Annotated in this window: 58 protein-coding genes (2 of these 58 cut by a window edge); all 58 read left to right on the top strand. The window is 51.4% G+C overall.

Features of this window, described 5'->3' with window-relative positions; translation table 11 throughout:
- Window positions 1-21, top strand: the final stretch of a protein-coding gene (gene fliF / locus EVJ21_RS02390; RefSeq protein ID WP_131465287.1) for a flagellar basal-body MS-ring/collar protein FliF. The gene continues 1,548 nt to the left of window position 1, outside the view; 21 of the gene's 1,569 nt are visible here — the last part of the coding sequence; its start codon lies beyond the left edge, outside the window; it ends in the stop codon at window positions 19-21.
- Window positions 22-26: 5 nt separating this feature from the next.
- The gene (gene fliG, locus EVJ21_RS02385) at window positions 27-1,034 is read left to right on the top strand and encodes a flagellar motor switch protein FliG (protein ID WP_083273965.1); all 1,008 of its coding nucleotides are present in this window, start codon (window positions 27-29) and stop codon (window positions 1,032-1,034) included.
- A complete protein-coding gene (locus EVJ21_RS02380) occupies window positions 1,018-1,743 on the top strand; it encodes a FliH/SctL family protein (protein ID WP_236636548.1) in 726 nt (241 codons plus the stop codon). The genes fliG and EVJ21_RS02380 overlap by 17 nt, the downstream gene beginning before the upstream one ends.
- Window positions 1,730-3,049 (top strand): flagellar protein export ATPase FliI, encoded by a 1,320-nt coding sequence (gene fliI / locus EVJ21_RS02375; protein WP_070327495.1) that lies wholly within the window; start codon window positions 1,730-1,732, stop codon window positions 3,047-3,049. The genes EVJ21_RS02380 and fliI overlap by 14 nt, the downstream gene beginning before the upstream one ends.
- The gene (locus tag EVJ21_RS02370) at window positions 3,046-3,480 is read left to right on the top strand and encodes a flagellar FliJ family protein (RefSeq protein WP_016508248.1); all 435 of its coding nucleotides are present in this window, start codon (window positions 3,046-3,048) and stop codon (window positions 3,478-3,480) included. The genes fliI and EVJ21_RS02370 overlap by 4 nt, the downstream gene beginning before the upstream one ends.
- 4 nt (window positions 3,481-3,484) lie before the next feature.
- Window positions 3,485-4,051: a MotE family protein gene (locus tag EVJ21_RS02365; protein ID WP_131489840.1), complete on the top strand. Its 567-nt coding sequence runs from the start codon at window positions 3,485-3,487 to the stop codon at window positions 4,049-4,051.
- 22 nt (window positions 4,052-4,073) lie between these two features.
- Window positions 4,074-5,156 carry a flagellar hook-length control protein FliK gene (locus tag EVJ21_RS02360; protein WP_236633393.1) on the top strand — a complete coding sequence of 361 codons (1,083 nt, stop codon included), beginning with the start codon at window positions 4,074-4,076 and terminating at the stop codon, window positions 5,154-5,156.
- A complete protein-coding gene (locus EVJ21_RS02355) occupies window positions 5,128-5,562 on the top strand; it encodes a flagellar hook capping FlgD N-terminal domain-containing protein (protein ID WP_071399604.1) in 435 nt (144 codons plus the stop codon). Before EVJ21_RS02360 ends, EVJ21_RS02355 begins: the two co-directional genes overlap by 29 nt.
- A gap of 12 nt (window positions 5,563-5,574) precedes the next feature.
- The gene (gene flgG / locus EVJ21_RS02350) at window positions 5,575-6,369 is read left to right on the top strand and encodes a flagellar basal body rod protein FlgG (RefSeq protein ID WP_131465281.1); all 795 of its coding nucleotides are present in this window, start codon (window positions 5,575-5,577) and stop codon (window positions 6,367-6,369) included.
- Window positions 6,369-6,587, top strand: a complete 219-nt coding sequence (locus EVJ21_RS02345; RefSeq protein ID WP_016508262.1) for a flagellar FlbD family protein — start codon at window positions 6,369-6,371, stop codon at window positions 6,585-6,587. Before flgG ends, EVJ21_RS02345 begins: the two co-directional genes overlap by 1 nt.
- Window positions 6,580-7,029: a flagellar basal body-associated FliL family protein gene (locus EVJ21_RS02340; RefSeq protein ID WP_131440263.1), complete on the top strand. Its 450-nt coding sequence runs from the start codon at window positions 6,580-6,582 to the stop codon at window positions 7,027-7,029. The genes EVJ21_RS02345 and EVJ21_RS02340 overlap by 8 nt, the downstream gene beginning before the upstream one ends.
- A 9-nt stretch (window positions 7,030-7,038) precedes the next feature.
- On the top strand, window positions 7,039-8,028 hold the full coding sequence (fliM, locus tag EVJ21_RS02335; protein ID WP_070327489.1) for a flagellar motor switch protein FliM: 990 nt from the start codon (window positions 7,039-7,041) through the stop codon (window positions 8,026-8,028).
- Window positions 8,025-9,134, top strand: a complete 1,110-nt coding sequence (fliY, locus tag EVJ21_RS02330; protein WP_131489839.1) for a flagellar motor switch phosphatase FliY — start codon at window positions 8,025-8,027, stop codon at window positions 9,132-9,134. Before fliM ends, fliY begins: the two co-directional genes overlap by 4 nt.
- A 12-nt stretch (window positions 9,135-9,146) precedes the next feature.
- A complete protein-coding gene (locus tag EVJ21_RS02325; protein WP_035385909.1) occupies window positions 9,147-9,512 on the top strand; it encodes a response regulator in 366 nt (121 codons plus the stop codon).
- A complete protein-coding gene (locus tag EVJ21_RS02320; protein WP_070327487.1) occupies window positions 9,509-10,003 on the top strand; it encodes a flagellar biosynthetic protein FliO in 495 nt (164 codons plus the stop codon). Before EVJ21_RS02325 ends, EVJ21_RS02320 begins: the two co-directional genes overlap by 4 nt.
- Window positions 10,000-10,665 carry a flagellar type III secretion system pore protein FliP gene (gene fliP, locus EVJ21_RS02315; protein ID WP_016508219.1) on the top strand — a complete coding sequence of 222 codons (666 nt, stop codon included), beginning with the start codon at window positions 10,000-10,002 and terminating at the stop codon, window positions 10,663-10,665. Before EVJ21_RS02320 ends, fliP begins: the two co-directional genes overlap by 4 nt.
- A gap of 11 nt (window positions 10,666-10,676) precedes the next feature.
- Window positions 10,677-10,949: a flagellar biosynthesis protein FliQ gene (gene fliQ, locus EVJ21_RS02310; protein WP_070327486.1), complete on the top strand. Its 273-nt coding sequence runs from the start codon at window positions 10,677-10,679 to the stop codon at window positions 10,947-10,949.
- Window positions 10,946-11,716: a flagellar biosynthetic protein FliR gene (fliR, locus tag EVJ21_RS02305; RefSeq protein ID WP_070327485.1), complete on the top strand. Its 771-nt coding sequence runs from the start codon at window positions 10,946-10,948 to the stop codon at window positions 11,714-11,716. The genes fliQ and fliR overlap by 4 nt, the downstream gene beginning before the upstream one ends.
- The gene (flhB, locus tag EVJ21_RS02300; protein WP_131465277.1) at window positions 11,713-12,804 is read left to right on the top strand and encodes a flagellar biosynthesis protein FlhB; all 1,092 of its coding nucleotides are present in this window, start codon (window positions 11,713-11,715) and stop codon (window positions 12,802-12,804) included. Before fliR ends, flhB begins: the two co-directional genes overlap by 4 nt.
- 13 nt (window positions 12,805-12,817) lie before the next feature.
- Complete coding sequence (gene flhA, locus EVJ21_RS02295; protein ID WP_255569991.1) at window positions 12,818-14,836, top strand: flagellar biosynthesis protein FlhA; 2,019 nt, start codon at window positions 12,818-12,820, stop codon at window positions 14,834-14,836.
- 1 nt (window position 14,837) lies between these two features.
- A complete protein-coding gene (locus EVJ21_RS02290) occupies window positions 14,838-15,908 on the top strand; it encodes a flagellar biosynthesis protein FlhF (RefSeq protein WP_131489838.1) in 1,071 nt (356 codons plus the stop codon).
- Window positions 15,887-16,726 (top strand): MinD/ParA family protein, encoded by an 840-nt coding sequence (locus EVJ21_RS02285; protein WP_070327481.1) that lies wholly within the window; start codon window positions 15,887-15,889, stop codon window positions 16,724-16,726. Before EVJ21_RS02290 ends, EVJ21_RS02285 begins: the two co-directional genes overlap by 22 nt.
- Before the next feature lie 19 nt (window positions 16,727-16,745).
- Window positions 16,746-18,722 carry a chemotaxis protein CheA gene (locus tag EVJ21_RS02280; RefSeq protein ID WP_131465273.1) on the top strand — a complete coding sequence of 659 codons (1,977 nt, stop codon included), beginning with the start codon at window positions 16,746-16,748 and terminating at the stop codon, window positions 18,720-18,722.
- 12 nt (window positions 18,723-18,734) lie between these two features.
- Window positions 18,735-19,166 (top strand): chemotaxis protein CheW, encoded by a 432-nt coding sequence (locus tag EVJ21_RS02275; protein WP_016508282.1) that lies wholly within the window; start codon window positions 18,735-18,737, stop codon window positions 19,164-19,166.
- A complete protein-coding gene (locus EVJ21_RS02270; RefSeq protein WP_070327478.1) occupies window positions 19,156-19,755 on the top strand; it encodes a chemotaxis protein CheC in 600 nt (199 codons plus the stop codon). Before EVJ21_RS02275 ends, EVJ21_RS02270 begins: the two co-directional genes overlap by 11 nt.
- Window positions 19,748-20,233, top strand: a complete 486-nt coding sequence (locus tag EVJ21_RS02265; protein WP_131440252.1) for a chemotaxis protein CheD — start codon at window positions 19,748-19,750, stop codon at window positions 20,231-20,233. The genes EVJ21_RS02270 and EVJ21_RS02265 overlap by 8 nt, the downstream gene beginning before the upstream one ends.
- A 12-nt stretch (window positions 20,234-20,245) precedes the next feature.
- Window positions 20,246-21,016 carry a FliA/WhiG family RNA polymerase sigma factor gene (locus tag EVJ21_RS02260; RefSeq protein ID WP_035385905.1) on the top strand — a complete coding sequence of 257 codons (771 nt, stop codon included), beginning with the start codon at window positions 20,246-20,248 and terminating at the stop codon, window positions 21,014-21,016.
- Between the two features lie 12 nt (window positions 21,017-21,028).
- On the top strand, window positions 21,029-21,388 hold the full coding sequence (locus EVJ21_RS02255; RefSeq protein ID WP_131489837.1) for a hypothetical protein: 360 nt from the start codon (window positions 21,029-21,031) through the stop codon (window positions 21,386-21,388).
- A 152-nt stretch (window positions 21,389-21,540) separates the two neighbouring features.
- The gene (gene rpsB, locus EVJ21_RS02250) at window positions 21,541-22,281 is read left to right on the top strand and encodes a 30S ribosomal protein S2 (protein ID WP_021067146.1); all 741 of its coding nucleotides are present in this window, start codon (window positions 21,541-21,543) and stop codon (window positions 22,279-22,281) included.
- 120 nt (window positions 22,282-22,401) lie between these two features.
- Window positions 22,402-23,283 carry a translation elongation factor Ts gene (gene tsf, locus EVJ21_RS02245; protein WP_070327475.1) on the top strand — a complete coding sequence of 294 codons (882 nt, stop codon included), beginning with the start codon at window positions 22,402-22,404 and terminating at the stop codon, window positions 23,281-23,283.
- A gap of 109 nt (window positions 23,284-23,392) precedes the next feature.
- Window positions 23,393-24,118, top strand: a complete 726-nt coding sequence (pyrH, locus tag EVJ21_RS02240) for a UMP kinase (RefSeq protein WP_071399619.1) — start codon at window positions 23,393-23,395, stop codon at window positions 24,116-24,118.
- Window positions 24,115-24,675 carry a ribosome recycling factor gene (gene frr / locus EVJ21_RS02235; RefSeq protein WP_035385902.1) on the top strand — a complete coding sequence of 187 codons (561 nt, stop codon included), beginning with the start codon at window positions 24,115-24,117 and terminating at the stop codon, window positions 24,673-24,675. Before pyrH ends, frr begins: the two co-directional genes overlap by 4 nt.
- Window positions 24,676-24,758: 83 nt before the next feature.
- Window positions 24,759-25,496: an undecaprenyl pyrophosphate synthase gene (locus EVJ21_RS02230; protein WP_131489836.1), complete on the top strand. Its 738-nt coding sequence runs from the start codon at window positions 24,759-24,761 to the stop codon at window positions 25,494-25,496.
- A gap of 1 nt (window position 25,497) precedes the next feature.
- Entirely contained in the window at window positions 25,498-26,295 is a 798-nt protein-coding gene (locus EVJ21_RS02225; RefSeq protein ID WP_070327472.1) for a phosphatidate cytidylyltransferase, read from the top strand.
- 13 nt (window positions 26,296-26,308) lie between these two features.
- Window positions 26,309-27,454 (top strand): 1-deoxy-D-xylulose-5-phosphate reductoisomerase, encoded by a 1,146-nt coding sequence (locus tag EVJ21_RS02220; RefSeq protein WP_131440242.1) that lies wholly within the window; start codon window positions 26,309-26,311, stop codon window positions 27,452-27,454.
- 16 nt (window positions 27,455-27,470) lie between these two features.
- The gene (gene rseP / locus EVJ21_RS02215; RefSeq protein WP_131440240.1) at window positions 27,471-28,721 is read left to right on the top strand and encodes an RIP metalloprotease RseP; all 1,251 of its coding nucleotides are present in this window, start codon (window positions 27,471-27,473) and stop codon (window positions 28,719-28,721) included.
- A 31-nt stretch (window positions 28,722-28,752) separates the two neighbouring features.
- The gene (locus tag EVJ21_RS02210; protein ID WP_131489835.1) at window positions 28,753-30,453 is read left to right on the top strand and encodes a proline--tRNA ligase; all 1,701 of its coding nucleotides are present in this window, start codon (window positions 28,753-28,755) and stop codon (window positions 30,451-30,453) included.
- A 76-nt stretch (window positions 30,454-30,529) separates the two neighbouring features.
- Window positions 30,530-34,822, top strand: a complete 4,293-nt coding sequence (locus EVJ21_RS02205; RefSeq protein WP_131465267.1) for a PolC-type DNA polymerase III — start codon at window positions 30,530-30,532, stop codon at window positions 34,820-34,822.
- Window positions 34,823-34,941: 119 nt separating this feature from the next.
- Window positions 34,942-35,412, top strand: a complete 471-nt coding sequence (gene rimP, locus EVJ21_RS02200; protein ID WP_070327467.1) for a ribosome maturation factor RimP — start codon at window positions 34,942-34,944, stop codon at window positions 35,410-35,412.
- 12 nt (window positions 35,413-35,424) lie between these two features.
- Window positions 35,425-36,591, top strand: a complete 1,167-nt coding sequence (nusA, locus tag EVJ21_RS02195) for a transcription termination factor NusA (RefSeq protein ID WP_070327466.1) — start codon at window positions 35,425-35,427, stop codon at window positions 36,589-36,591.
- Entirely contained in the window at window positions 36,588-36,866 is a 279-nt protein-coding gene (gene rnpM, locus EVJ21_RS02190; protein WP_233589595.1) for an RNase P modulator RnpM, read from the top strand. Before nusA ends, rnpM begins: the two co-directional genes overlap by 4 nt.
- A complete protein-coding gene (locus EVJ21_RS02185; RefSeq protein WP_070327464.1) occupies window positions 36,863-37,159 on the top strand; it encodes a YlxQ family RNA-binding protein in 297 nt (98 codons plus the stop codon). The genes rnpM and EVJ21_RS02185 overlap by 4 nt, the downstream gene beginning before the upstream one ends.
- A gap of 21 nt (window positions 37,160-37,180) precedes the next feature.
- On the top strand, window positions 37,181-39,400 hold the full coding sequence (gene infB / locus EVJ21_RS02180; RefSeq protein WP_070327463.1) for a translation initiation factor IF-2: 2,220 nt from the start codon (window positions 37,181-37,183) through the stop codon (window positions 39,398-39,400).
- A gap of 18 nt (window positions 39,401-39,418) precedes the next feature.
- Window positions 39,419-39,763 (top strand): 30S ribosome-binding factor RbfA, encoded by a 345-nt coding sequence (gene rbfA, locus EVJ21_RS02175; RefSeq protein WP_016508272.1) that lies wholly within the window; start codon window positions 39,419-39,421, stop codon window positions 39,761-39,763.
- A gap of 46 nt (window positions 39,764-39,809) precedes the next feature.
- A complete protein-coding gene (gene truB, locus EVJ21_RS02170) occupies window positions 39,810-40,724 on the top strand; it encodes a tRNA pseudouridine(55) synthase TruB (protein WP_370259110.1) in 915 nt (304 codons plus the stop codon).
- A 15-nt stretch (window positions 40,725-40,739) separates the two neighbouring features.
- Window positions 40,740-41,666, top strand: coding sequence for a bifunctional riboflavin kinase/FAD synthetase (locus EVJ21_RS02165; RefSeq protein ID WP_131489833.1), 927 nt, complete (start codon window positions 40,740-40,742; stop codon window positions 41,664-41,666).
- A gap of 124 nt (window positions 41,667-41,790) precedes the next feature.
- Entirely contained in the window at window positions 41,791-42,060 is a 270-nt protein-coding gene (rpsO, locus tag EVJ21_RS02160; protein ID WP_015881433.1) for a 30S ribosomal protein S15, read from the top strand.
- 132 nt (window positions 42,061-42,192) lie between these two features.
- Window positions 42,193-44,409 (top strand): polyribonucleotide nucleotidyltransferase, encoded by a 2,217-nt coding sequence (gene pnp, locus EVJ21_RS02155; protein ID WP_131489832.1) that lies wholly within the window; start codon window positions 42,193-42,195, stop codon window positions 44,407-44,409.
- A 50-nt stretch (window positions 44,410-44,459) separates the two neighbouring features.
- Entirely contained in the window at window positions 44,460-45,677 is a 1,218-nt protein-coding gene (locus EVJ21_RS02150) for a M16 family metallopeptidase (RefSeq protein ID WP_131489831.1), read from the top strand.
- 66 nt (window positions 45,678-45,743) lie between these two features.
- The gene (locus EVJ21_RS02145) at window positions 45,744-47,222 is read left to right on the top strand and encodes a UDP-N-acetylmuramoyl-L-alanyl-D-glutamate--2,6-diaminopimelate ligase (protein WP_131440226.1); all 1,479 of its coding nucleotides are present in this window, start codon (window positions 45,744-45,746) and stop codon (window positions 47,220-47,222) included.
- A 3-nt stretch (window positions 47,223-47,225) separates the two neighbouring features.
- Window positions 47,226-48,479 carry a lipid II:glycine glycyltransferase FemX gene (locus EVJ21_RS02140; protein ID WP_131489830.1) on the top strand — a complete coding sequence of 418 codons (1,254 nt, stop codon included), beginning with the start codon at window positions 47,226-47,228 and terminating at the stop codon, window positions 48,477-48,479.
- Entirely contained in the window at window positions 48,476-49,129 is a 654-nt protein-coding gene (locus tag EVJ21_RS02135) for a M15 family metallopeptidase (protein ID WP_070327457.1), read from the top strand. The genes EVJ21_RS02140 and EVJ21_RS02135 overlap by 4 nt, the downstream gene beginning before the upstream one ends.
- 96 nt (window positions 49,130-49,225) lie before the next feature.
- On the top strand, window positions 49,226-50,893 hold the full coding sequence (locus EVJ21_RS02130) for a ribonuclease J (protein WP_131440220.1): 1,668 nt from the start codon (window positions 49,226-49,228) through the stop codon (window positions 50,891-50,893).
- A 61-nt stretch (window positions 50,894-50,954) separates the two neighbouring features.
- Window positions 50,955-53,144, top strand: coding sequence for an FtsK/SpoIIIE family DNA translocase (locus EVJ21_RS02125; protein ID WP_131489829.1), 2,190 nt, complete (start codon window positions 50,955-50,957; stop codon window positions 53,142-53,144).
- Window positions 53,145-53,548: 404 nt separating this feature from the next.
- On the top strand, window positions 53,549-54,268 hold the full coding sequence (locus tag EVJ21_RS02120; protein WP_016510124.1) for a GntR family transcriptional regulator: 720 nt from the start codon (window positions 53,549-53,551) through the stop codon (window positions 54,266-54,268).
- A gap of 131 nt (window positions 54,269-54,399) precedes the next feature.
- A complete protein-coding gene (locus EVJ21_RS02115) occupies window positions 54,400-55,485 on the top strand; it encodes a BMP family lipoprotein (RefSeq protein WP_131489986.1) in 1,086 nt (361 codons plus the stop codon).
- A 61-nt stretch (window positions 55,486-55,546) separates the two neighbouring features.
- Window positions 55,547-57,073 carry an ABC transporter ATP-binding protein gene (locus tag EVJ21_RS02110; RefSeq protein WP_131489828.1) on the top strand — a complete coding sequence of 509 codons (1,527 nt, stop codon included), beginning with the start codon at window positions 55,547-55,549 and terminating at the stop codon, window positions 57,071-57,073.
- Window positions 57,070-57,671, top strand: partial view of an ABC transporter permease gene (locus EVJ21_RS02105; RefSeq protein WP_131465249.1) — the 5' portion only. The gene runs 463 nt beyond the window's last position; only the first 602 of its 1,065 coding nucleotides appear in the window; it begins with the start codon at window positions 57,070-57,072; the stop codon falls past the right edge of the window. The genes EVJ21_RS02110 and EVJ21_RS02105 overlap by 4 nt, the downstream gene beginning before the upstream one ends.

Raw genomic sequence — 57,671 nt, 5'->3', positions numbered from 1 at the left:
ACTTGGATGTCTGAGGAGTGAGTACTGTGAACTACGCAAAACAACCGAACCGAGAAAAAGCGGCCATGCTCATGATCTCGCTTGGACCTGAAGTGGCGGCAAGTGTATATAAACACCTGTCCGAAGAAGAGATGGAGCAGTTGACGCTACAAATATCGGCACTCCGAAAAGTGTCGTCTGAACAAAAGGAAGCCATTTTAGGAGAATTTCATGACCTGGCGATGGCACAGAGTTATATCACCCAAGGTGGCATCGGGTTTGCGAAAACGGTTTTAGAGAAAGCGGTCGGAGAAGAGAAGGCGATGGCGTTGATTCATCGTCTCACTTCGACGCTGCAAGTCCGACCGTTTGAATTTGCCCGAAAAGCCGATCCGAAGCAGTTGCTCAACTTTATTCAAAACGAGCACCCGCAGACGATCGCCTTAATCTTGGCTCATCTTGAACCGGTCAAGTCCGGGCAAATCTTGTCGGAACTTCCACCAGAGATTCAGTCGGAGGTCGCGAAACGAATCGCGACGATGGATCGCCTCAACCCGGACGTCATTCATGAGATCGAACAGATTCTTGAAAAGAACTTATCACAAACCGATATGCAAGATTACGCCCAATCCGGTGGGATCGAGGCAGTCGTCGAAGTGCTTAACGGTGTCGACCGGACGACGGAGCGGACGATTCTTGACGCGCTCGAGATCGAAGACCCGGAACTCGCGGAAGAAATCAAAAAGCGGATGTTCGTCTTCGAAGATATCGTCACGCTCGACTCGCGTGCGATTCAACGGATTATTCGCGAAGTCGCCAACGACGACCTTCTGCTCGCGCTCAAAGTATCTTCCGAAGAGGTCAAACAGATCATCTTCAAAAACATGTCGCAACGAATGGTCGATACGTTCAAGGAAGATATGGAGTTCATGGGACCGGTCAGACTGCGTGACGTCGAAGAAGCACAAAGCCGCATCGTCGGAATCATCCGCCGCCTAGAAGATGTCGGAGAAATCGTGATTAGCCGTGGTGGAGGAGATGACATCGTTGTCTAACGTAATCAAACGTCAACGAGCGATGCCGCTCGAACCACAACGAATTGATTCGCGGCCATTCCTTGAACCGATTTCAGAGGTTATGGTCGAACGTAATCATGAACAAGAGTTAGAAGTAAGGTACGCTTCCCTCCGCCAAGAGGAAGAAGCGATCAAGCTACACCGTGAAGCAGTGGAACATGAGCTTGAACTGTTACGAGAACAAACGCTTGAGGCTGCTTATCAGGAGGGGCACGGGTCAGGTTTTGACCTAGGACGTCAAGAAGGAAAGTCAGAGTTCGATGAGCTGACGGCCCGATTGAACATGGTCAGCGCCGAACTTGAGAACATGTTCGAACAGAAATGGCGAGATGCCGAAACGAAGTTAGTTGATTTGGCCGTCGAGATCAGTGCACGTGTCACGACCGATCTCGTCCGAAACGAGGAGGCGTTGTTCGCCGACATGATCCGCGAACAACTGCTTCGCCAGATCGATGCCGAAGCGTTGACCGTCTTCGTCCACCCGACGCGACTAGCGTCAATCCAACGTTTCGAGTCGATGTGGCAATCCGAACAGATGCCGCCGTTGAAATATCGGGCCGATGTCTCGTTGACAGAGACGAGCGTGCGGATCGAGACGCCACATCATGGCAACGAGCTCGACGTATCGTACAGTTTTGAACGAATCCGTTCCAAGATTGAGGAGGTTCTATCCGATGGCGCTTATTGACCGCGTATTCGACACAATCACCGCTGCTCCAGAAGATGAGTATGTGCGTAAAGTCGGTCGTGTCTGCCGCGTCGTCGGGCTGATGATCGAATCGAACGGTCCGAGCGCGTTTATCGGTGAGCGCTGCCTGATCGAGTTACCGTCCGGCCAAACGGTTGAAACCGAGGTCGTCGGCTTCAATGAAGAGCGCGTCTTGCTCATGCCTTACGGAGAAACGACACAGATCGCCCCAGGTTGTATCGTCAAAGGGACGGGGCACATGCTCCAAGTACCGGTCGGGTTCGAACTGATCGGTCAAGTCCTTGACGGGCTCGGGCGCCCTTTATCGGGTGAAGCGATGCCGACTGGGAAACGCTACGATGTTCTTCGAAAACCGCCGAACCCGTTAGAACGTCCACGCATTTTAGACGTTTTGTCGACCGGGGTCCGGATCATCGACGGGTTATTGACGGTCGGGAAAGGCCAACGTGTCGGTTTGTTTGCGGGGTCAGGCGTCGGGAAATCGACATTGCTTGGCATGATCGCTAAACGCTCATCGGCAGATATAAACGTGATCGCATTGATCGGCGAACGGGGACGAGAAGTAAAAGAGTTCATCGAAAAAGAACTTGGTCCTGAAGGCATGGCTCGATCGGTCGTCATCGTAGCGACGAGCGATCAACCCCCGCTCGTGCGTTTGAAGGGCGCTTACACGGCGACGGCGATCGCAGAGTACTTCCGGGACCAAGGCAAAGAGGTCGTCCTTATGATGGACTCAGTGACCCGATTCGCGATGGCCCAACGAGAGATCGGGCTAGCGACCGGAGAACCACCGACATCGAAAGGATATACGCCTTCCGTGTTCGCGATGCTTCCGCAACTGCTAGAGCGGAGCGGGACGTCCGTCACCGGTTCGATCACGGCGTTTTATACCGTCCTCGTTGATGGGGACGATATGAACGAACCAATCGCGGATGCCGTCCGTGGGATTTTAGACGGTCACTTCGTGATGGACCGTTCGCTCGCCAACCGAGGGCAGTTTCCGGCGATCCATGTCTTAAAATCGATCAGTCGGGTCATGAACCAGATTGCTTCACCTGTACATCGCGATGCCGCGCAGACGTTTCGGAGTTGGCTCGCCACTTATCTAGACGCGGAAGACTTGATTAACATCGGAGCCTATAAAAAGGGCACGAATCCTGCGATCGATACAGCAATCGATGAATATCCGGGACTGCTCACATTTTTAAAACAGTCGATTGAAGAAGAGGCATCGATCGAGCAGACGCTCGATCGTCTTGTCGGAATTGCGAGAGGTGAATCATGAACAAGCTGTTGTTAGAACGCATCATGCCGATTGCCGAGCATGCAAAAGAAGAATCGGCGACAGAGATGAGAGGTCATAAGGCGCGATTCGAAGCCGAGATGGAGACGCTGTATCGATTAGTCGTGACGTATGAGACGCTCATGAAGAGTCAAGATGAACAATCTGGTGTGATTGACCTGCTCATGTTCCAATATCGTGAAAAGGCGAGGGAACAGTTAAAGCGTCAAATTGAGACGCAACAACTCGTCGTGCAACAGTCGCGGAACCGTTACAATCTGGCTCAAGAGCGTTTGCTCGGAAAAGTTGTCGAAGAGAAAAAATATGTAACGTTGCATGAGAAGGTCAGCCAAAATGAAGTGGCCGTCTCGAAACTTACCGAACAACATTTTATCGATGAGTTGGCAGTGATTCATCACGGGAAAGGGAAGTAAGCTGATGGAAAAAGAGAACAATAAGCGAGGTAGACAGCTCTTGGTCGCTCTTGTCCTCGTCCCGGCAATCTTTTTACTCGTCGGTGGAATCGTCGTCATGAACTATGCGATGGACCGGCCGCTATTATCGGTGCCGTTTATAGAAACGCGCGAACAGGCAGACAAAGATGAGGCAGTTGAAACAAAAGTCAATGTCACCGGCATTGACGCGGACACGACGAATCGATTAAAAGTCGCGAACGCTGAGATTGAAAAACTTCGCACTGAAAACGTCGAATTGACGAATGAAGTGAAAGCGAGACAAGAAGAAGTATCGGACTTGATCAAAGAGCGGGACCGACTCGTATCTGAACTCGGAGCCACTGCGGAAGCGGAAGTGGAGGAAGACACGTCGAACGTGTCTCGTGTCTATGAAGAAATGTCCGCTAAACAAGCTGCCGCGATCATGAACGAACTCGAGAGCCCGCAAGTAGCGACGATCTTAAAAGAACTGTCGCCGAAACAACAGGCCGACATATTGGGACGGATGGATGCGCAACAGGCTGCCGTCGTCACGCAATTGCTCCAATGAAACGTGAAAGGAGGAAGAGATGATGAATATCGCCTTATTTGCTCAAGCGGTCCAAGGAACGACAGCGAAAGGCGGGGAGACAGGATCTACCCCGACCGGACAGTTTTTAGACCTGCTTTCATCGATGCTCGGCGCCTCGACGGAAGCGTTGGCTGAGTTGGAAGCTGCGCCGACGACACTCGCACCGAATGCGCCAATTGTGACAGATAGCGCCCTTCCGCTCGAGAACTTGTCGAGCCAGCTTGAACAGTGGTTACAACAACCCGATAGCTTAGAGTGGTTAAAGTCTTTGCCACAAGACGCCTATCGTAAGTTCATGGACGCCTATATCGGCATCATCGCCCAAGCAGGTGCAGGCACAGGAACAATCGAGGAAACGGTCTCGTCAGACGTCGTAACCACGTTAGCTGCCGCCCAAACGATTTTACCGGGCGCGATGATGTTAGGAAAGACGGAACGCGAGGCGTTGGCCGGAAAACAAAACCAGCCAACCGTAAACGAGAACGTCCAAGTTATCCAGCAAATCGTTTCGCAATTTAAAGGGAGTTTAACCCAGACTTCAAAACATATTCCCCTCCCTTATCAAAATGAAACGCCGGCGAATGTATTACCACAAGCTGGAAAAGAAAGCGTCGACTGGTTGCCGAAAGGCATGACGTGGTCACGACCACAGATCGACTCGGAAACGGTCATGTACGCGTCTAAAGGGTCGCTTCCGGAGAACCTCCAAGCCCGAATCGAGGCTGCTCTTCAAAGAGCACCGTTCCGAAGCGGGGCCGATGGGTCGAAAGTGTTCACCGTTCGCCTATATCCGGAACAGCTAGGTGAACTCGTCGTCAAACTCGAGCGCCATAACGGTGAACTCGTCGTCAAGCTGTTCGCGAGCAACCAAGAAGCAAAACAGTTGCTCCAGTCGCAAATGCAACAACTGCAACAGACGCTCCAGCCGCTGTCGCAGCATATCCGGGTCGAAGTGAGTTTGACGCAACAAGCGCTCGAAGCGAAATCATCGACGTTTAGCGAGTCAGACCAACCTGAACCAGAACAACAGGAACAACCGAAAGGGGAACCCGACGATGACGACCATCCAACCGAAGACGAATGATTATACGTTACCCGATCAATCGCTGCCTAAAGCGACGAACCAATACGATAAGGACATGTTCTTAAAGCTATTGATGGCCCAGCTTGGCAACCAAGACCCGATGTCACCGATGGAAGATCGCGAGTTCATCTCACAAATGGCTCAATTTTCATCACTCGAACAAATGCAGACGATTTCAAAGCAACTTGATTCAGTACTCGTCGATCGTCACATGGCTTCGATTTCCGAGTTCAGTAATATGATCGGCAAGACAGTCGACCATAAAACGGAGACTGAGACGGAGACGATCAAAGGATCGGGACGTGTCGTCTCGATTTCAAGAACGGATGAGTCAGGTTACATGGCCGATCTCGAAGACGGCAGCTCGGTAAGCGTCTACAATATTACGTCCATCAAACAAGCATAAGGGGGATTCATCATGTTAAGAGCAATGTACTCAGGAATCAGTGGATTAAAGAACTTCCAGTCAAAGCTTGATGTCGTCGGTAACAACATCGCCAACGTCAACACGTTCGGGTATAAAAAAGGCCGCGTCACGTTCAAAGACCTCGTCAGCCAGCAAGTCGGTAGCGCTTCAGGCGGTAACGGATTAACAGCCGGCGGGATCAACCCGAAAGAAGTCGGTCTCGGGGGCACGATGGCTACGGTCGATAACGTCTATAACCAAGGCGCGATGCAAAACTCAGGTCGGGCGCTCGATGTCGGGATCTCCGGTGAAGGCTTCTTCGCAGTAAACGTTAACGGCCAAACCCAATACACACGAGCCGGTAACTTTTATACAGATAATGCCGGGGATATCGTCAATGGTGATGGGGCTTACGTCCTTAGCACAGCGGGCGCTAAAATCACTGTGCCTGCCGGAGCGAAGTCACTATCGATTGGAAAAGACGGACAAGTCAGTTATGTCAATGCTGCGGGCGTTTCAACAGACGTCGGTCAAATTCAAGTCGTCACGTTTGCCAATAACGCCGGTCTATCAAAAGTCGGAGCGAACAACTATATTCAATCGCAAAACTCAGGGGATCCAAACCCAGGAATTCCAGGCGAAGATGGACGTGGTGAACTCGTCTCGGGCGCCCTCGAGATGTCGAACGTCGACTTGTCTGAAGAGTTCACCGAAATGATTATCGCGCAACGTGGATTCCAGGCGAACACACGGATCATCACAACGTCAGACGAGATTTTACAAGAACTCGTCAACTTGAAACGCTGATGATACGCGTCACGACATTGCGGGGTGAGGAATTTGTCTTGAACGCCTTGTTCATCGAGACGGTCAAGGCCGAACCTGACACGATCATTCATTTGTATAACGGCAAGACTTATATCGTCACAGAGACGAAAGATCAAATCATCGATCGGACGACGGCATTTTACGGCTCGATCGGGTTGATGGGAACGACAGTCACAAGAGGTGAAGAAGATGAGTGAAGAAAAACCAAAAGGAGGCGCCATGAAAATGGTGCTCATCCTGCTCGTCGTCCTGCTCGTCATGGGGGGCGCTGGGTTTATGACTTATAAATATGTATTCGGTGACAACGTGACGGCTAAAACGAAACCAGTGACGGCAGAAGAACTCGCCGAGCGCAGCTTCACGACCGAGGATATGACGACGAACATTCAAGACGAACGGTTCATCAACGTCCAATTCACGATTGTGACCGATGCGGCTGAGACGAAAGAAGATCTTGAACTTCGTAAGTTCCAAGTCCATAACGTCATCCTCGGTGATTTGGCGGGGATGACGAAGGCACAGCTCACGACGAAGGAAGATATGCAGAAGTTCGAGCAATCCCTTCGCGAGCAATTAAACGGACTGCTGGAAAAAGGTGAGGTCCAGCGCGTCTATATGACGAAGAAAATTATACAGTGAGGTGGCATCATGGGAGAAGTACTGTCTCAACAAGAAATTGATGCCCTGTTATCAGCGCTAAGCAGTGGAGATGTCGAAGCCGATTCCTTTTTGAATCAAGAAGAAGAACGAAAAGTACGGCAGTATGACTTCAAACGGGCCGTCCGTTTCTCTAAAGATCAAATTCGTAGCTTGACCCGGATCCATGAACACTTCACACGGATGCTGACGACATTTTTCTCGGCCCAACTTCGGACGTATGTCCAGTTCACGGTCAATTCAGTCGAACAGCTTCCATACGATGAGTTCATTCATTCGATTCCGAGTATGACGATGATCAACTTGATCGAGGCGCCCCCGCTTAACGGTCGGTTCATCATCGAAGTCAATCCGAACATCTCTTACGCGATGTTGGATCGACTGCTCGGGGGACCTGGCGTCGAGATTGAAAAAGTCGAAAGCTTCACTGAAATCGAGATGCGAATCTTGACCCAGCTATATAAACGAGCTTTTGCCGGTTACGGGGAAGCGTGGGAGTCGATTGCCGAAATCAAGTCCGAAATGACGGCCGTTGAAGTGAACCCACAGTTCCTTCAACTCGTGTCACCAAACGAGACGGTCGTGCTCATTTCGATCGGGGTCACGATCGGAGAAGTGAGCGGGACGATTAACGTCTGCTTGCCGTTCGTGACGATCGAGCCGGTGCTATCGAAACTATCGAGTCATTACTGGATGCAGGAGGCGAACCGCCGCAATGCGAGCGGGAACAGTCAAGAACCGCTCAAAGCCCAATTGATGAACTCGACGGTAGAAGTCGTGTCCCTGCTCGGGGAGACGACAATCACGTTCGGTGACTTGTTGCATTTAGAAATCGGTGACTGTTTGACGCTCGATCAACTAGTGAAAGACCCGCTATCCGTCCTAGTAGGGGAAAATAAAGTGTTCAGAGGGCAAGTCGGTGTGAGTGGGAAGCGGATGGCGGTCCAAGTGCTTCACCGGGTGAAGGAGGAAGAGCAATGAGTGAGATGTTGTCACAAGATGAAATTGACGCGTTATTACGAGGAACGAACGACAGTTCGCCAAAGCCGGTAGACGAGAGCGAAGAACATCTCGACTCGATGGAAAGCGACGCCCTCGGAGAGATTGGAAATATCTCGTTCGGAAATTCCGCGACGGCGCTGTCGACGTTACTGCAACAAAAAGTAGAAATCACGACCCCGGTCGTCAGTGAAGTGACGATCGATGAGCTCAGAGAGCGTTATCCGACACCTCACGTGGCGCTTCGGGTCGGTTACACCGAAGGGTTGAAAGGGGAGAACGTCCTCGTCTTGACCCGCGAAGACGCGGCCATCATTTCTGATTTGATGCTCGGTGGGACCGGGATCGGCGTCGATCCGGAGGGGCTCGATGAGATTCGGTTATCGGCCGTTCAAGAAGCGATGAACCAAATGATGGGGGCTGCGGCCACATCGCTCTCGACCGTGTTCTCTAAAAAGATTGATATTTCGCCGCCGCTCGTCGAAGTGTTCGATGCGACGAAAAATCAAACGATCATTGACCGGCTTGAGCTTTGGGAAACGATGGTGCTGATCGAGTTCAATTTGAAAGTCGGCACGTTGATTGATTCAAAAATTGTCCAAATTGCCCCGATTCAATTCGGGAAGCAACTCGTCAACGAACTGATTGCAGCTACGACGTCAGCCCCGGCCGCGCCTAAACAAGAGCAGCCGAAAGTTCAAGCGGCGGTCACACCAGCGAAAGCTTCGGCACCTGCTCCGGTACGCACTGAAAAAACGTCAGCCCCAGAAGTGGCGGTCAGCCAAGCCGAGTTCATGCCACTCCACGCCCCGACGTCAAACGATTCGGTGCCGGCAAACCTAGGCTTGCTGTATGATGTGCCGCTCAACGTGACGGTCGAACTCGGCCGGACGAAACGGTCAGTGCGAGAAGTGCTCGAACTGTCGCAAGGGTCGATCATTGAACTTGATAAATTGGCGGGGGAACCTGTCGATATTTATGTGAACCAACAACGCATTGCCCGCGGCGAAGTCGTCGTCATCGAAGAGAACTTCGGGGTACGTGTGACAGAAATCATCCAACCGCATGAGCGGATTGGAATCGTTTAAGGAGGAAGAATAATGAGTGCAAAAATTTTGGTGGTAGATGATGCGGCGTTCATGCGCATGATGATTAAAGACATTTTAACGAAGAACGGGTTTGAAGTGGTCGGCGAGGCAGAGAACGGTATTGACGCGGTCGCAAAATACCGTGAACTCACGCCAGATCTCGTCACTCTCGACATCACGATGCCAGAAATGGACGGCCTGGCGGCATTGAAAGAAATTCGCGGGTTCGATTCGAACGCCAAAGTCATCATGTGTTCGGCGATGGGACAACAGGCGATGGTCATCGATGCGATCCAAGCGGGAGCGAAAGACTTCATCGTGAAACCGTTCAACGCGGAACGTGTCGTCGAGGCAGTTTCGAAAACGGTCGCACAATGAACAAGTGGTGGTTGATTTTCCTGCTCGTGGTCGGGCTGTCTGTGCCGGCCACGGTCGAGGCCGCCACCGTGGATAAACAGTTCGAACAACAGCAGCCTGAAGCCAAAGATCAATCTGTCCCTACGACCGTCTCGACGGTCGGGACGTTGGTCAAGGTCGTTTTGAGTTTAGTTGTCGTAATTGGAGGATTCCTCGTCTTGATGCGTTGGTTAAACGCACGGACGCAAGGTGTGAAGACGGCGCAACATATGAAACATCTCGGCGGGGTACCGCTTGGGAAGGACCGCTCGGTGCAGCTCGTCAAGTTAGGGGAGCAAGTATACGTGCTCGGTGTCGGTGAATCGATTCAATTGATTGATCGAATCGATGCGGAATCGATTGATGAAGCAGCGTATGACGCGCCTTCACTGAACACTTCGAACACATCAACGTTCTTAGATACGTTCAAACAACAACTGTCACAGATTGAAGAAGTGAGGAAGAAGCAATGACGACGATTGAACAACTGATCAATTTAGAAACGCCGGACAGCACGTCGACTTCGATTAAATTATTGGTCGTATTGACACTGCTCACGCTGGCGCCGTCATTCTTGATTTTGATGACTTGTTTTACACGTGTCGTCGTCGTTCTTTCATTCATTCGGCCAGCCTTAGGGACACAACAGACCCCACCGAACCAATTGATCATCGGGCTCGCCTTGTTCATCACGCTGTTCGTCATGTCTCCGGTCTTATCTGATTTAAACGACAAGGCGTTGTCTCCATATATGGACGACGAGATCAGTCAAGATGAGGCGTTCGAGGAAGCCGGTAACACGATGAAACGATTCATGGCAAAGTATACGCGACAGGAAGATTTGCAACTGTTTATCAAATACGGGAATTATGAGCAACCGGAGTCGGTCGAAGACGTTCCTTTGCTCGCGATGGTACCAGCTTACGCCATCAGTGAGCTCAAGACGGCGTTTCAAATCGGCTTTATGATTTTCTTGCCTTTTTTAATCATTGATATGGTCGTGGCGAGTGTGCTCATGTCGATGGGGATGATGATGCTTCCACCGGTCATGATCGCTCTGCCGTTCAAATTGTTGTTGTTTGTATTAGTGGATGGATGGCACTTAATCGTGGAATCATTGCTTAGAAGTATGTAGGAGGAACGATTATGACGCATGAAATGGTCATCTATTTGGCGACAGAGAGTGTATGGACATTATTAAAAATTTCGATGCCACTTCTTTTGATCGCCCTCGTCGTCGGACTCGTCATCTCGATTTTACAGGCGACGACTCAAATTCAAGAACAGACGCTATCGTTCGTTCCAAAGCTAGTCGCGGTCTTTATCGGGCTCGTCGTTTTCGCGCCGTGGATGCTGCAACAGATGGAAGGATTTACGCGGATGATCTTTGAACTGATGGTCGAGGTCGCCTCGAAATGAATGCGGTCGATTTCATTAGCTTATATGGATTGACGTTTGCTCGTCTATCCGGATTTTTCGTAAGTGTGCCTTTATTTTCTTCAAGGCAGCTCCCGGTCATGCACCGTGTCGCGTTTAGTGCTTTTTTAGCTTATTATGCGATGTTCACGGTAACAGAGCCGCTCGAACTTGGGCAAGCCTTCATCGTTCAAGTGCTGTACGAAGTGCTGATTGGACTTCTGCTCGGCATTTTGATCAATATCTTATTTTTTGCCCCGCAGATTGCCGGGGGAATCATCGATTTGCAGCTCGGTCTGGCGATGGCGTCAGCGTATGACCCGATGTTTGGCGGACAGTCGCCGTTGATCGGACGATTTTATTACATCTTTACGCTGTTCATCATGCTATCAAGTAATTTGCACTTACTGTTAATCGACGGTATCTATTACAGCTTTCAAATTTATCCGCCTGGTCAGCCGATGATCAACTTTAGCGAAGCATCGCTCATGATGGCCGTGAAGGTCGTCACGATGACGATGATGGTCGCATTGCAACTCGCGTTCCCGCTCATGGCATCGCTGCTTCTCGTCGACTTGGCGCTTGGCTTCTTAGCAAAATCGGCCCCGCAGTTCAACATTTTTGCCATCGGGTTCTCGTTCAAATTGATCGCCGGGTTTTCCGTGATGGTCATGATGATGGGATTGACGCTGAATGGGATCAGCCAATTCATCCCGGTGTTGCAAGAGATATTACGTGATTTTATGACGTTGTTAGGAGACGCTCAATGAAGCCTCTATACTCTTTATCGGTCGATCTTCAGTTTTTTGCAGGAGAAAAAACGGAAAAAGCAACACCTCGAAAACGAGAAGACTCGCGTAAAAAAGGACAAGTTGCGAAATCAGCCGATCTGACCGGAGCGTTCGCCTTGTTCGCGATGTTCCTCATGTTATCTTTTCTCGGACCTTTTGTCGGTCAGCAGTTGTTTGGCCTGACGAAAGAGCTACTCGGTCCAACATATTTGCTGTACGACTTATCAGAAGGCATGTCCGGGATGATGATTGATTTGGTCATTCGCGCCGGGATCATTTTAGCACCGTTCTTGATCGTTGCGGTCGTGTTCGGTATTTTAATCAACTATTTTCAAATCGGTTCACTGTTCTCAACAGAGGCGATTCAACCAAAGTTAGAGCGGATTGACCCGCTCAAAGGGGTCAAGCGCATCATCAGCATGAAAGCAGTCGTCGAATTTTTAAAGTCCTTATTCAAATTATTGATTATCCTGACGACTGCGGTCGCTATACTTTGGCAAAACCAAAAAGAATTGTCACGCATGGCCGTCGAACATGTTCGTGAATCGGTCGTCGCACTCGCTGCGATCACGATCGAACTCGGGCTGTGGGTCAGTGTCGCGTTGCTCGCGCTCGCACTGCTCGACTTCTTTTATCAACGGTTCGATTTTGAAAAGTCGATCCGTATGTCGAAACAAGACATTAAAGACGAGTATAAGAACAGTGAAGGCGACCCGCTCATCAAGTCGAAAATCAAACAACAACAACGGGAGATGGCGATGCGGCGTATGATGCAAGAGATTCCGAACGCGGACGTCGTCATCACCAACCCGACCCATTTCGCTGTCGTCATCCGTTATGACGATACGAAAGACTTTGCGCCGCTCGTCGTCGCCAAAGGGGTCGACCAAGTCGCTTTCAATATTCGTGACGTCGCAAAAGAGCACGATATCCCGATCGTGGAAAATAAACCACTGGCCCGTGCGCTCTATGCGCAGCTAGACATCGGAGAAGTCGTCGACGAGTCGTTTTATCAGGCGATCGCCGAAGTGCTGGCGTTCGTCTATCAACTGAAACAACCGTCTTGAGGAGGAGTATGCGTTGGCTGTAAAAGCTAAAGATTTCGCAGTATTGATTGGCGTTCTTATGATCGTCGTCATGCTGGTCATCCCGTTACCGGGGTTCTTACTAGATTTTCTTATCATTATAAATATATTGATCGCCCTCATGATTTTACTCGTGGCGATGAACGCCCGGGAAGCGCTTGATTTCTCTGTCTTCCCATCTCTCTTGCTGATCGTCACGCTGTTCCGTCTCGGGCTGAACGTGTCGACGACCCGCTCGATCCTCTCGACCGGATATGGTGGGGAAGTCATTGAAACGTTCGGGAACTTCGTCATCGGCGGAAACGTTCTCGTCGGATTTGTCGTATTCCTCATTCTCGTCATCATCCAATTCGTCGTCATCACGAAAGGTGCCGAACGGGTATCGGAAGTCTCGGCTCGATTCACACTCGACGCGATGCCAGGGAAACAAATGGCAATCGATGCCGATTTGAACTCTGGGTTGATCGATGACAAAGACGCCCAAATCCGCCGTAAAAAGATTCAAAGCGAGGCTGATTTTTATGGTTCGATGGACGGGGCCTCGAAATTCGTAAAAGGTGACGCCATTGCCGGAATCATTATCGTCGTCATCAACTTGATTTTCGGTATCATCATCGGCGTTGTCCAAATGGGATTACCTGTCGGTGAGTCGTTTACGACGTTCTCGCTTATGACAATCGGGGATGGGCTCGTCAGTCAGATTCCGGCCCTCCTCATTTCGACGGCGACCGGGATCATCGTCACCCGTGCCGTCTCGGACGGCAATCTCGGGGAAGACGTGGTCGACCAGCTCGGTCAAAATCCGACGTTGCTCTATATCGCGGGCACGGTCATCTTCTTGCTCGGTTTCGTGTCACCAAGTTTACTTCCAGTGACGACGCTGATCGCGGGTGCGACATTCTTCGGGGCATACTCGATGCGCCGCAGCCTGAAGCAAGCGATTGCTGAACCGCTACCGGATGAGGAACCAGCGGCACCGACCGAGACCGTCGTCTCGCTCCTGCAAATCGATGCGATCGAGTTCGAGTTCGGCTACGGGCTGATCCCACTCGCGGATGAATCGCAAGGCGGCGACCTGCTCGACCGTGTCGTCATGATCCGCCGTCAACTCGCACTCGAACTCGGATTCATCTTACCGACGGTTCGAATCCGTGACCACCTGCAACTGTCACCGAACGCTTACCGGATCAAAGTGAAAGGCAATGTCGTCGCAGAAGGTGAGTTATTACTCGATCACTACTTGGCGATGAGCCCTGGAATTGAAGACCCTGAAGTGTACGGGATTGAAACGACGGAACCGGCTTTCGGATTGCCCGCTCTCTGGATCGATGAAGAGACGCGGACGCGGGCCGAGATGAGCGGTTACACCGTCGTCGACCCACCTTCAGTCGTCGCCACGCATTTAACGGAGACGCTCAAGAAACATGCGTCCGACCTACTCGGACGGGAAGAGACGAAACAACTCGTCGAGCATTTGAAAGAGACGCATCCGGTGCTCGTCGAAGATGTGACCCCATCCGTGCTCTCGATCGGAGATATCCAAAAAGTACTTCGTCATCTATTGAAAGAGCACGTCTCGATTCGCAACTTGCCGCTCTTGTTTGAGACGATGGCCGATTATGGAAAAGTGACGAAAGACGCTGATATATTAGGCGAATACTGTCGTCAAGGACTCGCCCGACAGTTGACTGACCAAGTCAGCCCGCCGGACGGTCCACTCTACGTCGTCACACTCGGTGGGCAGACCGAGCAACTTATTCAAGACGCTGTCCAAAAAACCGAGTTTGGCAACTATTTGGCGCTCGATCCGGAGCAAGCGCGCGAAATCATCGAGCGCTCTGGCGAACAACTGTCGATGTTTGAACGCTACGGGGCTTCGGCCGTCATTCTTTGCTCGCCGACGATTCGGATATTCGTGAGACAATTGCTCGAACGGTACTATCCTGACGTTCCGGTCCTTGCGTATAACGAATTGCTCAGCTCGCTCGAAGTGAAAAGTATTGGGGTGATTTAATATGCAAATTAAAAAATATACAGGCAAGACGATGTCCGAAGTGATGGCGAAAGTGAAACAAGATCTCGGCGACGAGGCTGTCATCTTAAATTCTCGCCAAGTCAAGAAAGGATGGTTCGGGTTGTTCGCTTCACAAGAAGTTGAAGTGATTGCCGCACTCGAGAAAGCGCCGCTAACGGTCAAGCCTCGAACCGAGCCGAAACTGCAACCGAAACAAGCAAAGGCGAAGCCGATTCCTGCACCTACACCCACTCCACAACCGGTGACGCCTGTTCCTGAAAAGAGACGTTTGCCAGCGGGTCTGACCCATATCGAGTCGCTCTTAGCGTCTGAGTCGTTCACGAATGAATCGTGGGAAGAGCGAATCAACGAACTGTACTATACGACTAAATCGCTAGAGGTCGTCGAGCAATACGTCTATGACCAGATCCGCAGTTCCTTTTTACCGGTCCCGGATGCGTTGCGCTACGTCATGCTCGTCGGTCCGACCGGTGTCGGCAAGACGACGACGCTCGCGAAGCTTGCCGCCCACTATAAGCTCGACCAAGGGATGTCGGTCGGTTTGATTACGACCGACACGTACCGGATCGCAGCGATCGAACAGCTGAAGACGTACGCCGAGATTTTAAATATCCCCGTCGAGGTCGCCTATGACTTTGACGACTTTAAACGGGCAAAACAACTGTTTGCAAGAAAAGATATCGTCTTGATCGATACGGCCGGACGCAATTTCCGCGATGAGGCGTACGTCGAACAGTTTCATAACCATCACGACTTCTCGGAGACGAGCTTGTCACTCGTGCTCAGTCTGACGTCGAAAATGAAAGACATGGATTTGATTTACCGACAGTTTGAAAAGTTGCCGCTCCGGTCGCTCATCTTCACGAAAGCGGATGAGACGAGTGATATCCACGCGATGTATCGGATGGTGCGCGAGAGCGGACTCCCCGTCGCTTGGCTGACAGACGGCCAGGAAGTGCCGGACGATATGGTCGCCGGCGACCCAGACATCTTGACGCAAAAGATGCTTGAGAAGGAAGGGTGGACACGATGGACCAAGCAAGGCGTTTAAGAGCGAAGACGGATGTCGCACCAACGACAATCGCGTTCGCGAGCGGAAAAGGCGGTGTCGGCAAGACGAACGTCTGCGTGAACACCGCAATCGGGCTCGTCGAACTCGGAAAGCGTGTCTTGATCGTCGATCTCGACATCGGGATGGCGAACGTGCACATTCTTTTGAATGCGGCGCAGTCTAAAACGATGGTCGATTCTGTGAAAACTCGGACTCCGCTTGCGTCTTCGGTTCAGAAAGACGTGCACGGTGTCGATATATTACATGGAGGAAGTGGACTTGACACATTAGTTCAATTCTCAGAAGCAGACATGCAATTTTTAATGCGTGAACTTGAAGTGCTGACGACTTATGATTACGTACTGTTTGACATGGGAGCAGGAGCAACGGACACATCGTTACGATTCATTGAAGGATGTGACGAGATGTTTCTCATCCTGACCCCAGAACCGACATCGCTGATGGATGGTTACGCGTATACGAAACTCGTGCATCGTCAAAGTCCGGATTTACCGATCGGGGTCATTGTCAATCGGGCGCAGTCGGGGGAAGAAGCACTCCAGTGTTACGAACGGATGGAAGTCGCATGCCGACAGTTTTTGAATAAACCGATTCGGTTCCTTGGTTTTTTACCAGATGACGCTTCTGTAAGGAAAGCGGTCATCGCCCAAGTCCCGTTTTACCAATTTGACCGAAAGAGTGATATTAGCTGGCGGCTCGAGCGTATTTTGACAACGCTTACCGGAACACCACCGAAGCCACGGCACTTCATGGATCGGTTGATTGGGAATTTGCGGCAACAGTGGAAGCGAGTCTAACGACAGGGAGGCAATATAGATGGACGTGAACGAATACTTAGGGTTGTTTTTGGATGAGTCACAAGAGCATATCCAATCGGTCAACACACAGTTGATGAAATTTGAGCAGACGGCTAGCGCTGAAGCGGTTCAAGAGATTTTCCGTTCGGCCCATACGCTCAAAGGGATGTCGGCGACGATGGGTTACGAAAGCGTGGCCAATTTGACACACGAGATGGAGAGTGCCCTTGACCTTGTCCGGTCAGGCAAAAAAGAGAGCAACCAATTGTTGCTTGATACGATGTTTATCGCGATGGAACAGATTGAAGCGATGATTGCCGACATCGAGACGGGTGGAACTGGTACGAACGTCGACGTCAAAGCGACGGTTTCGGCATTCCAGTCGTTTATCGGAGGTAAGGAACAAACAATCGCTGCGGCGGAAGAGTCGTCGGTGTTTACTGTCGACTTGTATGCGGATTCGGTCATCGAACAAGCGAAACAGACCGGTTTTGAGGCGTTCCAACTTCATGTTAAGTTATCGGATGCCGTCGTCTTAAAAGCAGCCCGGGCTTACATGGTGTTTGATCGGCTCCAAGAGCTCGGTGAAGTCGTCCGGACCCACCCTGAAACGGAAGCGATTGAGCAAGAACAGTTCGACTTGTCGTTTGACGTCTTGTTCTTGTCACAAGAGACGGCTGCAGTCATCGAACACGCCGTCTCGCAAGTGTCGGAAGTTGAAACAGTCCACGTCTCGGTATTTACGAGCGTGAGCGAGAGCGAGCCGGAAATTGCTGTGAGTGCAGAAGCGGTAGCAGTGCAAGAAATAAAACCGAAAGCGCAAGAAGCAGAAGAACCGAAAGAACAAGCTGTCGCTCAAGCGAAGACGATTCGTGTCAATTTAGAACGGATCGATCGTCTCATGAACTTGTTTGAAGAATTCATCATCGACCGCGGCCGACTCGAACGCCTTGCCGACGAGGTCGGACAGCCTGAACTCAACGAGACGGTCGAGAAAATCAAACGTGGCACGAACGAACTGCAATCACTCGTGTTGACGTTACGGATGATGCCAATCGAGCAAGTGTTCAACCGGTTCCCACGGATGGTCCGCTCGGTCGCGAAAGACATTCATAAAAAAGTTCAACTCGATATCTCAGGAGCTGACACGGAACTCGACCGGACCGTAATCGATGAGATCGGTGATCCGCTCGTTCACTTGATTCGCAACGCGATCGATCATGGCATCGAGCTTCCTGACAAACGCGTCCAAGCCGGCAAACCGGAACAAGGGCGACTCGCCCTCCGTGCTTACCATGGCGGTAACCGTGTCTTCATCGAGATCGAAGATGATGGAGCGGGAATCAATGTCGATAAAGTTCGGTCGAAAGCGCTCGAACGTGGTGTCATCACGACCGAAGAAGCGGCGTCGATGACAGACAACGAGCTCGCGATGCTCATCTTTGCACCGGGCTTCTCAACGGCAGACGTTGTCACAGACTTATCAGGTCGTGGCGTCGGACTCGACGTCGTCAAAAATAAAATCGAATCGCTCGGTGGTGTCGTCACGCTCGAGACCGTGGTCGGACAAGGAACCAAGTTCCAAGTCAGTCTACCGCTCACGTTATCAATCATCTCAGCGATGCTCGTCCAAGCGGGTGATGAGACGTATGCCATCCCGTTGTCATCGATTCTCGAGACGACATTGCTCGATGAAGCCAACATCCTGACGGCCCATCGCGAACGTGTCTTCGATTTCCGCGGACAACTCGTCCCGCTCGTTTATTTAAAAGAAATTTTCGGGATCGATTCGGAAACAAAATCACAGTTCCCGGTCGTCGTCGTGCGTAAAGGTAATAAACTCGTCGGAGTCGTCGTGAACGACTTGATTGGTCAACAAGAGATTGTCATGAAGCCACTCGGGACGTATCTCGAAGGCATTCCGGCTATTTCGGGGGCAACGATTCTCGGAGATGGACGGGTCGCTCTCATCGTAGACAGCAACGATCTCTTTTAAGGAGGAAGAAAGATGGAACAAAAATGGGTAGTGTTTTCACTCGCATCGAACACGTACGGAATCGATGTCCAATCAGTCCGTTCGATTGAACGGTTACAACCTGTCACCCGGGTGCCGAACGCACCAACACACGTGAAGGGTGTCATCAACCTCCGTGGTGTGGTCACACCGGTCATCGACCTCAGGCTTCGCCTCGGTTATGAAGAAATCGCACCGACAGACGAGACACGGATTTTGATCGCTTCTTTGAATCAAGGCGATGCTGGTTTTATCGTCGATCGTGCCAACGAAGTCGTCGAGAGCGATGAAGTCCGGATCGAACCGATTCCGGATTCGAGCCACGAGATGCACTCGGCACACTTGACGGCGATCGCTAAAGGTGAGGACAAGCTGTTCTCGCTTCTCGATGCGAACGCGTTGTTCGAGGACCAACATGCTGAGTGAATTTGAACAAGATTTGTTAAAAGAACTTGGGAACATTGGTTCTGGACATGCGGCGACCGCGCTCTCGACACTGCTCGCCAAGCCGGTCAACATCACGGTATCGTCTGCTGAAATGGAACCGATCACATATTTACCGGACCGCGTCGGTGGTCCGGAGCGCCATGTGGCCTCTGTCCTGTTAGAGCTTGGGGGCGAGATCAGTGGCATGATCCTGATCATGTTCCCGGTGGATGATGCGGAGAGTATGGTGGCTTCGCTGATCGGCTCACCGTTCACGTTCCAATCGAACAACGAGCTCGGTCAATCGGCGTGGGAAGAGATCGGTAACATTATGAGCGGGGCTTACGCGCGAGCGTTAGGCGACTGGCTCAATACGCCGATTATGATTCAAGTGCCGGCGACCGCGATTGATATGGCCGGATCGATCGTCGAGTTTGTCGTCACGTCCGTTCAACCGGAAGAAGATGCCGCGCTCTATATCGACACGACGTTCATGATTGACGAGAAGGTGAGTGCCGGGCATGTGCTCTTCTTACCGACGCACGGCTCGCTAGATCGGATTCAACGAAGGTTGCTTGGCCATGGCTGAAGTTCTTAAAATCGGGATTGCCGAGTGGAAGCAAACGACAGCACCGAACCGGCTCCGCACGGCGGGACTCGGCTCATGCGTCGGTGTCATCTTGTATGATGCCCGGATGCAAGTGGCGGCGATGGCACACGTCATGCTTCCAGATTCGGCGATCGCAAGGAAACACCAGACGATCGAAGTCGGGAAATATGCGGATACGGCCATCGATGCTCTTGTCGAGTCACTCAAACGGGCCGGGGCAGGACGCCTGCAAGCCAAGATGGCCGGTGGGGCCCAAATGTTTCAATTCAAATATGAGAACGCGGCGATGCGAATCGGGGAACGAAATGCCGAAGCAATCCGCATCGCTTTAAAAGCACATCACATCCCGCTAATCGCCGAGGATTGTGGTGGGCATAACGGACGAACGATTGAATTTGACGTGGCAACATGCGTCTTATCGATTCGGACAGTGAGTATCGGAACAAAAGAACTATAAGGGGGGATCGACATGACGACTCAGCTTACCCAGTTGTGGGATCGTTGGAATACTGACCGCGATATGGATACGGCAAATGAATTATTATCACATTATGAATTTCTGATCCATTATCACGTGCAACGAATGATCGTGACGCTCCCAAAGAGCGTCGAACGCGACGAATTGAAAAGTTTGGGTTACATGGGATTGTACGATGCCCTCATGAAATATGATCCGGAACATAATAATAAATTCGATACGTATGCAGCTTTTCGGATTCGGGGTGCCATTATCGACGGACTTCGAAAAATCGATTGGCTGCCGCGCTCGGTACGAGAGCGCGTGAAGAAGATTGACCATGTCGCCGAACAACTCGAGCAAAAGCTGCACCGTGCCCCGACGAAAGAAGAATTGGCCGACGCGTGCGCGCTTCCGATCGCTGATATCGAAAAGGCGATGGCGGAAGGGTATTTCGCGAACATGTTGTCGATTGACGAGGCGGTGACGCTCCAAGAAGAAGGAAAAGTCATGTCGGTCACGTACTTTGACCCCGATTCGGAAAAACCGGAAGACACGTTGTTGCAACGCGAGTTAGTCGACGTGCTGACGACCGAGATTGATCATCTGTCTGAAAAAGAACGTCTTGTCGTCTCGTTATTTTATTTTGACGAGTTGACATTGACGGAGATTGGGGAAGTGTTAGAATTATCGACTTCCCGCATCTCACAGATTCATTCGAAGGCGTTAAAGACACTCAAACAGGCGCTAGGCCGCTCGTATCTAGAAGAGAAGACATCGTGAGGAGGTGAAGGGATGACTTTTGTGTTGATGATCGCGGGGATCGTGATTGCCTATGGTCTATTGATCGGGTTCCGGCAGATCCAAACATTGAACGAACGCGTCAATCGGCTCGAAAGCGAGAAACGCGAGACAGAGGCGTTGCTCTTGTCATTCATGGAATCGATGAGCGATGTTGTGAAAAACGACGCGCCTGAATCGTCAAAACCGACCTCGGCTGAAATCGCCGAGACAGAAACTGAAACGTCTGAAGACGGCGCGGTTAACCCGAGCGTCGAAGAGGTGTTGCTCCGTCATTCAGTCCGCGACACGGCACGTCTCCTCGGAAAAGGGGAAGGCGAAGTGGCGCTTTATGCGAAACTTCGACAAAAGTGAGAGTTGCCGGATTCGGCGACATGTGCTATAGTAATTTTCGGTGTTAAACACATCACACACGTCTCGGGATGGTATTCCTCGGTGCCGAAAGGTCGGAGTACAACGATGAACGAGGCGGAGGACTTTTTTAAACCACAAGGAGGAAATTTATCATGGCAGTAATCTCAATGAAGCAATTGCTCGAAGCTGGTGTACACTTCGGTCACCAGACACGTCGTTGGAACCCAAAAATGGCGAAATACATCTTCACGGAGCGTAACGGAATCTACATCATCGACCTTCAAAAGACGGTTAAAAAAGTAGACGAAGCTTACAACTTCGTTCGTGAACTCGCGGCAGAAGGCGGAAACGTCCTCTTCGTAGGTACGAAAAAACAAGCTCAAGATACAATCAAAGAAGAAGCACTCCGTTCAGGTATGTACTTCATCAATGAGCGTTGGTTGGGTGGAACACTCACAAACTTCTCAACAATCAAAAAGCGTATTAACCGCTTGAAGCAACTTGAGAAAATGGAAGCTGACGGCACGTTCGAAGTACTTCCTAAAAAAGAAGTCATCATCTTGAAAAAAGAAATGACACGTCTTGAGAAGTTCCTCGGCGGAATCAAAGATATGCCAGGCGTTCCTGACGCTCTCTTCATCGTTGACCCACGCAAAGAGCGGATCGCGATTGCAGAAGCTCACAAATTGAACATCCCAATCGTTGCGATTGTCGATACAAACTGTGACCCAGATGAAATCGACTACGTTATCCCAGCGAACGACGATGCAATTCGTGCGGTTAAATTGCTCACTTCTAAGATGGCTGATGCGATCATCGAAGCGAAGCAAGGCGAAGAAGAAGTTGCTGAAGAAGCTGTAGCTCCAGAAGCTGAAGCTACAGAAGCTGAGTAATCAGTTAGACAACAGGTGATAAAGGGAAAGCCTTTTATCACCTTTTTTTAGGAAATAGTCTATTCGAAGCCTAGTGCTTTTATTTTAAAAAAATGTAAGTTTTACAAGGAGGAATTTCCGATGGCAGTTACAGCAGCAATGGTAAAAGAACTTCGTGAAAAAACAGGAGCAGGTATGCTCGATTGCAAAAAAGCACTCGTGGAAACAGACGGTGACATGCAAGCGGCAATCGACTTCCTTCGTGAAAAAGGGATTGCTAAAGCAGCAGCTAAAGGCGATCGTATCGCAGCTGAAGGCTTGACAGCAGTAGCGGTTGAAGGCAACAAAGCTGCTCTCGTCGAAGTCAACTCAGAGACGGACTTCGTTTCTAAAAACGAGAAGTTCCAAACACTCGTAAGCGATGTGGCGAAAGCGGTTCTCGCTTCAGGTGCGACAACAGTTGAAGCAGCACTTTCTGCTGAATTCGTGGCTGGTAAAACGCTTGAGATTCACATTCAAGAAGAAGCATCGACAATCGGAGAGAAAATCTCGCTCCGTCGCATCGCTGTTCTTGAAAAAGCGGACGACGCTGTATTCGGCACTTACCTTCACATGGGCGGACGCATCGGTTCGGTCGTCGTCATCGACGGCACGACAGATGAGTCAGTAGCGAAAGATGTAGCTATGCACGTAGCAGCAGCTAACCCACTTTACGCGACACGTGACGAAGTCTCGGCTGAAGAAGCAGAGCGCGAGAAGAAAGTCTTGACTGAACAAGCAATCAACGAAGGCAAACCTGCTAACATCGTCGAGAAGATGATCGCGGGACGCATGAACAAGTACTTCGAAGAAATCTGCCTCGTCGACCAAACGTTCGTCAAAGACGCTGACTTCAAAGTTGGAAAATACGTAGAGTCTAAAGGCGGCCGTATCAACTCGTTCGTACGTTTCGAAGTTGGAGAAGGTATGGAAAAACGCGAAGAAAACTTTGCTGAAGAAGTAATGAACCAACTTAAAAAATAATCTGCGTCATGTATGATGATGCAATTAAAATTGGGAACACGTCTGTATAACCTTGAGTTAGTTCGTTAAGGGAGCGTGTTCCCTTTTTTCAAGCATGAGGAGGCAAAGTATGGAACCGAAATATAAGAGAATTGTGTTAAAATTGAGTGGAGAAGCGCTCGCAGGAGATCAAGGATACGGAATCGATCCGGCAATCGTCAACTCGATTTCTGGACAGATTAAAGAGTTAGTCGCCATGGGCGTCGAAGTAGCGGTCGTCGTAGGTGCCGGAAACATCTGGCGCGGAAAGACGGGAAGCGAACTCGGTATGGACCGGGCCAATGCCGATTATATGGGCATGCTCGCAACTGTACTTAACTCGCTTGCACTTCAAGACAGCCTCGAAACACACGGTGTCCAAACCCGCGTCCAAACATCAATCGAAATGCGTCAAGTTGCTGAACCGTATATCCGCCGCCGGGCGATGCGCCACCTTGAAAAAGGCCGGGTCGTCATCTTTGCAGCAGGGACGGGTAACCCATACTTCTCGACAGATACGACAGCAGCGCTCCGGGCAGCCGAGATCGAAGCTGACGTCATCTTAATGGGGAAAAACAACGTCGATGGCGTCTACTCGGCAGACCCGAAACTTGTCCCGGATGCGGTCAAATACGAGTCACTCACATACTTGGACGTCTTAAAAGACGGTCTCCAAGTCATGGACTCGACAGCGACGTCACTATGCATGGACAACCATATTCCGCTGATTGTATTCTCATTGCTTGAAGAAGGAAATATCAAACGTGTCGTTCTCGGGGAACATATCGGGACGGTAGTGGGAGGAATCAATTCATGAGTGCAAACGAAGTTATGAAAACGGCTGAAGAAAAGATGGTTAAAGCCCATACATCATTAAAACGTGATTTTGGGACGCTCCGCACCGGACGCGCCAGTGCATCGATTTTGGACCCGGTCCAAGTCGACTACTACGGTGTGCCAACGCCGCTCAACCAAGTAGCGAACATCAACACGCCGGAAGCTCGTCTTTTGTTGATCCAACCTTGGGACAAGTCGCTCGTAACGGAAGTCGAGAAAGCGATTCAAAGAGCGGATCTCGGTCTGTCGCCATCTTCGGACGGGACAGTCATCCGTTTAGCAATCCCTGCCTTGACGGAAGAGCGCCGGAAAGAACTCGTTAAAATCACGAAGAAGTATGCGGAAGAAGCGAAAGTTGCGGTTCGTAACGTTCGTCGTGACGCGAACGAGAACTTGAAGAAGCTTGAAAAAGATGGTGATTTGACAGAAGACGACCTCCGCGGTTACGCGGACGACGTTCAAACGTTAACGGATTCTTACATCAAAAAGATTGATGAGTCTGCAGCGGTCAAAGAAAAAGAGATCATGGAAGTATAATCACGGAAGTGGTATACCAAAAAGCTGTGTGGGGACCCTTTTACTGAAAGGGTCCCTCTTTCATACAATCAGGAGGATAGACTATGTTTAAATGGGTGAATCCTAAAACGAAGACTGAGGCGGAATTGAGCATCCCCGAACATGTCGCCATCATCATGGACGGAAACGGCCGTTGGGCGAAGAAACGCGGGCTCCCGCGCATCATGGGTCACCGGGAAGGGATGAAATCGGTCCGTGAATCAGTCCGGACGGCTCAAGAGCTCGGCATCAAGTCGCTGACGCTTTACGCGTTCTCGACTGAAAACTGGACGCGTCCAGAAGAAGAAGTCAATTTTTTGATGAAGTTGCCGAAGCAATTTTTAGAGACCGACTTAAAAGAACTCGACGAACAAAACGTCAGAGTGCTCGTTGCCGGTGACGTGTCGAAACTACCGCGTGGAACACGCGAGGCGGTCGAGGAAGCGCGCACGCGTACCGCGACGAACACGGGGTTAGACCTCGTCTTCGCGTTGAACTATGGCGGCCGTGACGAACTCATCCAAGCAATGCGTGACATTGCGCGCGACGTGTCGGCCGGACAAATCAATCCAGATGAGATCGACGAGTCGATGATCGGAGAGCGGCTCATGACGAATATGCAAGATGTCGATTTGATCATTCGGACGAGCGGTGAACAACGGTTATCGAACTTCCTGCTCTGGCAAGGGGCGTATGCCGAACTCCACTTCACAGACGTATTGTGGCCCGAGTTCAAACGTGAGCACTTCGTCGAAGCAATCGAAGCGTACAATACACGTACGCGTCGGTTTGGTGGAGTGTAATATGAAAACACGAATTATTACCGGACTTTGGGCCGGCGCCATCTTTGTCAGCTTGATCGCCCTTGGCGGCAGCCCGTTCGTCATCTTGATGGGCGTGCTCGCTTTGATCGGTTTGAGCGAGTTTACGATGATGCGTGAACATAAGCTGACAGCGTTCCCGTTCCTCGTGACATCGTTGCTCGTAGCGTTCCCGTTCGTCATGATGCTCTTAGAACGGCAGTTGTTGACGAGTGAACTTCCGATTTCGACGAGTCAATGGATGGTGCTCGGGTTAATGCTGCTTCTCTTTTGGACGGTCGTCACGAAAAACCGTTTCACATATGAAGATGCGAGTTTTTATTTCGTCTCGGCTGTTTATCTCGTCATCGGGTTTTCAAGCTTTGCCCTCGTCCGTCTGTCTGAAGACGGGCTGGCGAAAGTATTGCTCGTCTTATTTATCATTTGGGCGACCGACTCGGGTGCGTATTTCACGGGGAAAGCAATCGGCAAGACGAAACTGTGGCCCTCGATCAGCCCGAACAAGACGATCGAAGGAGCTGTCGGCGGTATTGTTTCAGCTGTGGTCGTCGGTGTCGTCTATGTCTTGATTGAACCGGTCCTACCGCTCGTCGAAGTGCTCGTCTTAGCGGTTGTCGTTTCTGTCGTCGGCCAGCTCGGTGATTTGGTACAATCAGCGTACAAACGTCAGTTTGGCGTAAAAGATTCTGGACATCTATTACCGGGACATGGTGGCATTTTAGACCGATTTGATAGTATGATCGCGGTATTCACCGTCATTTGGATTTTCAATTTGTTGTAAAAGGAGTGTCAAGATGAAGCGAATCAGCTTAATCGGGGCGACTGGTTCGATCGGCGTACAGACGTGCGACGTGATCGAGCAGCACCCCGACTTGTTTGAACTTGAGGCGTACGCGTTCGGAACGAACGTCGAGGTAGCCGAGGAATGGATCAATCGCCTTCGCCCGAAATACGTATCAGCCAAAACGATCGAGGTACTCGAACAGCTCAAGCCACGCCTTACATACGAACCACTCTTTTTTATCGGACTCGAAGGGTTGATCGAATGTGCGACCGCTGAGCGGGCCGATGTGGTCGTCACGGCCGTCGTCGGGGCAGTCGGCTTAGAGCCGACGCTTGCCGCCATTAAAGCCGGTAAAGATATCGCCTTGGCGAACAAAGAAACGCTCGTCACAGCCGGACATCTCGTCATGGCCGCCGTCAAAGAGCACGGCGTCAGTTTGCTTCCAGTCGACAGTGAACACTCGGCCATCTATCAATGCCTGAACGGAGAACGTCGCGAGGACGTTTCAAAAATCATTTTGACGGCCTCGGGCGGAAGTTTCCGTGATCAGACACGCGCTGAATTAGCGAGCGTGACCGTCGAAGAAGCGCTCAATCATCCGAACTGGTCGATGGGTGCAAAAATCACAATCGATTCGGCGACGATGTTCAACAAAGGGCTCGAAGTCATCGAAGCGCACTGGTTGTTCGATATCGATTATAATGATATTGAAGTGGTGCTCCATCGGGAGTCGATCATTCACTCGATGGTCGAGTTTAAAGACGCCGCAGTCATGGCGCAACTCGGAAACCCCGATATGCGGGGACCGATCCTCTATGCGCTCTCTACCCCGAAACGGCTTGAAATCGAAGGGAACAAGCGGTTAAACTTGAGAGAAATCGGGACGCTCCATTTTGCGGAAGCCGATTTAGATCGCTATCCGGCTCTTCGACTAGCGTATGAAGCAGGTCGTCAAGGTGGTTCAATGCCAACTGTGTTGAATGCGGCTAACGAAACGGCTGTCGATTTGTTCTTGAACGGAAAGATTGCGTTCGTCGAGATTGAATCGATCGTCGCGCAAGCGATGGATGCACATACAGTCATTGTAGAACCGACGCTTGAGCAGATCCTTCAAGTCGATCAATCGGTTCGTGAACAAATTCAGCAACGAAAGTGAAGGTGGGAAATAGATCATGCAAACTTTTATCGCCATCGTTTTGATGTTTGGGGTGCTCATTTCAGTTCATGAATGGGGACACCTCGTCATGGCGAAACGGGCAGGGATTCTCTGTCATGAATTTGCAATCGGGTTTGGACCGAAAATCTTTTCGTTCAGAAAGAATGAGACGCTCTATACGATTCGCTTATTGCCGATCGGTGGTTACGTCAAGATGGCAGGTGAGGATTTCGAGCCGATCGAAGTGAAGGCCGGTCAACAAGTCGGGCTCCGGTTAACGAGCGCTGGCACAGTCGACCGCGTCTATTTCCAACCGGACCAAGCGACGGATGTACACGTCGTCGGCACGGTCGACAAGTTCGATTCAATCCGTGAATTGAAGATTCAATTGCTCGTCGACGAAGAAGTGCGGGTGTACACACTCGAGCGCGACACACTCCTCGTCGATCAAGGTATGGAGATTCAAATCGCACCGTACGACCGCACGTTCGGAGCGCAATCAGTTTGGAAGCGAGTGCTCGCGATCGCAGCCGGCCCGGCCATGAACTTTGTCCTTGCTTTCGTCTTGCTCGTCATTGTCGGTCTCGTGCAAGGCACACCGACAGACGATGGTCAAATCGGGACGGTACAACCGGATTCAGCGGCTGATCAAGCCGGGCTCGTCACCGGAGACGAAATCGTCTCGATCGAGGGTGAGACGATTGATAACTGGCTCGACCTGAGAACGGTTTTGGCCGATCGTGCCGATACACCGACCGAGGTGACCTATATTCGGGCGGGTGAGGAACAAACGGTAACGCTCACACCTCAAGCAGTCGAACAAAATGGTGAGACGGTCGGTATCCTTGGCGTGACAAATGCGCTCGAGCGATCACCGACAAAAGCGTTCACAACAGGAGCTGAGACGACGTGGACGATGTCGACATTGATTTTCTCTGCGGTCGGTGATTTAGTGACCGGCCAAGTCGGAGTCGATCAACTCGCAGGTCCGGTCGGGATTGTCCGCATGACCGACGAAGTGGCGGCGAGCGGTTTCATCATGTTGCTCAACTGGACGGCACTTTTATCCGTCAACTTGGCGATCTTCAACTTGTTGCCGCTTCCGGCGCTTGACGGGGGACGACTCATCTTCTTGTTGTTCGAGGCAGTGCGTGGTCGACCGATCGATCCAAAAAAAGAAGGGTTCGTCCACTTTATCGGATTTGCCCTGCTTATGCTGCTCATGCTCATCGTCACTTGGAACGATATCCAATCATTTTTCAAATAGACTGTGTTAGAGAAGGGAAACGTTGATATTTATGAAACAATCGAGATTGCTTATGCCTACTTTGAGAGAGGTTCCTGCTGACGCTGAAGCTGTCAGCCATCAACTTCTCGTGCGCGGTGGATTTATTCGACAAAATGCAGCGGGGATCTACTCTTATTTACCACTCGGTCATCGTGTGTTACAAAATATTCAAACGATCATCCGTGAAGAGATGAACCGGGCCGGGGCGCAAGAACTGCTCATGCCGGCGATCCAACCAGCGGAGCTATGGGAAGAGACGGGACGTTGGGACATCTACGGACCTGAACTGATGCGTTTGACGGACCGTCATGACCGCCGTTTCGCACTTGGAGCGACTCACGAAGAGTTGATCACGTCGATCGTCCGTGACGAGTTGAACTCGTATAAGAAGTTACCGGTCAACTTGTACCAGATTCAGACGAAGTATCGCGATGAGCGTCGTCCGCGGTTCGGATTATTACGCGGACGTGAGTTTTTGATGAAAGATGCCTACTCGTTCCACGCCACACAGGCTGATTTGGACGAAGAGTACGACAATATGTACAACGTTTATTCGCGCATCTTTGACCGCACCGGTTTGAAGTATCGTCCGGTCGTGGCCGATTCAGGCGCGATTGGCGGGAAAGACACGCACGAATTCCAGGCGCTCGCCGAAATCGGTGAGGATACGATCGTCTATACGGACTCGTCGTCATACGCGGCGAACATCGAGATGGCGGAAACGCTTGACCGTTACGACATGCAAGCGGGTGTTGTGCTCGAGCTCGATAAAGTCGATACGAAAGAGCATAAGACGATCGAAGACGTGGCGCGATTCTTGGGCGTGGAGACGAACACGACGATCAAGTCGGTGTTGTTCAACGTCGACGGCGAGACGGTCATGGCGATTGTTCGCGGCGATCACGAAGCGAACGATGTCAAAGTGAAGAACGCCCTTGGCGGACTCGATATCCAAATGGAAGACGAGTCGAAGATCATTGAATTGTTCGGCTGTGAACCAGGAACGCTCGGACCGATCAACGCACCGGTCAAAGTCGTCGCGGATTACGCCGTTAAATATTTAGTCGATGCGGTATGTGGCGCCAACGTTGCGAACACGCACTTCATGCACGTCAATGCAGAACGCGACTTGTCGCACTTGACGTATCATGACCTCCGCTTCGTCGTCGAAGGCGACTTGGCACCAGACGAATCTGGTCCAGTCCGGTTCGCACGTGGGATCGAGGTCGGTCAAGTGTTCAAACTCGGCACGCGTTACTCAGAAGCGATGGGCGCGACGTTCTTGAACGAAGAAGGCCGGGCGGAACCACTCATCATGGGTTGTTACGGCATCGGTGTCTCGCGGACGCTTTCGGCAATCGTCGAACAGCACCACGACGACCGCGGCATCGTTTGGCCGAAGAGTGTCGCACCGTTTGATCTGCACTTGATCGCGATCAACGCGAAAGACGAGACGCAACTCGAACTTTCGAATCGACTTTACGATGAACTATCGTCGAAGTATGATGTATTGTACGACGACCGCAAAGAACGGGCCGGCGTTAAATTTGCCGACGCTGACTTGATCGGCTTGCCGATTCGTATCAACGTCGGGAAGAAAGCCGGCGAAGGCATCGTCGAAGTGAAAGTCCGTGCTACGGGCGAAGTGATTGAAACGACGGTAGAAGAGTTGCCGCAAGTAATTGTCGCGCAGCTCAACGAGACGCATTGATCGATGAAGGTGACGGTTTCTTGCCGTCACCTTCATTTTTCGACATTGTCATATAAAAGGGGGGGACGACTTACCCGTGGAAGCAAATCAAAAGATGCAATTACTGTTGACGGATCTCGGGATCACGACAGAGAGTGATCAGTTCGACGGAGCGGAACTATCGCGTCTTGTCGTCAATAAGCAACGACGGACGTGGACGTTTTACTTCAAGATCCGCCAAGTGTTACCATATGAGGTTTATCAATTGTTCATGAGTCGGGTCGAGAATCGGTACGCGACGTTTGCCGATGAAGTGTACGCTCGTTTTACGACAGAGACGGGTGGAAGCGAGCAGGATTATATCGACTACTGGCCGCGCATCGTCAGTGAGCTCAGTCAAGTGTCGGGGGCGATGCGAAGCTATTTCGCAACTGTCAAACCGCGCTTCGAGCAAAACAAGTTGCTCATTCCCGTCCGCTCCGCACCTGAGGCGAGCTATGTCGATAAAGAGCTGTGCCAAGAAGTTCAAGCGCTCTACAGTGCTTACGGATTTATGAAAAAGCCGTGCCAAGCGAGTTTCTCAGAAGACGCGGAAGCGAATCAGGCGTTGCGTGAACAAGTCGTCCAAGAAGATATCGAACAGGCGAAACTCGCACTCGCGGCCCAGTTCGCCAAAGCGACCGAGACGAACGATGAGCCGATCACGGAAGTGCGGATGGGCGCTTTGATCAAAGACGAGATCGTCCCGATCAAGACGATCATCGAAGAAGAACGCCGTGTCGCCATCCGTGGACTCGTGTTTTCAGCCGAACGGAAAGAGTTGAAGAGCGGGAAGAAGCTATTCACGATCAAGATGACCGATTATACCGATTCGCTCATCGTCAAAGTGTTCGCACGTGACGATGATGACGACCGTATGCTCAGTGCCGTCAAAAAAGGCATGTGGATCCAAGCGGCCGGACGGGTCGAAGACGATAGCTTCATGCGCGAACTGTGCATGATGGCGTCGCAGCTCCAAGAAGTGAAAGTCGAACCGAAGCGTGACGAATGGGCCGGGGAGAAGCGCGTCGAACTGCACGCCCATACGCAGATGAGCCAGATGGATGCGGTCACGAACGTGTCGGCGCTCGTCGCCCGGGCCGCCAAGTGGGGTCATCGCGCCATCGCCATCACCGACCATGCCGGTGTGCAGTCGTTCCCGGAAGCATATTATGCCGGGAAAAAGAATGACATTAAAATCTTGTACGGTGTCGAGGCGAACGTCGTCAATGACGGCGTGCCTGTCGCGTATCATCCGACCGACGTCTCGCTCGACGAGGCGACGTACGTCGTGTTCGACGTCGAGACGACCGGTCTGTCGGCCGTCTACAACAAAATCATCGAACTCGCCGGCGTCAAGATTAAAGACGGTGAGATCATCGACCGGTTCGAAGCGTTCGCCGACCCGAAGCATCAACTCTCGGCGACGACGATTGAACTGACCGGGATCACCGATGACATGGTCCACGGACAGCCCGACCCAGAAGTGATCGCGAAACAGTTCGTCGACTGGTGCGGCGACGGGATTCTCGTCGCTCATAACGCCTCGTTCGATATGGGCTTTCTCGAGGCGACGCTCCGAAGCGGAGGACATGAGCCAGACGATTATCCGGTCATCGATACGCTTGAACTGGCCCGGACGATTTTACCGACGCTCAAAAACCACCGTCTCAACACGCTCGCCAAGCGGTTTGATATCGAATTGACGCAGCATCACCGGGCCATCTATGACGCCGAGGCGACGGCGTACCTGCTCATGAAGTTGCTCGATTTGGCGAAACAGATGTTCGAGATGCAGACGCATCGGTCACTGAACGCGAAAGTCGGCAGTGACGTCTCGAAGATCCGTCCGTTTCATGCGACGGTTTACGCGAAAACGAAAAAGCCAGGATTGCGCCACTTGTATGAGTTGATCTCGTTGTCGCACATCGACTATTTGTTCCGGATGGCTCGAATGCCGCGCTCAGAGATCGAGAAGCGCCGAGAAGGGCTGCTCATCGGCTCGGCGTGCGACAACGGCGAGATCTTTGACGCCGCCTTGAACAAGTCGGACGAAGAGCTCGAGAAGATGATGGCATTTTATGACTTCATCGAGATTCATCCGCCAGCACTGTATATGCATCTGATCGATAAAGAGATCGTCGCGAACGAGCTTGAACTTCGTGATATTATCAAACGGATCATTCGCGTGGCAGGTCAAGCCGGACTTCCGGTCTGTGCGACCGGGAACGTCCATTACTTGGACCGGACGGATCGGTCGTATCGCGAAATCCTGATCCGGACGCAAGGTGGGGCCAACTTCATTAACACGAGAAAAGAGTTGCCTCATGCCCATTTCCGGACGACGAAAGAAATGATGGAAGAGTTTAAATTTTTAGGTGACGAGCTCGCACGGGAGATTGTCATCACGAATCCGAACGCAATCGCCGATCAGATCGAAGCGATTCAAATTATCCCGGATGAACTGTATACGCCGAAAATCGAAGGGGCGGATGACGAGGTCCGCAATATGAGTTATGACATGGCCCGCTCGATTTACGGGGACGAGCTTCCGGAGATCGTCGAGGCCCGGCTCGAGAAGGAACTGAAATCAATCATCGGCCACGGTTTCGCCGTCATTTATTTGATCTCACATAAACTCGTCAAGAAGTCACTTGACGACGGTTACCTCGTCGGTTCACGGGGATCGGTCGGGTCGAGTCTCGTCGCGACGATGACCGAGATCACCGAGGTCAATCCACTACCACCGCATTATGTCTGTCCGAAGTGTCAACACTCTCACTTCTTTAATGACGGGTCGATCGGTTCCGGTTACGATCTTCCGGACAAGCAATGTCCGGAGTGTGGGACGTGGTATACGAAAGATGGACACGATATCCCGTTCGAGACGTTCCTTGGCTTTAAAGGGGACAAAGTACCAGATATCGATTTGAACTTCTCAGGTGAGTACCAGCCTCACGCTCACGCGTACACGAAAGTGTTGTTCGGAGAAGAGTACGTCTATCGTGCCGGGACGATCGGGACGATTGCCGACAAGACGGCGTACGGGTATGTGAAAGGCTATGCGACCGAAAACGACAAGATTTACCGGAACGCCGAAGTCGATCGTCTCGTCTCGGGTGTCACCGGTGTCAAACGGACGACCGGGCAGCATCCAGGCGGGATTATCGTCGTCCCGGACTATATGGACATCGCCGAAATCTCGCCGATCCAGTATCCAGCCGACGATCGAACGTCTGAATGGAAGACGACACACTTCGACTTCCATTCGATTCACGACAACTTGCTCAAGCTCGACATTCTCGGACACGATGACCCGACCGTCATCCGGATGCTCCAAGACTTATCAGGCATCGACCCGTTGACGATCCCGACGGATGATCCGACCGTCATGAAAATCTTTTCGTCACCAGAAGTGCTCGGTGTCACACCGGAGCAAATCGAGTCAAAAACAGGGACGCTCGGTATTCCTGAGTTTGGGACGAAGTTCGTCCGGCAAATGCTTGAAGAGACGAAACCGTCCACGTTCTCAGAGCTCGTCCAAATTTCAGGTCTGTCTCACGGGACGGACGTTTGGATCGGGAATGCGAACGAGTTGATCTATAACGGGACGTGTGAACTGAAAGACGTCATCGGGTGTCGTGACGACATTATGGTCTACTTGATCTACGCCGGACTTGAGCCATCGTTCGCCTTTAAGATCATGGAGTCGGTCCGTAAAGGGAAAGGTTTGTCTGACGACATGGAGTCAGAGATGCGGGAGAACAGCGTCCCGGAATGGTACATCTCTTCTTGTAAGAAGATCAAATACATGTTCCCGAAAGCACACGCGACCGCGTACGTGCTCATGGCCGTCCGGATCGCTTACTTCAAAGTGCACCATCCGATTCTGTATTACGCGACATACTTTACGGTCCGCGCCGGTGATTTTGATTTGTCGGCGATGATCAAAGGGTCTCAGGCCGTCCGCAAGGCGATGTCTGATATCCGGGAGAAAGGCTTCGACGCCACGGCGAAAGATAAAGGGCTTCACACCGTGCTCGAACTCGCACTTGAGATGCTCGAACGCGGCATGAAATTCCAAAACATCGATCTTTACCGTTCGAATGCGACCGAGTTCTTGATTGAAGGCAACACGCTCATTCCACCGTTCAACGCTGTCGATGGACTCGGGACGAACGCGGCGAAAGCGATTGTCGAGGCGCGTGCCGAAGGTCAGTTCTTGTCAAAAGAGGATCTCCGGAAACGGGCGAAATTGTCGAAGACGATTATCGAGACGCTCGATACGATGAAATGTCTCGAAGGCCTGCCTGACGAGAACCAACTTTCGTTCTTTGATTTTGGGGTGTAAGTTGCGAAAAAGCGGGAAAATATGATATATTGGTATCGAACAATGTTGGATACTACGACGGAAAGGAGTAGGGAACCCTACTCCTTTCTTGTATGTAAAAGCCAGAAGGAGGGATGAGAGTGTCCAAAATAACAGAAGTCGTCGAAACAATCGCGTTGCCGATTGTCGAGCAAGCGAACATGGAATTGGTCGATGTTGAATTCGTGAAAGAAGGGCCAGACTGGTTCTTGCGCGTCTATATCGATAAACCGGGGGGCGTCGATTTAGATGATTGCGTCAACATCAACGAGCAACTCTCGGAGAAATTAAACGCTACCGACCCAATCGAACAAGCCTATTATCTTGACGTCTCGAGTCCCGGTGCCGAACGACCACTTAAAAAGCCGACTGACTTTGAGCGGGCGATTGGGAAAAACGTCTACATTAAAACGTTTGCCCCGATTGAAGGTGCCAAAGAGTTCGAGGGCATTTTGACGGAGTACGACGGCGAGACCGCAGTTGTCGAAACGCGCATCAAGACTAGAAAAAAAGCGATATCGCTACCGGTTGATAAAATTGCACAAGCCCGCCTAGCGGTCACGTTTAGTTAAGGAGAGGTAAAGATGGGGCCACAATTACTCACAACAATCGAACAGATTGCACAAGAAAAAGGGATCGAGAAAGAAATCATCATCGACGCGCTTGAACAGGCGCTCATTTCGGCATATCGCCGAAACGTCGCCAACCCGAACGAGCACGTCAAAGTTGAGTTTGACCAAGTGACAGGTGACATTCGCGTGTTCGCGCTTCTCGAAGTCGTTGAACGCCTGACGCATCCGGACCAACAGCTTTCGCTTGAAGAAGCTCACGAAATCGACCCGAACTTTGAGTTAGGGGACTTCCATAAAGAAGAAGTGACACCGAGCGACTTCGGTCGTGTCGCAGCGATGACGGCCAAACAAGTCGTCACGCAAAAGATGCGTGAAGCCGAGCGCGAACGCATCTACAACCACTTCGTCGATAAAGAAGACGAGATCATGACAGGGATCGTCGAGCGGTTTGACCCGCGCAACTTGTACATCGGTTTAGAGAACAACATCGAGGCAGTGTTGACGCCGAACGAACAGATGCCGAACGAGTCGTATAAGATTCATGAACGCATCAAAGTATACGTGACGAAAGTTGACTCGACGACGAAAGGTTCTGGCGCGGCGATTCAAGTGTCGCGGACACATCCTGGCCTACTTCGTCGTTTGTTCGAACTCGAAGTTCCAGAAATCGCGAGCGGGACGGTCGACGTCATGTCGGTGTCGCGTGAAGCGGGAGACCGTTCGAAAATCGCGGTCCATTCAGACATCGTCGATCCGGTCGGCGCATGTGTCGGTCCAAAAGGGCAACGTGTCCAGACGATCGTCGATGAATTGAACGGTGAGAAGATCGACATCGTCCGTTGGTCGAACGATCCAAAAGAGTTCGTTAAAAACGCACTCAGCCCGGCTCAAGTCGTTGACGTATATGTCAATGAACCGAACAAGTCGACGACAGTCGTCGTGCCGGACTATCAATTGTCGCTCGCGATCGGGAAACGCGGTCAAAACGCGCGCCTCGCCGCCAAGTTGACAGGTTGGAAAATTGATATTAAGAGTGAGACGGATGCAGAGAGCATGAACTTGTTCGATACGTATGCCGAAAAAGTTGAATCAACGCCAGAAATTGTTCACAATGAAGTTGAACAGACTGACTCGGTTGATGTGACGCTCGAACCAACCGCGGTAAAAGAAGAGGAATGACCATGAAGCAAAAGAAACTTCCTTTGCGTAAATGTGTGATCACTCAAGAGATGTTACCAAAGAACGATTTGATTCGTGTCGTACGGACGCCGGAAGGCGACGTCGTCATCGACACGACCGGCAAACTGAACGGTCGTGGCGCGTATTTGTCAAGAGATGTCGATGTGATTCGTTTAGCAGAGAAAAAACGAACGCTTGATCACCATCTGAAAGTGAAGACGAGCGAGACACTTTATGAACAGCTAGAACAAGCTGTCACAGGTGCCGAATCATGAGTCAGTGGGAATCATTGTTAGGCCTCGCCTCACGTGCGAGGAAGGTAACGATGGGAGAAGAGTTTGTCTTGAAGGATGTACGGGCTGGCCGAGCCAAGCTCGTCATTCTTGCCGGAGACGCGGGAGCGTCGACGAGAAAACGGATTACCGACAAATGTACATCGTATGGTGTTCCATTAATCGAAGTGAGCGACCGACATACAATCGGAGCTGCTTTAGGTAAAGACATGCGAGTCGTCGTGTCTGTGACAGAATCCGGATTTGCGAACAAGCTTAAGCAACTTCTCTCTTAACTATTAACGGAGGTGGATGCTTTGGGAAAACGCGTCTATGAATTTGCAAAAGAACAGAATGTAACAAGTAAACAAGTCATTACTCAGCTCGAGAAGATGAACAAGTCAGTGAAAAATCACATGGCTGTATTGGATGATGAGTCGGTCAAGCAACTCGACCGTGTCTTCAACCCTGAGAAATATCGTTCGGCTGAGAAGCAAGAAAAACCTGCTGAGTCGAAGCCGGCTGAAGCGAAGCCTGCTGCGAAACAAGAAGCAGAGAAAAAAGAAGCACCGAAAGCCCGTCCACAAACTTCTAGCGCCCCGAGCAATCAAGCGGGCAACCGTGGTGGCAACCGTTTCGGCAACAACCGTAACGATAACCGCAACAAAAAGCGCGGCGGTAAATTTAAAGGGAAGCCTGCAAAAGCGGCAATCCCGTTAGAAGCAGATCCTAATTCAAAAACGAGCCAGCGTAAAGCATCTCGTTTAGCGCAAGAGTCTGAAATGGGCAACGTCATCAAGTACGAGGATGTCCTCAGCGTATCGGATCTCGCGGCGAAGATGGATAAAAAGCCAAACGAGATCATCATGAAATTGATGGGTCTTGGCGTCATGGCGACGATCAACCAAACACTCGATGACGAGACGATCGAATTGCTCGCAACTGAATTCGGTTTCGAAGTCGAAAAAGAAGTCATCATCGATGAGACGGACTTCGAAGAAGTAGAAATCGACTTCTCTGAGTACGACCTCATTGAGCGTCCTGCCGTCGTCACAATCATGGGTCACGTCGACCATGGTAAAACGACGTTGCTTGACTCGATCCGGAACACGAAAGTCGTCGCTGGCGAAGCTGGTGGGATCACGCAGCATATCGGTGCGTACCAAGTTGATATCAACGGTAAAAAAATCACATTCCTCGACACACCAGGTCACGCCGCCTTTACGACGATGCGTGCCCGTGGAGCTGAAGTGACGGATATCGCGATTATCGTTGTCGCAGCAGATGATGGTGTCATGCCACAGACAGAAGAAGCGATTTCTCACGCGAAGGCGGCAAACGTCCCAATCATCGTTGCCGTCAACAAAATGGACAAAGAAGGGGCTAACCCTGACCGCGTCAAACAAGAGTTGACTGAATTCGGACTCGTACCGGAAGAGTGGGGCGGCGAAACAATTTTCGTACCGATCTCTGCTTTGAAAGATGAGGGAATCGATGAGTTGCTCGAGATGATCTTGCTCGTTTCAGAAGTCGAAGAGTACAAGTCGACGCCTGAAATGCCAGCTCGCGGTTCGGTCATCGAAGCGAAGCTCGATAAAGGTCGCGGTCCTGTCGCCACGCTTCTCGTCCAACACGGGACACTTCGTATCGGTGACTCGATCGTCGTCGGCAGCACGTTCGGACGCGTCCGGGCCATGGTCAACGATATCGGTCGTCGTGTGAAAGAAGTTGGCCCATCGACGCCAATCGAAATTACAGGATTGAACGATGTCCCACAAGCTGGTGACCAGTTCATCGTCTTCGAAGACGAGAAAAAGGCACGTGCAATCGGAGAGAAACGTTACCAACGTTACCTCGAGTCGCAGCGCCGTGAATCGGCTAAAGTCAGTCTTGAAGACTTGTTCAGCCGGATTCAAGAAGGCGAAGTCAAAGACTTGAACGTCATCATCAAAGCAGACGTTCAAGGATCGGCTGAAGCGCTCGCTGGATCACTCCGCAAAATCGACGTCGCAGGCGTCAAGATCAACATCGTGCATCAAGGTGTCGGTGCGATCACAGAAGGTGACGTCATCCTCGCTTCAGCAGCGAACGCGATCATCATCGGATTCAACGTCCGTCCAGACGGTAACGCCCGATCAATGGCCGAACAAGAACACGTTGAAATGCGTCTGCACCGGATCATCTATAACGCGATCGATGAAATCGAAAGCGCGATGAAAGGGATGCTTGACCCTGAGTTCGTTGAAGAAGTGATCGGACAAGTCGAAGTCCGTGACGTCTTCAAAGTTTCAAAAGTCGGTGCGATTGCCGGCTGTTACGTCACTGAAGGTAAAATCTCACGTGATGCCGGCGTACGCGTCATCCGTAACGGGATCGTCGTGTACGAAGGTAAACTCGATACGCTCCGCCGCTTCAAAGACGATGTCAAAGAAGTTGCGACAGGCTACGAGTGTGGGATCAAAGTAGAGAAGTACGACGACATCAAAGTGGAGGACGTCATCGAAGCGTTCGTCATGAAAGAAGTCGAACGTAAATAAAGTGAGGAGGGAACACGTATGAACATTCGTGCCCAACGTGTTGCTGAACAGATGCGTAAAGAGATCACAGATATCCTTTTACGCGAAGTCAACGACCCACGTACAAAGAACGCGACCATCACGAGTGTAGACGTGACGGGAGATTTGCAACAAGCGACGGCCTATTACACGGTGCTCGGAGACGACGCCGACGTGAAGGCTGAGACGCAGGCAGGTCTTGATAAGGCGAGCGCCTTCATCCGCCGTGAAATCGGCAGCCGGATCCGTCTCCGCAAGACGCCGGAATTGTCGTTCGAATACGATTCTTCGGTCGCATATGGTAGCCATATCGATTCGTTGATCCGTGATTTGAATAAAGACTAATAAATTGAAGGGGGGACTTGTGTCTCCCCTTTTTTGATATGGAGGAATGAACGTGGAACCGACAGGGATTTTAATACTAGACAAAGACAGCGGGATGACGAGCCACGATTGCGTCTTCAAGCTGCGCAAACTGTTTCAAACGAAAAAAGTTGGCCATACCGGCACGCTCGACCCGGAAGTGACCGGCGTGTTGCCAATCTGTTTCGGCCGTGCGACGAAACTGTCCCGGTTTTTGACCGATGAGGGCAAGCGCTACGTCGCCGAAGTCACGATCGGGACGGCGACGATGACGGAAGACGCACACAGCGAAGTCGTCGCGCAAACAGATGTCGCGCCTGATGCGTTCACGGGTGAAGAAGTCGACCGCGTTCTCGGCACGTTGACCGGAAGCATCGAGCAGGTGCCTCCTTACTTCTCGGCCGTCAAAGTGAACGGGAAGAAGCTATACGAATACGCCCGCAAAGGACAGACGGTCGAACGGCCGCGCCGCATCGTCGAGATTCACCGGTTAGAACGGACGAACGAACCTGTCTTCGAGGACGGCGTCTGCCGGTTTCGCATTGATGTCGAGTGCGGAAAAGGCACGTTTATTCGGACACTTGCCGTCCAAATCGGGGAAGGGCTCGGTTACCCGGCCCATATGAGCGACCTGCGTCGCACACGGTCAGGCACGTTCGATGAAAGGGACGCCGTGACGCTCGCGGAGCTCGCGGCGTTAGAGACGGTCGAGGCACGCGCTGAACGGCTCATCCCGCTCGAGGACGTGATCAAACGTTGGCCTTCCATCACCATTCCAGCCAACCGGGAACGGTATATTCGCAACGGTGGGCGCTTAAACGACGTCTCACTCGAATTTGAACTGTTTACTGTCTATAATGAAGAAGGAATTCCGCTCGCCCTCTATAGACGGCTTGACGGAACGACAGACGCAACAGTCGAGGTCATGTTGACAATCGACTAAGGGGGAATTTGAAGTATGGAAACGATACATCTCACACATCCCGAGACGCCAGAGTTTGTCCCTTCGGTCATGGTACTCGGATTCTTCGACGGCGTTCACATCGGCCATCAAGCCGTGATCGAGCACGCCAAACAGCGCGCGGAGCAGCTTGACGTGCCCGTGACCGTCGTCACGTTCGATCCGCACCCGAAACAAGTGCTGTCGAACAATGCGGATGCTGTCCGTTATATCACGCCGCTCAAACGAAAATTACAGCGGATCGCCGCGCTCGGTGTCGAACGTTGTCTCGTCTTGACGTTCACAAAGCAATTGGCATCACTGTCACCGCAACAGTTCGTCGACGATTATTTGATCGGCGCGGGCGCCGTGCACGTGACGGCCGGATTTGACTATTCGTACGGGAAATTCGGGGAAGGGACGATGGAGACGATGCCCTACCACGCCCGAGGACGCTTCACGACGTCCGTCGTCGCCGAACAGACGAGTGACGGCGACAAAGTCTCTTCGACCCGGATCCGCAAACTTCTTGGCGCAGGCAGTGTCGACCTGGCGAGTGAGCTGTTAGGGGCGCCTTACGTCATCTGTGGCGAAGTCATCCATGGTGACGCCAGAGGGCGGACGATCGGCTATCCGACCGCGAACATGGTGATGGATGCGTCTTATGTCATGCCACGGCTCGGCGTTTATGCGACCCGCGTCCGCCTAGAAGACGGCCGGACGTTTGATGCGATGACGAACGTCGGTCGTCGGCCGACGTTTTATGACACCGGAGACGTCTCGATTGAAAGTCATTTATTTGATTTTTCGGAGGACTTGTACGGACAGTTGCTCGAAATCGAATGGGTTCACTATTTGCGCGATGAACGGGCGTTCGACGGACTCGATTCGCTGATCGAGCAGTTGAAACGAGACGAGACGGCGGCTCGGGCAATCCTATCTTGACTTTGGAGCAGGGGTCATGTATTCTAGTTTGGTACGCAAAGTACACCGCTTCGCTTGGCTGGACGATTCACCAACGACGGCTCGGCAACGCGGCAATTTTCTATTAAATGGAGGTGGAGAGGCAATGGCACTCTCAAAAGAACGTAAAAACGAAATCATCGCGGAATACGCGACAAAACAAGGTGACACTGGTTCACCGGAAGTTCAAGTTGCTGTTTTGACTGAACAAATCAACACTTTGAACGATCATCTTCGCACACATAAGAAAGACCACCACTCACGTCGCGGTCTTTTGAAAATGGTTGGACGTCGCCGTAACTTGCTCACGTACCTTCGTAACAAGGACGTAACACGTTACCGTGAATTGATTCAACGCCTTGGTCTCCGTCGTTAATCCGAACGGGCCAAATGACGGACTGGGACACTCGTTCCTAGTCCGTTTCTTCTTTTTTTGGAGGAAAATCATTAGACAAACATATGAATGAGTTACATAATAAACTAGATAAGGTTTGAGAGGAGAATGTACATGTTAGGTACGAAACAAGTTTTTTCTACAGAATGGGGCGGTCGTCCGCTGTCTGTAGAAGTAGGTCAACTCGCGAAGCAAGCGAACGGTTCTGCACTCGTCCGGTACGGGGACACGGTCGTGCTCGCCGCGGTCACAGCTTCAAAAGGACCAAAGGATTTAGATTTCTTCCCGCTTACGGTCAACTATGAAGAAAAATTATACTCGGTCGGTAAAATCCCAGGAGGTTTCCTACGTCGGGAAGGTCGTCCTGGTGAGAATGCGATTTTAACGTCACGTCTCATCGACCGTCCAATCCGTCCATTATTCCCAGACGGATTCCGTCACGACATCCAAGTCATGATTTACGTCATGTCGAACGATCCGGACTGCTCGGCTGAGATGGCCGGTATGCTCGGAACGTCGATCGCCTTGTCGATCTCGGACATCCCGTTTGACGGACCGATCGCTGGAGCGACGGTCGGACGTGTGGACGGACAGTTTGTCGTCAACCCGACGGTCGCACAACTCGAGAAGACAGATCTTGAACTTCAAGTCGCCGGAACGGCAACTGCGATCAACATGGTCGAAGCAGGCGCGAACGAAGTACCGGAAGACGTCATGCTCGAGTCAATCTTGTTCGGTCATGAAGAGATCAAAAAGCTCGTCGCGTTCCAAACGGAAATCGTCGAAGCGGTCGGGAAACCGAAGTTTGAATACACGGTCTCTAAATTTGACGACGCGTTGTCACAAGAGCTTGAAGCGGCTCGTCCAGAAATTAACGCTGCCGTCCAAGTCGAAGAGAAACACGCGCGTGACGAAGCGATCAACGAAGTCATCGCGAAGTATGTCGCGTCGTACGAAGCGCGTCTCGCTGACGAGCCGGCCAAGTTGAAAGAAGTATCTGGTATTTTGAACAAGTTCGTCAAAGACGAGGTCCGCCGTTTAATCACGGTCGATAAAGTACGTCCAGACGGCCGTCGCCCGGAAGTCATCCGTCCACTCGCGTCAGAAGTCGGCGTGTTACCGCGTGCGCACGGTGTCGGTTTGTTCACACGGGGGCAGACGCAAGTCATGTCGATCGCGACACTCGGCGTCATCGGTGACGCTCAAATCATCGACGGCATCGGCTTAGAAGAGAATAAACGTTTCATGCACCATTACAACTTCCCGCCGTTCTCGGTCGGTGAAGCTCGTCCGGTTCGCGCGCCAGGCCGCCGCGAGATCGGTCACGGTGCGCTCGGTGAACGTGCGCTTCTCCCGGTCATCCCGAAAGAAGCAGACTTCCCGTATACGATCCGTCTCGTCTCAGAAGTGCTCGAGTCGAACGGTTCGAGTTCACAGGCTTCAATCTGTGGCTCGACACTCGCCCTCATGGACGCCGGAGTTCCGATCAAGGCACCAGTCGCGGGAATCGCGATGGGTCTCATCATGGAAGGCAAACACTATACAGTACTCACTGACATCCAAGGTCTCGAAGATCATCTCGGCGACATGGACTTCAAAGTCGCTGGAACGAAAGACGGGATCACAGCGTTGCAGATGGACATTAAAATCGCCGGCATCACGCGTGAGATTTTGGAAGAAGCGCTCGAACAAGCTCGTTCAGGCCGCCTCCACATTCTCAACCATATGCTCGAAACGCTTGACTCATCGCGTCCACAGTTGTCGAAGTATGCACCGAAGATCGTCACGATGAAAATCAATCCAGACAAGATTCGCGACGTCATCGGACCTGGTGGTAAGATGATCAACAGCATCATCGATCAAACCGGTGTCAAAATCGATATCGAACAGGATGGTACGGTGTTCATCGCCTCGACCGATCAAGAAGGTATCGACATGGCGATGACACTCATCGGTGATATCATCCGTGAAGTCGAAGTCGGCGAAGTGTTCGACGCGACAGTCCGTCGGATCGAGAAGTTCGGCGCGTTCGTCGAGTTGTTCAAAGGCAAAGACGCGCTCGTCCACGTCTCTGAGTTCAGCCTCGACCGCGTCGCCAACGTGGAAGACGTCGTCAAGCTCGGTGACACGATCAAAGTCAAAGTCACAGAAATTGACGATAAAGGCCGCGTCAACGCCTCGCATAAAACGTTGATTGTCGAAGGGCTTTCTCCGGAAGAGCGAGAAGCGTATGAAGCGAAACGTAAAGCACAACGCGAGAGCCGTCCGCCACGTGACAGCCGTCCTCCGCGTCGTGACGGAGACCGTCGTCCGTCAAGACCAACAAACTAATTATTTTGGCCATCGTCTGGTGCGATGGCCTTTTTCATAGGAGTGATAAAATGGAATGGATTACCTTAAAGAATGGCGTCCGCATCGTGGTCGAACCGATGGCAGACGTCCGCAGTACATCGACCGGTGTATTCATCAAAGCCGGGACACGGACCGAGGAAGACAATGAGATCGGGATCAGCCACTTGATCGAACATATGTTGTTCAAAGGCACAACAACAAAAACGGCGAAAGAAATCGCTTCATTTTTTGATGAACTTGGCGGCAGTGTGAACGCCTTTACTTCAAAAGACCATACATGCTACTACGTCAAGACGCTCGATGAACATGCTGTCATCGCCTTCGACGCACTGGCCGACATGTTGTTCCATTCAGTCTTTGATGAGACTGAGCTTGAAAAAGAGAAGCGGGTCGTGTTAGAAGAGATTAAAATGTACGAAGATACGCCGGAAGACCTCGTGCATGAGTTGCTCGCCTATGCCGTCTACCGTGACGATATATTAGCGAAGCCGATTCTCGGGACGGAAGCGAGCGTGCTCAGCTTCTCTCGCAATCAATTGCTGCGTTACGTCGAATCAATGTATACAGGCAATCGCGTCGTCGTCTCGATCGCCGGTCATGTGACCGACGAGCTGGTCGAAGCGGTCACGTCGAGGTTTGCGGAACTCCCATCAGGGGAATCACCGAAAGAATCGACGATTCCGGTTCTATACAGTGATGTATTGAAAAAGCATAAAGAGACGGAGCAGGCGCACCTCTGTTGGAATTTCGAGGCGATTTCGGCAACGAACGACCGGCTCCCGCACCTGGCGCTGGCAAACAACGCGATCGGTGCGACGATGTCGTCGCGGCTGTTTCAATCGATTCGTGAAGAGCAAGGGTTAGCTTACTCGATCTATTCGTACTATACGACGTTCGTTGACCATGGCACGTTCACGATTTATATCGGGACGTCACCGGAAACGCTCACTCAAGTCGAGACGATCATGGAGCGTGAACTTGAAGCGCTCAAGGCGCAGGGGTTAACCGAAGAAGAAGTCGCTAAAGGCAAACGCCAGTTGAAAGGTTCGCTCGTCCTCGGCAACGAAAGCACGAGCGCCCGAATGAACCGGAACGGTCGTAACCTCGTCTTACTTGACGAAGTCGAGGATTTGGACGAAGTGCTCAATAAAATCGACCGCATCGAAACCGATGAAGTTAACGCCTTGATTCGGGAGCTGCTCGGGCACGTCCCGGCAAAATCATATGTTCTTCCGTCCGAAGACTGACTTGAAACCAGATTGTAAGTTCTCTACACTGATTAAGAGGTATTCTTTACATTGGACAGGATACAGGTGAAAGAAGGGAAAGACTTGAACTTAACGGATTTAGTAACCAAGATACAATTGATTAATCAACCAACTATAGAGGGCATCAACGTGACCCATGTCACGACCGATTCACGGGAAGTCGTACCCGGAACGCTGTTTGTCGCGATTAAAGGCTACACCGTCGACGGTCACGACTATGCTGACTTAGCGGTGAGTAAAGGGGCGGTCGCGGTCGTCAGTGAGCGCCCGCTCGACATCAGCGTCCCAAACCTGCTCGTGCGCGATAGTTCGCGTACGGTCGGCTTATTAGCGTCGGCATTTTATAACTATCCGTCTGAACAGATGCGTCTGTTCGGTATCACGGGGACGAACGGAAAAACGACGACGACGACGATTTTACGTGACGTTTTATCAAAGCTTGGACATAGCACCGGATTGATCGGTACGGTCGAGGTCCGGATTAACGATACGGTCGTCCCGAGCAAGAACACGACGCCGCAAAGTTCTGAGCTTCAGCAGCTGCTGGCTCGCATGCGCGGTGAAGGGGTTACCGATGTGATGATGGAAGTGTCATCACACGGACTTGAACTAGGTCGTGTCATCGGAACGGACTTCGACATCGTCGGTTTCACGAACTTGACACACGACCATCTCGATTTTCACGGGACGTTTGAAAACTATGCGCGGGCCAAAGGTTTGCTGTTCGCCCAACTCGGACAGATGGCGTCGCGCGACAAAGTTGCCGTCTTGAATGCGGACGATCCGTACAGCAAGCTTTACGAGACGATGACGGGTGCTCGTGTCATCACATACGCCATCGACGAAATGGCGGATGTGACAGCGTCAGACATCGTTCAGACACTGTCAGACACGAGTTTCCGTCTCAACTATCAAGGAGTCAGTCTGCCGGTGACGGTCCAGTTCATCGGACGTTTCAACGTATACAACCTGTTGCTTGCGACGGGTTGCCTGCTCGCGGCTGGGTACAGTTTACCTGAGATCATCCAAGCGCTCGAATCGATTCATCCGGCCAAGGGACGGATGCAACGACTCGACGTGCCTGGGTATAACGTCTATGCGGACTATGCCCATACACCGGACGGGATTGAGCAATGTTTGAAGTCGCTTGTCGGTGTCCCTAAAGAGAACATCGTCTTCTTGATTGGAACAGGCGGGAATCGCGATGTGACGAAACGCCCGACAATGGGCGAGATGGCCTCAAAATATGCCGGTACCGTCATCATCACGACGGATGATCCACGTTTTGAGGCGTATGATTCGATCACGAGCGGCATTGCCGCCGGGATGACCCATGACAACTTTGTTGAAATCGGCGACCGTGAAGAAGCGGTGTCTTACGCCGCACGTCTAGCCAAAGCGGATAATATCGTCGTGTTGGCCGGTAAAGGACATGAGAAGTACCAAATCATCGGTAACGAGAAAATCCCGCTCGATGAGGAAGCGATCGTCCGGGCGACAATTTTAAATACGGAGGAATCTTGATTTATGGCAGTACAACCGATTACCTTGACAGAGACAGAGCATGACGATTTCGTCAAAGCACACGACCGCGGCGACTTGCTCCAACTTTCGAGTTGGGCAGACGTCAAAAAACAAAATGGTTGGTCCGCTGAGCGGATTGCCGTCGCTACAAATAGTGAGACGACAGGAGTGGCGCTTCTTTTATTCAAACAAGTGCCAAAGCTACCGTTCACGCTTTGTTACGCACCGCGCGGTTTCGTCGTCGATTACGATGACGTGGCATCATTGCGTGCCTTGACCGAGGAAGCGAAACGCGTCGCCAAAATGAAAAAGGCGATCGTCATCAAAATCGATCCGAACATCGACCGGGACGAAGTACCGGGCTTACTTACGGAAATGTCTAGCCTCGGTTTTACACATAAAGGGTACGGCGGCGGCTTTGACTATGCCCAACCCCGTTTCACGATGGAGACGGACCTCCGTCCGAGCGAGAAAGATATTTTCGCCAAGTTCCATCATAAGTTTCGCTATAATGTCCGTCTTGCCGAGCGTAAAGGGATTGTCTGTACTGAAGTCGGTCGGGACGGCTTGAAAACGTTCGCCGAACTGATGAAAGTCACAGGTGAGCGTGACGGCTTCGCCATTCGCGGGCTCGATTACTTCGAGAACTTATACGATTGCCTGCAGCCGAATGACGCTCGTTTATTTTTGACGAAACTTGAACCGAAACTCGCGCTCGATCAACAAATGGCGACGCTCGACAAAGCAAAACGGGATCTTGACAAGATCGAACGGTCTTTGGAAAAAGAAACGGTCGAGAAAAAACGGATCAGTTTGTCGAATCGTCAGAAACAGACGCGCGATCAACTCGTGAAAGCTGAAGCGGCCTTGCCGGAACTCGAACAGCTTCATGCCAGCTATCCGGACGGTCTCGTGTTATCGGGCGGCTTGTTGACGCTCGCCGGCCGCCGCTCGTATTACTTATACGGTGCTTCCTCGAACGAGTTTCGGGAGTTCATGCCGAACCACCTGATGCAATGGACGATGATGCAATCTGCCAAGGCAAGCGGTGCCGAGCGCTATGATTTCGGTGGTGTATCGGGCAGTACGGAGCCGGACGATGAATATGCGGGCCTGTATGCGTTTAAATCGGGCTGGGGCAGCGATCAAATCGAGAAAGTCGGCGAGTTCGACCTCGTCTTGAACCGGCCGCTCTACTTTGCCCTCGAGACAGGATTACCGCTCGTCAAAGGACTCCGTAAACGGTTAAGAAGATGAAATGGTCAGGCGTTTTGACGTTTGCGATGACGGCGTTTTTGATTGGGATCTTCTTGGCGTATACGTTCTCGCGGCCCGGACCAATGCCTTGGGTCGATGAACCGACGTTCGAAGCCGGGATGTGCGAACGGAGCCCGCGCTCGGAACAAACGATTGTCGACCGTAGTGACAAGGCGTTTGCCAACTTGCATCCTCATGTGCGTGATCGTGGCGAATCGTTCGTAAGACTGGCGTATTCATGTCTCGGGCTTGAAGTCCGCTTGACGTCAGGCTATCGTTCGGCCGATGAACAGAATGCGCTTTACGCGCAAGGACGCTCGAAACCAGGGCAAGTCGTGACGAACGCCAAGGCGGGACAAAGTTATCATAACTATGGACTCGCGGTCGATTTTGTCATCATCCACGATAACCGGGCCGACTACGATTTGAAAGCAGATCACAATAAGTCGGGGGAACCCGATTGGCAAGAACTCGGTGAACTCGGAAAAGCACTCGGCTTCGAATGGGGTGGGGATTGGAGAAGTTTTCCGGACTATCCTCACTTGCAGATGGACTTCGGCTTATCGGTTCGACAGCTCGCAGCTGGCAAGCGGCCGGACACTAAAGCGACGATGCCGCTCGCGGATGTGATGAAACCTCTAGTCGATTGAACGGAAATGGTGGCATATAAGCGTTTTTTCCGATACAATATTCAGTAGCGATAAGTGGACGAAACAGAATATGAATCATCTAGGAGGTTTTTGTTAGTGTCAAAGAAGAAGACTGAGAACGTTAGCGTCTTTGCGCTTGGTGGCGTAGGCGAAATCGGGAAGAACATGTACGTCGTGGAACTAGACGACGACATCTTCGTCATCGATGCCGGCCTTATGTTTCCAGGCGATGAGATGCTCGGGATTGATATCGTCATCCCGGACATTACGTATTTAAAAGAAAACAAAGATCGGGTACGCGCTATTTTCATCACCCATGGTCACGAAGACCATATCGGTGGACTCAGCTACGTACTCCGTGACTTGAAGCATGTCCCGGTCTACGGGACGAAATTGACGCTCGGTTTAATCGAGCTCAAGTTAAAAGAGGCGGGCTTACTGAAAGAAGTCGACCTTAGATTGATTGACGCTAAAACGAAATTGACTATCGCTGATCATTTCATCACTTTCTTCCGCGTCAACCATTCAATCCCTGACTGTGTCGGTGTCTGCATTCAAACGTCACAAGGCGCGATCGTTCATACCGGCGACTTTAAATTCGACTACACGCCGGTCGATGGGAAGCAGTCTGACTTTAACAAGTTAGCAGCCATCGGTCAGCGCGGTGTGCTCTGTTTATTGTCAGATTCAACAAACGCGGAACGACCAGGCCAAACAGGGTCTGAATCGTTAGTCGGTGCTGAATTAAACGATGTGATCTATCAAGCCGAGGGGCGTGTGATCGTCGCGTCGTTCGCTTCGAACGTTCATCGTTTGCAACAAGTATTTGCTGCAGCCGAGGCGAACGACCGTAAAGTCGCAGTCGTTGGACGCAGCATGGTCAACATCGTCGAAGTCGCACAAAAATTGAACTACCTTCGTTTCAAGCCGAAGACGCTCGTCGAGCTCTCGCAAGTGAACCGTTTGCCGGACGATAAAGTCGTCATCTTGACGACCGGTTCACAAGGTGAGCCGATGGCGGCTTTGACGCGCATGGCGCGTAACGCCCACAAACAAGTGAATATTCGCTTGAATGATACCGTGGTGATCGCGGCGACGCCAATTCCGGGTAACGAAAAATCGGTCTCGAAAACGATCGATCTCTTATTCCGTTCTGGTGCGAACGTCATCTATAACCAGCGTAAAGTGCACGTATCCGGTCACGGTTCGGCTGAAGAGCTCAAGCTCATGCTCAACCTCGTCAAGCCGAAATACTTCCTCCCGATTCACGGGGAGTACCGGATGCAGATGGCCCACTCGAAACTCGCCCAACAGGTCGGGATCAATTCAAGTAACATCTTTATCGTCGAGAAAGGTGACGTCGTCGAGTTCACGGGCCGTAAAGCCCGGATGAGCCGTAAAGTTCCTGCCGGCAACGTCTTGATCGATGGAATCGGTGTCGGGGACGTCGGGAATATCGTTCTCCGCGACCGTCGCCTCTTGTCGCAAGATGGTGTCGTCCTCTGTGTCGTCACGTTGAACCGTAAACAGAAGAAGTTGATTTCAGGCCCTGAACTCATCTCGCGTGGATTTGTCTATATGCGCGAATCAGAAGTGATGATCTCAGAAGCGAACCGGATTGTCACGAAACAGATTGAGAAGAGTCTCGAAGCTGGAAGTGATTGGACCGAATTGAAATCAAATATCCGCGAGCGACTCAGCGTCTTCTTGTTTGAACAGACGAAACGTCGTCCGATGATCTTGCCGATCATCATGGAAATTTAAAGAATTGAGATCGAGGCAAAAGTCATCTGACTTTTGCCTCTTTTTTTAGGAGGAATAGAAGTTGGCACAAAAAACGAGAAAGACCCCGGTGAAGCGTAAGCCGCGACCGACGACGAGGAACCGTAAGCGGAAACAGCCAATCCCACTTCGTACATATGGTTGGGCCGGCTTTATTTTGTCGATGATCGCGTTCATCTTTTCGCTGTTCGAGTTCGGCTGGGTCGGGACTCAGACAGCGACGTTTGCGACGACGCTGTTTGGGGGCTGGGGTGCACTCACATATTTAATCGTCGCATTCATCTTGCTTGTATTCTTGAACGATTTCCGTCCGATCCAACGAGCCGGCATCTTCCTGCTGTTCGTGTCCTTCCTATTGTTCGGGGACATGGTGTGGGGAACGGAACGGGGAGTGGTGAACGGGGCGCTCTACGGATTGAACCAATACTTGCTATCGGACTTCGGGATTATCTTCCTTGGCATCATCAGCCTCGTCGTCGGTGTCTCGCTTCTGTCTCCGGCGATTTGGCGGACAATCGGGAACCGGTTGCTCGAAAGTTTCGTTGCGATTAAACAAGAATGGCGTGACCGAGAACGTACACCCGCCAAACCGAAACCGACTGAGAAGAAGCGGGTCGACGCACGCGCGTCCGAATCAACACCCAAGCCTCAAGAAGTGGAGGCCGAGGCGGACGCCGTCGTCATGCATGATATTCCGATTGTCGGGTTTAGTGAGACCATCGACGCCGAGAAGCGTCAGAAAGTGTCTGACGAGACCGTGAAGAGCGAGGTCGTATCAGATATCCCGACCGAGGACATGATGATGACAGCGGCTCAGGACGTGTCTGCGACATACGAATTGCCGAAGTTCACGATTTTAAGTGAACCGGTCGTGACCGACTTGTCAGGAGAGAACGTACGATTGAAGGCGAACGCAACGAAACTCGTCCAAACGCTCAAGTCGTTCGGCGTCGGGGTGAAAGTGCTCAAAATCCATCTCGGTCCGACTGTCACGAAGTACGAGCTGCAACCGGACATCGGCGTCAAAGTGAGCCGGATCACCTCATTGAGTGATGATCTCGCACTCGCACTTGCCGCCAAAGACATTCGCATCGAAGCACCGATCCCAGGGAAGGCGGCCATCGGCATCGAAGTCCCGAACCAAGAAGTCGCGCCGGTCTGTCTGCGTGAGGTGTTAGAAGCGGAGCCTGTCAAACGCGATGAGGCACCGCTCCTCGTCGCGCTCGGTCGCAGTATTAGCGGTGAGACGGTCACGATCGCGTTGAACAAGATGCCTCATCTACTCGTCGCAGGGTCGACCGGCTCCGGGAAGTCGGTCTGTATCAATGGGATGATCGTGTCTATTTTGATGCGGACGCGGCCAGATCAAGTCCGCCTCATGATGATCGACCCGAAGATGGTCGAGTTGAACGTCTACAACGGCGTCCCGCATTTATTGACGCCGGTCGTGACGGATCCGAAAAAAGCGGCTCAAGCGCTCAAGCAAGTCGTTGCCGAGATGGAGCGCCGCTACGAGCTGTTTAGCCGCTACGGTGTCCGTAACATCGAGGGCTACAACGACCTCGTCGACAAGTCAGAGGACGAAGACGCTAAACGGCTCCCGTTCATCGTCGTCATCGTGGATGAGTTGGCCGACTTGATGATGGTCGCCTCAAACGACGTCGAGGACGCGATTATGCGGCTCGCCCAGATGGCACGAGCGGCCGGTATCCATATGGTGCTCGCCACGCAACGTCCATCCGTCGACGTCATCACGGGTGTCATTAAAGCGAACATCCCATCACGGATCGCGTTCGCGGTCTCGTCAGCGACCGATTCAAGAACGATCCTCGACGGCGGGGGGGCTGAGAAGCTGCTCGGGCGAGGTGATATGCTCATGCTTGCGAACGGAATGAACAAGCCGGTACGCGTCCAAGGGGCGTTCGTATCCGATCAGGAAGTCGAGACGGTCGTCAACCATGTCATCGCCCAGCAGCGGGCCCAGTACGTCGAGGCGATGATGCCAAAAGAAGAAGAAGTGACGACGATCGACTCGGACGACTCATTATTCGAAGAAGTCGTCCAATTCATCTTGACGCAAGAAACGGCGTCGACTTCGATGATTCAACGAAGATTCCGAATCGGTTATAACCGGGCGGCCCGCTTGATTGATTCGCTCGAACAAGCAGGGTACGTCGGTCCTTCGGAAGGATCGAAGCCACGGAAAGTACTCATTAACCAACAAGATGCATAATACGAAAAACGAACTATAAGGACGAATGCGTTCGAAATAGTTCGTTTTTTGTTTATTTTTAAAAGTATCGTCAATTCAGTTACCTCGCGTCGGATAAACATGTACAGTAGAAGTTATATAGCACATCTGGACTATATGACCTATTGAGACATACTACTGAAAACGTTGAAACGCTTTCATTTTTTAATACCGTTTTCATTTTACGATTTCTTTTCAAACACTCGTAGAACAGGTAATATAGACTAAGTGGTATACATAATCCCTTGGCTTTAAAACATTTCCTTGATTCCGAACAAAAAAGTATTGCGTTCTTTTTACGGAATCCCTATACTTAGAATTGGCAAGGACATTCATACGTCAGATGTCTGAGCACTGGTAAGAAATAGGTAAAGGTGGTGAGGCCCATGTCGATCAAGCTCGATCATCGCTTGCTCTATCTTCGCGTGATTGAGAAAATCAAGCAGGATATCGACGATGGTGTCTATCGTGAAGGAGAGAAACTTCCTTCAGAATTCGAGTTGTCGAAGCAACTAGGAGTCAGTCGAGCGACGCTCCGAGAAGCGCTTCGTATTCTCGAAGACGAGAAATTTGTCGTGCGGAAACATGGTGTCGGGACATTCATCAGTTCAAAACCCCCATTCACTTCTGGGATCGAGGAACTGTTCAGTGTCACGGACATGATCATGCGCGCCAAGATGACACCAGGAACAAAAGTATTGGTGGCCGAAAAAGTGTTAGCGACAGAGAGAGAAGCCGAGCGTCTGAAAATTGAACCGAACTCACCGATTTATCGGATTGTCCGGATTCGTTATGCAGATGAAACACCGGTCGTTTACTGTGTGGATAAAATTCCAGCCCATCTCGTCTCTAATCCTGAAGCGTTGACAGAAGGAAAGTCGTTATTCGATGCGCTTGAAAAAGAGGTAGGACGTCGGGTCGCATACGCGATCACGCACATCGAACCGAGTGTGAGTTCAGAGATCTCGACCCAACTTCAAACGGACCAACCGTTACTCGCTTTAAAACAACTGCATTACGATGAGAGCGATTTACCGTTGCTCGATTCGGCAAACTTTTTCCGAGCGGACCGCTTCGACTTCCACGTCGTTCGTAAACGCGTCTAAGCAAGTTCTTGTAAAGCGGAAATAGTTATTTTTGGGTAATTGCGTGAAAGCGCTTTCTTATACCGGTGTAAAGACGACTGATGACATGACAACCTTAATTGTTATGATCCGAAAGGGGAAACACGACGATGATGAACAAGAAAAAAACGATTCTTTCAGCTTTAGCAGCAGGTCTCACGCTCTCAACAGTACTTGCAGCATGCGGTGGGGATGACAACGAAGGTACTTCTTCAAATGGCGAAGGCGGAGAAGGCAGCGACTTCAAAGTCGCGATGGTAACTGATACAGGCGGCGTTGACGACAAATCGTTCAACCAATCAGCTTGGGAAGGTCTTCAGAAGTTCGGAGCAGACAACAACTTGACTGAAAACGAAGGCTTCAAATATCTTCAATCTTCAAAACAAGCGGACTATCAGCCAAACTTGCAACAATTGGCACGCGATAACTTCAACTTGATCTACGGTATCGGTTTCTTGATGGGTGAAGATATCCAGAAAGTTGCCGAGCAGTTCCCAGACAACAACTTCGCGCTCGTCGACATGGTCGTTGACGCACCGAACGTCGCGTCGATCACGTTTAAAGAACAAGAAGGTTCGTTCCTCGTCGGTGTCGTCGCAGGTCTCACAACGAAAACGGACAAAGTCGGTTTCATCGGCGGCGTCGAGTCAGACTTGATCAAAAAGTTCGAAAATGGATATAAAGCGGGCGTCATGGCCGTCAACCCAGACGCGACAATTGACGTCAAGTACGCTGAAGACTTCAACTCGGCTGAAAAAGGAACGGCAATCTCTTCAGGGATGTATGGAGCAGGCTCTGACATCATCTATCACGCAGCAGGCGGAACGGGTGTAGGTGTCTTCACAGAAGCGAAAAACCGTAAGAAGAACGGCGAAGACGTATGGGTCATCGGCGTTGACCGTGACCAGTACGAAGAAGGACTTCCTGAAAACGTAACCCTTACTTCAATGGTCAAACGTGTTGATACGGCAACTTACGAAGTATCGAAACTCGCAATGGAAGATAAGTTCCCAGCAGGCGAAATCGTTGAGTTCTCATTGAAAGATGATGGTGTAGGTATCGCTGAAACATCAAGCGAAAACGTTGCAGCTGACGTCCTCACAAAAGTTGAGGAATACCGCACGCAGTTGATTGACGGCGACATCACGGCTCCAGCTACTGACGCTGAGTTCGAAGAGTTCATGAAAACAGTAAAATAATTCATTAAGTTAGGGGGGACCCATGCGGTCTCCCTTTACTTAAAGTTAGGGGTGGACTTTCTTGGAATATGTAATTGAAATGCTCAATATTCGCAAAGAGTTCGGAACGTTCGTAGCCAACGACAACATCACCCTCCAACTTCGCAAAGGCGAGATTCATGCGCTGCTCGGCGAGAACGGTGCCGGGAAATCAACGCTAATGAACGTCTTGTTCGGTCTCTACCAGCCAGAAGGTGGAGAGATTCGAGTGCGCGGGGAGAAAGTGAATATTGAAAATCCGAACATCGCCAATGATCTCGGAATCGGTATGGTACACCAACACTTCATGCTCGTCGAGAAGTTCACGGTGACCGAGAACATCATTCTCGGGTCTGAACCGAGAAGTGGATTGACGGTCGACCGGGCGACGGCTCGTAAAAAAGTAATGGACATTTCGGAACAATACGGTCTTCGCATCGATCCTGATGCCAAAATCGAGGATATTTCGGTCGGGATGCAACAACGTGTCGAAATTTTAAAAACGCTTTACCGCGGGGCTGAAATCTTGATTTTTGATGAGCCGACCGCTGTTTTGACGCCGCAAGAAATCCAAGAACTCATTCAAATCATGAAGCGTCTCATTGAAGAAGGCAAATCGATCATCTTGATCACGCATAAATTAAAAGAAATCATGCAAGTCGCCGACCGTTGTACGGTCATTCGTCGCGGACGCTATATCGGTACCGTCGAAGTCGACGAGACCGTGAATGAAGATAGCTTAGCCGAGATGATGGTCGGGCGTGAGGTAAACTTTGATGCGGAATATTCCAAGGCAGATCCACAGCAAGTCGTACTCGACGTTCAACAGCTCGTCGTCAAAGACAGCCGCGGACTGAAAGTCGTCGAGGGCTTGGATTTACAAATTCGTTCTGGAGAGATTCTCGGTATCGCCGGGATCGACGGGAACGGTCAGACTGAATTAATTGAAGCGCTTTCAGGTCTGAAAAAGCCTGAAGCAGGTAAAATCTTATTGAACGGGAAAGACGTGACCGGATTCACGCCGCGTAAAGTGACAGAGTCCGGTGTCGGGCACATCCCACAAGACCGTCACAAGCACGGACTCGTCCTCGACTACTCGATCCGTGACAATATGGTGCTCCAAACGTACTATAAAGAACCGTTCTCAAAGCGTGGTTTGATGAACTATAAAGCCGTCGCTGAGAAAGCGAAAGCGTTAATTGAGAAGTTTGACGTCCGAACTCCGTCGATCGACGTGCCAGCCCGTGCTCTATCTGGCGGTAACCAACAGAAAGCGATCATCGCCCGGGAAGTCGACCGGTCACCAGACTTGTTGATCGCCGCGCAACCGACGCGGGGGCTCGATGTCGGAGCCATCGAATTCATTCACGAGCAACTCATTAAAGAACGGGAGAAAGGACGCGCCGTCCTGCTCATCTCGTTCGAGCTTGAAGAAATCCTTCACGTCTCCGACCGGATCGCCGTCTTATACGAAGGAAAGATCGTCGGGATTCGCGATCCGAAAGAAACGACCGAGCAAGAGCTTGGCTTCTTGATGGCCGGCGGTAAGAGAGGGGAAGAAACAGTATGAACAAGCTAGCATATAATCGACTTCTCATCCCGCTTTTGTCGATCTTGATGGGACTACTTGTCGGTGCGATCGTCATGCTCATCGGTGGTTACAACCCGGTCCAAGGGTTCTCATCACTTTTCAGCGGCATGGTCGGCAGCCCGTATGCGATCGGTGAGACGCTCCGTGCGGCAGCACCGCTCATTTTCTCAGGTTTGGCCGTCGCGTTCGCGTTCCGGACCGGACTGTTCAACATCGGGGTCGAAGGTCAAGTCTTGATCGGGTGGGTGGCAGCGGTTTATGTCGGGATCAATTTTGACTTGCCGATGTTCATTCACTTGCCGCTCGCGCTTCTCGCGTCCATGTTCGCGGCAGCGCTATGGGCGTTCGTTCCTGGTTTCTTGAAAGCCAAGTTCCACGTCCATGAAGTTATCACGTCAATCATGATGAACTATATCGCCCTCTACACGACGAACGCGATTTTGCGTAGCGTCATCGGTGTGACGAACGAACGGACCGAAGATATTAAAGACTCGGCCTCGCTCGCCTCACCGTTGCTACAAGAATTGACGACGTTCTCGCGTCTGCACTGGGGTATTCTCATCGCCGTGCTCGCAGC

The sequence above is a fragment of the Exiguobacterium sp. SH0S2 genome (assembly GCF_004337185.1).
In the GTDB taxonomy this organism is placed as follows: Bacteria; Bacillota; Bacilli; order Exiguobacteriales; family Exiguobacteriaceae; genus Exiguobacterium; species Exiguobacterium aurantiacum_A.
This window is presented reverse-complemented; position numbering and strand designations above follow the sequence as displayed.

Coding starts and splice junctions, on each gene's coding strand:
- EVJ21_RS02380 (WP_236636548.1), top strand. CDS start 1,018: ATGACATCGTTGTCTAACGTAATCAAACGTCAACGAGCGATGCCGCTC.
- fliI (WP_070327495.1), top strand. CDS start 1,730: ATGGCGCTTATTGACCGCGTATTCGACACAATCACCGCTGCTCCAGAA.
- EVJ21_RS02370 (WP_016508248.1), top strand. CDS start 3,046: ATGAACAAGCTGTTGTTAGAACGCATCATGCCGATTGCCGAGCATGCA.
- EVJ21_RS02365 (WP_131489840.1), top strand. CDS start 3,485: ATGGAAAAAGAGAACAATAAGCGAGGTAGACAGCTCTTGGTCGCTCTT.
- EVJ21_RS02360 (WP_236633393.1), top strand. CDS start 4,074: ATGAATATCGCCTTATTTGCTCAAGCGGTCCAAGGAACGACAGCGAAA.
- EVJ21_RS02355 (WP_071399604.1), top strand. CDS start 5,128: ATGACGACCATCCAACCGAAGACGAATGATTATACGTTACCCGATCAA.
- flgG (WP_131465281.1), top strand. CDS start 5,575: ATGTTAAGAGCAATGTACTCAGGAATCAGTGGATTAAAGAACTTCCAG.
- EVJ21_RS02345 (WP_016508262.1), top strand. CDS start 6,369: ATGATACGCGTCACGACATTGCGGGGTGAGGAATTTGTCTTGAACGCC.
- EVJ21_RS02340 (WP_131440263.1), top strand. CDS start 6,580: ATGAGTGAAGAAAAACCAAAAGGAGGCGCCATGAAAATGGTGCTCATC.
- fliM (WP_070327489.1), top strand. CDS start 7,039: ATGGGAGAAGTACTGTCTCAACAAGAAATTGATGCCCTGTTATCAGCG.
- fliY (WP_131489839.1), top strand. CDS start 8,025: ATGAGTGAGATGTTGTCACAAGATGAAATTGACGCGTTATTACGAGGA.
- EVJ21_RS02325 (WP_035385909.1), top strand. CDS start 9,147: ATGAGTGCAAAAATTTTGGTGGTAGATGATGCGGCGTTCATGCGCATG.
- EVJ21_RS02320 (WP_070327487.1), top strand. CDS start 9,509: ATGAACAAGTGGTGGTTGATTTTCCTGCTCGTGGTCGGGCTGTCTGTG.
- fliP (WP_016508219.1), top strand. CDS start 10,000: ATGACGACGATTGAACAACTGATCAATTTAGAAACGCCGGACAGCACG.
- fliQ (WP_070327486.1), top strand. CDS start 10,677: ATGACGCATGAAATGGTCATCTATTTGGCGACAGAGAGTGTATGGACA.
- fliR (WP_070327485.1), top strand. CDS start 10,946: ATGAATGCGGTCGATTTCATTAGCTTATATGGATTGACGTTTGCTCGT.
- flhB (WP_131465277.1), top strand. CDS start 11,713: ATGAAGCCTCTATACTCTTTATCGGTCGATCTTCAGTTTTTTGCAGGA.
- EVJ21_RS02290 (WP_131489838.1), top strand. CDS start 14,838: ATGCAAATTAAAAAATATACAGGCAAGACGATGTCCGAAGTGATGGCG.
- EVJ21_RS02285 (WP_070327481.1), top strand. CDS start 15,887: ATGGACCAAGCAAGGCGTTTAAGAGCGAAGACGGATGTCGCACCAACG.
- EVJ21_RS02280 (WP_131465273.1), top strand. CDS start 16,746: ATGGACGTGAACGAATACTTAGGGTTGTTTTTGGATGAGTCACAAGAG.
- EVJ21_RS02275 (WP_016508282.1), top strand. CDS start 18,735: ATGGAACAAAAATGGGTAGTGTTTTCACTCGCATCGAACACGTACGGA.
- EVJ21_RS02270 (WP_070327478.1), top strand. CDS start 19,156: ATGCTGAGTGAATTTGAACAAGATTTGTTAAAAGAACTTGGGAACATT.
- EVJ21_RS02265 (WP_131440252.1), top strand. CDS start 19,748: ATGGCTGAAGTTCTTAAAATCGGGATTGCCGAGTGGAAGCAAACGACA.
- EVJ21_RS02260 (WP_035385905.1), top strand. CDS start 20,246: ATGACGACTCAGCTTACCCAGTTGTGGGATCGTTGGAATACTGACCGC.
- EVJ21_RS02255 (WP_131489837.1), top strand. CDS start 21,029: ATGACTTTTGTGTTGATGATCGCGGGGATCGTGATTGCCTATGGTCTA.
- rpsB (WP_021067146.1), top strand. CDS start 21,541: ATGGCAGTAATCTCAATGAAGCAATTGCTCGAAGCTGGTGTACACTTC.
- tsf (WP_070327475.1), top strand. CDS start 22,402: ATGGCAGTTACAGCAGCAATGGTAAAAGAACTTCGTGAAAAAACAGGA.
- pyrH (WP_071399619.1), top strand. CDS start 23,393: ATGGAACCGAAATATAAGAGAATTGTGTTAAAATTGAGTGGAGAAGCG.
- frr (WP_035385902.1), top strand. CDS start 24,115: ATGAGTGCAAACGAAGTTATGAAAACGGCTGAAGAAAAGATGGTTAAA.
- EVJ21_RS02230 (WP_131489836.1), top strand. CDS start 24,759: ATGTTTAAATGGGTGAATCCTAAAACGAAGACTGAGGCGGAATTGAGC.
- EVJ21_RS02225 (WP_070327472.1), top strand. CDS start 25,498: ATGAAAACACGAATTATTACCGGACTTTGGGCCGGCGCCATCTTTGTC.
- EVJ21_RS02220 (WP_131440242.1), top strand. CDS start 26,309: ATGAAGCGAATCAGCTTAATCGGGGCGACTGGTTCGATCGGCGTACAG.
- rseP (WP_131440240.1), top strand. CDS start 27,471: ATGCAAACTTTTATCGCCATCGTTTTGATGTTTGGGGTGCTCATTTCA.
- EVJ21_RS02210 (WP_131489835.1), top strand. CDS start 28,753: ATGAAACAATCGAGATTGCTTATGCCTACTTTGAGAGAGGTTCCTGCT.
- nusA (WP_070327466.1), top strand. CDS start 35,425: ATGGGGCCACAATTACTCACAACAATCGAACAGATTGCACAAGAAAAA.
- rnpM (WP_233589595.1), top strand. CDS start 36,588: ATGACCATGAAGCAAAAGAAACTTCCTTTGCGTAAATGTGTGATCACT.
- EVJ21_RS02185 (WP_070327464.1), top strand. CDS start 36,863: ATGAGTCAGTGGGAATCATTGTTAGGCCTCGCCTCACGTGCGAGGAAG.
- rbfA (WP_016508272.1), top strand. CDS start 39,419: ATGAACATTCGTGCCCAACGTGTTGCTGAACAGATGCGTAAAGAGATC.
- truB (WP_370259110.1), top strand. CDS start 39,810: ATGAACGTGGAACCGACAGGGATTTTAATACTAGACAAAGACAGCGGG.
- EVJ21_RS02165 (WP_131489833.1), top strand. CDS start 40,740: ATGGAAACGATACATCTCACACATCCCGAGACGCCAGAGTTTGTCCCT.
- rpsO (WP_015881433.1), top strand. CDS start 41,791: ATGGCACTCTCAAAAGAACGTAAAAACGAAATCATCGCGGAATACGCG.
- pnp (WP_131489832.1), top strand. CDS start 42,193: ATGTTAGGTACGAAACAAGTTTTTTCTACAGAATGGGGCGGTCGTCCG.
- EVJ21_RS02150 (WP_131489831.1), top strand. CDS start 44,460: ATGGAATGGATTACCTTAAAGAATGGCGTCCGCATCGTGGTCGAACCG.
- EVJ21_RS02140 (WP_131489830.1), top strand. CDS start 47,226: ATGGCAGTACAACCGATTACCTTGACAGAGACAGAGCATGACGATTTC.
- EVJ21_RS02135 (WP_070327457.1), top strand. CDS start 48,476: ATGAAATGGTCAGGCGTTTTGACGTTTGCGATGACGGCGTTTTTGATT.
- EVJ21_RS02120 (WP_016510124.1), top strand. CDS start 53,549: ATGTCGATCAAGCTCGATCATCGCTTGCTCTATCTTCGCGTGATTGAG.
- EVJ21_RS02115 (WP_131489986.1), top strand. CDS start 54,400: ATGAACAAGAAAAAAACGATTCTTTCAGCTTTAGCAGCAGGTCTCACG.